This window comes from Sphaerisporangium flaviroseum, assembly GCF_039537005.1.
GTDB classification, from domain to species: domain Bacteria; phylum Actinomycetota; class Actinomycetes; order Streptosporangiales; family Streptosporangiaceae; genus Sphaerisporangium; species Sphaerisporangium flaviroseum.
The window spans coordinates 35,169-92,839 of sequence record NZ_BAAAZR010000010.1; the positions used below are offsets into that span (position 1 = coordinate 35,169).

General features: G+C 70.5%; 37 protein-coding genes and 2 pseudogenes (1 of these 39 only partly in view). 22 read left to right on the plus strand and 17 right to left on the minus strand.

What is annotated here, in order from left to right; all coding sequences use genetic code 11:
- Positions 1-43: 43 nt before the first annotated feature.
- Positions 44-925, minus strand: a complete 882-nt coding sequence (locus ABD810_RS21040) for a serine/threonine-protein kinase (RefSeq protein WP_344942813.1) — start codon at positions 923-925, stop codon at positions 44-46.
- 429 nt (positions 926-1,354) lie between these two features.
- Here ABD810_RS21040 and ABD810_RS21045 point away from each other — a divergent pair, with 429 nt between their 5' ends.
- Positions 1,355-1,564, plus strand: coding sequence for a ubiquitin-like protein Pup (locus ABD810_RS21045; protein WP_189167324.1), 210 nt, complete (start codon positions 1,355-1,357; stop codon positions 1,562-1,564).
- 84 nt (positions 1,565-1,648) lie between these two features.
- Here ABD810_RS21045 and ABD810_RS21050 read toward each other — a convergent pair whose 3' ends face one another.
- The 6 genes from ABD810_RS21050 to ABD810_RS21075 form a co-directional block, all read right to left on the minus strand.
- Positions 1,649-4,381: a glycoside hydrolase family 38 N-terminal domain-containing protein gene (locus ABD810_RS21050; protein WP_344942818.1), complete on the minus strand. Its 2,733-nt coding sequence runs from the start codon at positions 4,379-4,381 to the stop codon at positions 1,649-1,651.
- A gap of 178 nt (positions 4,382-4,559) precedes the next feature.
- Positions 4,560-5,801, minus strand: a complete 1,242-nt coding sequence (locus ABD810_RS21055) for a CehA/McbA family metallohydrolase (RefSeq protein ID WP_344942821.1) — start codon at positions 5,799-5,801, stop codon at positions 4,560-4,562.
- On the minus strand, positions 5,798-6,862 hold the full coding sequence (locus ABD810_RS21060; RefSeq protein ID WP_344942826.1) for an ABC transporter ATP-binding protein: 1,065 nt from the start codon (positions 6,860-6,862) through the stop codon (positions 5,798-5,800). Before ABD810_RS21060 ends, ABD810_RS21055 begins: the two co-directional genes overlap by 4 nt.
- A complete protein-coding gene (locus ABD810_RS21065; RefSeq protein WP_344942828.1) occupies positions 6,859-7,734 on the minus strand; it encodes a carbohydrate ABC transporter permease in 876 nt (291 codons plus the stop codon). The genes ABD810_RS21060 and ABD810_RS21065 overlap by 4 nt, the downstream gene beginning before the upstream one ends.
- Positions 7,731-8,615: a carbohydrate ABC transporter permease gene (locus tag ABD810_RS21070; RefSeq protein ID WP_344942833.1), complete on the minus strand. Its 885-nt coding sequence runs from the start codon at positions 8,613-8,615 to the stop codon at positions 7,731-7,733. Before ABD810_RS21070 ends, ABD810_RS21065 begins: the two co-directional genes overlap by 4 nt.
- Before the next feature lie 48 nt (positions 8,616-8,663).
- The gene (locus ABD810_RS21075; RefSeq protein WP_344942839.1) at positions 8,664-10,037 is read right to left on the minus strand and encodes an extracellular solute-binding protein; all 1,374 of its coding nucleotides are present in this window, start codon (positions 10,035-10,037) and stop codon (positions 8,664-8,666) included.
- A 238-nt stretch (positions 10,038-10,275) separates the two neighbouring features.
- Between ABD810_RS21075 and prcB the strand changes: the two genes are divergently transcribed.
- The 10 genes from prcB (at position 10,276) to ABD810_RS21125 (ending at position 31,266) form a co-directional block, all read left to right on the plus strand.
- Positions 10,276-11,091 (plus strand): proteasome subunit beta, encoded by an 816-nt coding sequence (prcB, locus tag ABD810_RS21080; RefSeq protein WP_344943418.1) that lies wholly within the window; start codon positions 10,276-10,278, stop codon positions 11,089-11,091.
- A 39-nt stretch (positions 11,092-11,130) separates the two neighbouring features.
- The gene (gene prcA, locus ABD810_RS21085; protein WP_344943421.1) at positions 11,131-11,928 is read left to right on the plus strand and encodes a proteasome subunit alpha; all 798 of its coding nucleotides are present in this window, start codon (positions 11,131-11,133) and stop codon (positions 11,926-11,928) included.
- Positions 11,929-12,113: 185 nt separating this feature from the next.
- Positions 12,114-13,472, plus strand: a complete 1,359-nt coding sequence (gene pafA / locus ABD810_RS21090) for a Pup--protein ligase (RefSeq protein ID WP_344942842.1) — start codon at positions 12,114-12,116, stop codon at positions 13,470-13,472.
- A 294-nt stretch (positions 13,473-13,766) separates the two neighbouring features.
- On the plus strand, positions 13,767-14,711 hold the full coding sequence (locus ABD810_RS21095; protein WP_344942847.1) for an FKBP-type peptidyl-prolyl cis-trans isomerase: 945 nt from the start codon (positions 13,767-13,769) through the stop codon (positions 14,709-14,711).
- Between the two features lie 61 nt (positions 14,712-14,772).
- Complete coding sequence (locus tag ABD810_RS21100; RefSeq protein WP_344942850.1) at positions 14,773-15,678, plus strand: FKBP-type peptidyl-prolyl cis-trans isomerase; 906 nt, start codon at positions 14,773-14,775, stop codon at positions 15,676-15,678.
- A gap of 191 nt (positions 15,679-15,869) precedes the next feature.
- Positions 15,870-16,505, plus strand: a complete 636-nt coding sequence (locus ABD810_RS21105; RefSeq protein WP_344942854.1) for a helix-turn-helix transcriptional regulator — start codon at positions 15,870-15,872, stop codon at positions 16,503-16,505.
- A 32-nt stretch (positions 16,506-16,537) separates the two neighbouring features.
- Positions 16,538-17,032, plus strand: a complete 495-nt coding sequence (locus tag ABD810_RS21110; protein WP_344942858.1) for a DUF3291 domain-containing protein — start codon at positions 16,538-16,540, stop codon at positions 17,030-17,032.
- 178 nt (positions 17,033-17,210) lie between these two features.
- The gene (locus ABD810_RS21115) at positions 17,211-20,168 is read left to right on the plus strand and encodes an alpha-L-fucosidase (RefSeq protein ID WP_344942861.1); all 2,958 of its coding nucleotides are present in this window, start codon (positions 17,211-17,213) and stop codon (positions 20,166-20,168) included.
- A 545-nt stretch (positions 20,169-20,713) separates the two neighbouring features.
- Positions 20,714-24,790, plus strand: a complete 4,077-nt coding sequence (locus tag ABD810_RS21120; RefSeq protein WP_344942864.1) for a LamG-like jellyroll fold domain-containing protein — start codon at positions 20,714-20,716, stop codon at positions 24,788-24,790.
- Between the two features lie 14 nt (positions 24,791-24,804).
- Positions 24,805-31,266: an RHS repeat-associated core domain-containing protein gene (locus ABD810_RS21125; protein WP_344942867.1), complete on the plus strand. Its 6,462-nt coding sequence runs from the start codon at positions 24,805-24,807 to the stop codon at positions 31,264-31,266.
- Between the two features lie 2 nt (positions 31,267-31,268).
- Here the strand turns inward: ABD810_RS21125 and ABD810_RS21130 are convergent.
- Positions 31,269-32,190: pseudogene (locus ABD810_RS21130) on the minus strand (AfsR/SARP family transcriptional regulator).
- A 92-nt stretch (positions 32,191-32,282) separates the two neighbouring features.
- Here ABD810_RS21130 and ABD810_RS21135 point away from each other — a divergent pair.
- Both ABD810_RS21135 and ABD810_RS21140 read left to right on the plus strand, forming a co-directional pair.
- The gene (locus tag ABD810_RS21135) at positions 32,283-32,522 is read left to right on the plus strand and encodes a hypothetical protein (RefSeq protein ID WP_344942873.1); all 240 of its coding nucleotides are present in this window, start codon (positions 32,283-32,285) and stop codon (positions 32,520-32,522) included.
- Positions 32,522-32,782 (plus strand): hypothetical protein, encoded by a 261-nt coding sequence (locus ABD810_RS21140; protein WP_344942876.1) that lies wholly within the window; start codon positions 32,522-32,524, stop codon positions 32,780-32,782. Before ABD810_RS21135 ends, ABD810_RS21140 begins: the two co-directional genes overlap by 1 nt.
- A 48-nt stretch (positions 32,783-32,830) precedes the next feature.
- Here ABD810_RS21140 and ABD810_RS21145 read toward each other — a convergent pair whose 3' ends face one another.
- The 5 genes from ABD810_RS21145 to ABD810_RS21165 form a co-directional block, all read right to left on the minus strand.
- Positions 32,831-34,666 (minus strand): AfsR/SARP family transcriptional regulator, encoded by a 1,836-nt coding sequence (locus tag ABD810_RS21145; RefSeq protein WP_344942879.1) that lies wholly within the window; start codon positions 34,664-34,666, stop codon positions 32,831-32,833.
- A 549-nt stretch (positions 34,667-35,215) separates the two neighbouring features.
- Positions 35,216-37,774: a polymorphic toxin-type HINT domain-containing protein gene (locus ABD810_RS21150; protein WP_425566932.1), complete on the minus strand. Its 2,559-nt coding sequence runs from the start codon at positions 37,772-37,774 to the stop codon at positions 35,216-35,218.
- Between the two features lie 413 nt (positions 37,775-38,187).
- The gene (locus ABD810_RS21155; protein WP_344942882.1) at positions 38,188-42,126 is read right to left on the minus strand and encodes a hypothetical protein; all 3,939 of its coding nucleotides are present in this window, start codon (positions 42,124-42,126) and stop codon (positions 38,188-38,190) included.
- 71 nt (positions 42,127-42,197) lie between these two features.
- Complete coding sequence (locus ABD810_RS21160; RefSeq protein WP_344942885.1) at positions 42,198-45,728, minus strand: LamG-like jellyroll fold domain-containing protein; 3,531 nt, start codon at positions 45,726-45,728, stop codon at positions 42,198-42,200.
- Positions 45,729-45,979: 251 nt separating this feature from the next.
- A complete protein-coding gene (locus tag ABD810_RS21165; protein ID WP_344942888.1) occupies positions 45,980-48,721 on the minus strand; it encodes an AfsR/SARP family transcriptional regulator in 2,742 nt (913 codons plus the stop codon).
- A gap of 403 nt (positions 48,722-49,124) precedes the next feature.
- On the opposite strand from ABD810_RS21165, the pseudogene ABD810_RS41050 reads away from it, so the two are divergent.
- Positions 49,125-49,466 (plus strand): annotated as a pseudogene (locus ABD810_RS41050) (WD40 repeat domain-containing protein); the annotation flags it as partial.
- A gap of 88 nt (positions 49,467-49,554) precedes the next feature.
- A complete protein-coding gene (locus ABD810_RS41055; RefSeq protein ID WP_425566929.1) occupies positions 49,555-49,824 on the plus strand; it encodes a DUF3291 domain-containing protein in 270 nt (89 codons plus the stop codon).
- Positions 49,825-49,874: 50 nt separating this feature from the next.
- On the opposite strand, the gene ABD810_RS21170 is transcribed toward ABD810_RS41055, so the two are convergent.
- The 4 genes from ABD810_RS21170 to ABD810_RS21185 all read right to left on the minus strand — a co-directional run bounded on the left by ABD810_RS21170 (position 49,875) and on the right by ABD810_RS21185 (position 52,384).
- A complete protein-coding gene (locus ABD810_RS21170) occupies positions 49,875-50,180 on the minus strand; it encodes a helix-turn-helix domain-containing protein (protein WP_344942891.1) in 306 nt (101 codons plus the stop codon).
- Positions 50,177-50,521, minus strand: a complete 345-nt coding sequence (locus ABD810_RS21175; RefSeq protein ID WP_344942895.1) for a type II toxin-antitoxin system RelE/ParE family toxin — start codon at positions 50,519-50,521, stop codon at positions 50,177-50,179. Before ABD810_RS21175 ends, ABD810_RS21170 begins: the two co-directional genes overlap by 4 nt.
- 156 nt (positions 50,522-50,677) lie before the next feature.
- Positions 50,678-51,151 (minus strand): nitroreductase family protein, encoded by a 474-nt coding sequence (locus ABD810_RS21180; RefSeq protein WP_344942899.1) that lies wholly within the window; start codon positions 51,149-51,151, stop codon positions 50,678-50,680.
- Between the two features lie 159 nt (positions 51,152-51,310).
- Positions 51,311-52,384, minus strand: coding sequence for a DUF3866 family protein (locus ABD810_RS21185; protein ID WP_344942902.1), 1,074 nt, complete (start codon positions 52,382-52,384; stop codon positions 51,311-51,313).
- A 37-nt stretch (positions 52,385-52,421) separates the two neighbouring features.
- On the opposite strand from ABD810_RS21185, the gene ABD810_RS21190 reads away from it, so the two are divergent.
- From ABD810_RS21190 to ABD810_RS21220, 7 genes are all read left to right on the plus strand, one after another.
- Positions 52,422-53,366, plus strand: a complete 945-nt coding sequence (locus ABD810_RS21190) for a helix-turn-helix transcriptional regulator (protein ID WP_344942905.1) — start codon at positions 52,422-52,424, stop codon at positions 53,364-53,366.
- Positions 53,363-54,319, plus strand: a complete 957-nt coding sequence (locus ABD810_RS21195; RefSeq protein ID WP_344942908.1) for a helix-turn-helix transcriptional regulator — start codon at positions 53,363-53,365, stop codon at positions 54,317-54,319. Before ABD810_RS21190 ends, ABD810_RS21195 begins: the two co-directional genes overlap by 4 nt.
- 130 nt (positions 54,320-54,449) lie before the next feature.
- Positions 54,450-54,638, plus strand: coding sequence for a hypothetical protein (locus tag ABD810_RS21200; RefSeq protein ID WP_344942911.1), 189 nt, complete (start codon positions 54,450-54,452; stop codon positions 54,636-54,638).
- A 66-nt stretch (positions 54,639-54,704) separates the two neighbouring features.
- Entirely contained in the window at positions 54,705-55,073 is a 369-nt protein-coding gene (tatA, locus tag ABD810_RS21205; RefSeq protein WP_344942914.1) for a Sec-independent protein translocase subunit TatA, read from the plus strand.
- Between the two features lie 45 nt (positions 55,074-55,118).
- Positions 55,119-55,985: a twin-arginine translocase subunit TatC gene (tatC, locus tag ABD810_RS21210; RefSeq protein ID WP_344942917.1), complete on the plus strand. Its 867-nt coding sequence runs from the start codon at positions 55,119-55,121 to the stop codon at positions 55,983-55,985.
- A gap of 203 nt (positions 55,986-56,188) precedes the next feature.
- Positions 56,189-57,076, plus strand: coding sequence for a diacylglycerol kinase (locus tag ABD810_RS21215; protein ID WP_344942920.1), 888 nt, complete (start codon positions 56,189-56,191; stop codon positions 57,074-57,076).
- Positions 57,077-57,238: 162 nt separating this feature from the next.
- Positions 57,239-57,671: the 5' portion of a hypothetical protein gene (locus ABD810_RS21220; RefSeq protein ID WP_344942923.1), read on the plus strand. The gene runs 59 nt beyond the window's last position; only the first 433 of its 492 coding nucleotides appear in the window; it begins with the start codon at positions 57,239-57,241; its stop codon lies off the right edge, out of view.

Below are 57,671 nucleotides of genomic sequence, written 5' to 3' on the forward strand. Positions count from 1 at the left end.
CCCGCCCCCGTACGGCGCCCGCCGGTCATCGCGCGGTCGCGATCTACATTGTAAAGGCACCGGGCGGGAACAGCCCGCTGCCGGTCAGGCGCATGGGGGGCACCGCGATGCCCTCCTTGCGCAGGATGTCCGAGAGCTGTAGCGCGGCCTGGTCACTGGTGAGCCGGTCCGCCGGATCAGGTTCGAGCAGTCCCTCCAGGAGCACGCGGAGCGCGCCGGCCCGCTTCGGCGGGCGCGCCTCGTCGGGGGGCCGGGTCGCGAGGACGTCCCCGTTCCCGGTGGCCGGCGGCCTGCCCTCCACCGAGAAGTAGAGCGTGGCGCCGAACGACCACAGGTCGGCCGCCGGGGTCGCCGGATGGCCGCGCAGCCGTTCCGGCGCGATGTAGCCGGGTGAGCCCACGATCGGCATGGTGTTCGTGTGGGAGGACTCGCCCTGCAGGACCGCGATACCGAAGTCGCTGAGCACGACCCGCTCGCCCGTCAGCAGCACGTTGCCGGGCTTGATGTCCCGGTGGAGCACTCCGGCGGCGTGGGCGTGCCGCAGGCCGCTCAGGAGGTGGAATCCGATCCACGCCGTCCAGTGGACGGGCAGGCGGCCGAGGTGCCACGCCGTCGCCTGGAGGGTCAGCGCCTCCACCAGCTCCATGACGATCCAGAGCCGGCCGTCCTCCTCCAGGAGGTCGTGCACGGTCACGATGGCGGGATGGCTGAGCCTTGCGGCCGAGCGGGCCTCCCGTAGCGCGTGCCGCCTGGCCGTGCGCACGTCCAGTTCGTCGTCGCGGCGCGTCGGCCTGAGTTCCTTGATCGCGACATCGCGAGCCAGGCGCCGGTCGTGCGCACGCCAGACGATCCCCATGCCCCCTTGGCCCAGCGGCGAGATCAGCCGGTACCGATCTCCGAGCAGCTGTGCGTGGTCCGCTTTCATGTCACCCGTTCACAGTTGGCATCGTGCCCTGCCCCCACGGCCGCTCCATTTTCCTTCTGGAGCGGGATGCCTATGGGCGGATCACCACAGAATGCCACACGGTACGGGGTAACGATCTGATTTACCCCAGGCCGACCCGAGGATCAGGGCGCCCGCCGCCGGGCCCGCCACGGGCCGCGCCGCACCGGATCGCCGAGGCACTCTGTCGTCTGTTGGACAGTGTCGCTATCCAGTATGTGGATAGCGACCCTGCCTAGTTGGATAAATGGTGCCAATTCGCCTGATTTGCCATAGGCCGTTGCGGGGAGGTTGTCTGACAGGACGGCCCTCCTCCAGACGGTCTCGCGTAGATCACCGGACGATCCGCGCGAAATGTCGTCCGGTTCGGGGAAGATATGAATCAGAGCGTCCCCCAAGCGGAGGTACCACATGGCGACGAAGGACACCGGCGGCCAGAAGCAGACCGGTCGGCAGGAGACCGAGGTCGAGGAGACCGAGGCACAGGCGTCTCCGGACGTCCAGGAGCGTCAGGAAAAGCTCACTGACGACGTCGACGCGATCCTCGACGAGATCGACGAGGTCCTCGAGGAGAACGCAGAGGAGTTCGTCCGCAGCTACGTGCAAAAGGGTGGTCAGTAAGGGGCAGAGAGGGTCAGCCCGCTCCGCCCCCGCACCGGGGGCAGAGAGGGTCGCCCGCTCCGCCCCCGGGCCGTGACGCGCCGGTCAGGCGAGGTGAAGCGTCGCGATCTCGAAGGGGCGGAGCGGTAGTCGCACGACCCCGCCCGCCGCATCCAGCGGGCGGATCGCCCGGCCGGCCGTGTCCGCCAGCCGCGCGGAGGTGAACCCCCCGCGGACGACGGCTTCGGTGGCCGCGGGGTGCTGGGCCACCAGACGCACCTCCAGCCACCCATCCCGCCTGCGCAGGGCGCCGAGCACGACACCCTCGCCGCTCACCTCCAGCGGGGACACCGGCTCCGGAGCCTGCCCGGCGCCGTCGGCGCCGCCCGGCCGGCGCGCGCGCCCGTCCTCCGGGGAAGGGCTCGCCGAGCCGGGGACCGCCAGCAGGTCGTGGCGGTACTCCTCGGCCAGGCGCACCAGGCCCGCCTCGGCCCAGCCGCCCTCGTAGAGATGGACCGCGAACCGCGCCGTGACCGTCCCCGGGCACTGAGCGTCCGGCGTGGCGATCTGCGGCCCGGCCGGCTCGTCCCGGAACGCGTTGTGGTTGCGCGACAGGTAACCCACCGCCCGGAGCATCGTCACCGCCAGTTCCCCGCTCGTCTCCTTCCCGGGCGGGCACACCAGTTCGTACTCGCTGACGTGGTCGAGCAGCACCGCGAGGCCTCCCGCGGCGGCGAAGCCCGACGCCGGGAAGGTGGGCAGCGGTTCCTCGCCGCAGCCGCCCTCGCCGCTCAGCCCGCGGCGTACGACCGCGTACTGGCCGTCCGCGAACGACTCCCTCGCCTCCCGCGGGAGGGGCGTGTGCCAGCGCACCCGGTGGTCCCGGCAGGGGTTGGGGAAGGTGAGGGCCAGGCGGGCGTACGGCTCCCCGGCCCTGAGCTCCACGCGCGTGGTGACGGTGACCTCCGTGAGCTCCGCCGATCGCGCCTCCCCGGCCGCGTGGCCCGGCCACCGGTAACCCCGGGACACCTCCATCACCGAGACCAGCGGCCCGGAGCAGACGGGCGTCACCTTCACCCAGGCCGGGGTGTCGATCAGCACGTCCGCACGCGGGGGCGAGTAGTTGTAGGTGTCGCCGACGTCTCCGCCGTCGACGATCCGGCCGACGCCGTCCGCCCGCAGGCCCGAGGCGGTGCGCAGCGTGAGCGTTCCATCGGCCCGCGCGGACACCCGCAGCAGCCCGTTGTCCACGACCCCCTCGGCGCCGTCCACGGCCGTCTCAGGCCCGGTGGGGGGCGCGGAGGTCAGGACCGTACGGCCCAGCGCGGGCACCCGCACGTGTGCCGCGACGGTCACCACCGGCTCGGCGACCGTGCGGACCCGCCACGGGCCCGGACGGGCGGCCGCCGCGCCGAGGATGGCGGCCTTCAGGTCGGCGTACTGGTAACCGGTGGTGGCGTGGCGGCTGACGACGATCGTGAAGACGTCCTCCTCTGCCGACCAGGAGACGATCTCGTGGCCGAACAGCTCGCGCTCGTGGACGCGCCCGAGCAACTGGGCGAGATCGTCCATGGAGGACTCGTCCAGCAGGGTCGCGGCGCGCTGCAGCCGCTGCGCCGGTACCGGCGAGCCGTCGTGGGCGGCCAGCCCGGACCGCGCCTCCGGAAGGTCGGCCAGCACGAGCGCGGTCCGCGTGAACGGCGAGGGGTTGACGACCACGAGCTGGTCCCGCCGGGCGGCCCCGGCCAGCGAGGCGCTCACCAGGTCGACCACGGCCTGCCCGATCTGCTCGGCCTCGGCGATCCGCGCCGCGACCTGCTGGGCGGTCTCGTCGGCCCCGCACCCGGTGATGGAGTCGTGGCCGCTGCAGGCGACCAGCCCCCGCCAGGCCAGTTCGATCAGTCTCTCGCCGGCGGTGCGCTCGCTCGCGTCCTCGGCCGGCCACAGCGCCGACAGCGGCTCGGCGTACCGGATGACGGTGCGTTCGGCCCGTCCCATGAGCTGTTTCAGCGGGATCCTGGCCGAGATGACGCCGGGCAGGATGTTGGCCCGGGCGTGGGAGCGCAGCTCGCCCTCCACCACGAGCGGCTCGCCCGTCCCCTCCGCCGCCCCGGCGGACCCGAGGTACTCGCCGAGCGTGGCCAGGCGCAGGCCGGCGGCGGTGATGTCCCCGGAGGGCGCGGAGTGGTCCGCCCCGTACATCGCCAGCAGCGGGCCCTCGGGACGCCAGGGCCGCATGGTCGCGGTGAAGGCGGCCAGCCGGTCGGCCAGCCCTTCCGGCGGCCCGGTGAACAGCGCCACCGCGTTGCCGTAGCCGCCGGGCAGGTACTGGGTGCGGATCACCGTGCCGTCGGCGCCCTTCCAGTCGAACACGTCACGCTCGACCGCCAGGGGCACGCCGCGCCACAGACAGGCGACCGGCAGCCCGGCGAGCGCGAGGATCTGCGGCATCTGGGCGCAGTGCCCGAACTGGTCGGGGAGGTAGCCCACCTCCATCGCCCCGCCCAGCTCCCGCGCGCCCCGCAGGCCGTACTCCAGGTTGCGGATCAGGGTCTCGCCCGAGCAGAGGAACTCGTCGGCCAGGATCGTCCAGGGCCCGGCGGCGAAGCGGCCTTCCGCGACGAACCTGGCGATGTCGGCGCGGCGCTCGGGCCGGATCTCCAGGTAGTCCTCGACGGCGGCGAGCTGGCCGTCCATGGTGAACCGGTAGGCGGGGTCGGCGGCCATGGTGTCGAGCACCTCGTCGAGCATCCGGACCAGTCCCATCCGGAAGCGCTGGAAGGGCAGGTACCACTCACGGTCCCAGTGGGTGTGCGGGACGACGACGATCTCACTCAACGCGGTTGCCTCCGGGGCGGTGGTGCGGTGACGGCGGTCGTGCGGTGACGGCGTGGTGGGTGGTGACGGCGGTGATGCGGTGACGAGGTGTGGGCGGCGACGGCGGTGGGGCGGGGGCGGCGCCGCGGTGTCCGCCGAGGCCGCGGGGGCAAGACGGCGGGCGCGGGACGGCGCGGCGTCAGGTGCACAGGGCCATGACCTCGTTGCGCGTGGTCTCCAGCCGGTGCGGGCCGGGACGGGCGGGCAGGGACACGCGGTCGCCGCGGATCACCGACCGGTGCTCCGGGCCCCACAGGATGAGCCCCTCGGCGCCGAGCGCGAGGAACTCGTCACCGTGCCGGAGCAGCAGGGGCCCGCCGGGACCGGCGGAGACGGCGGTGTGCCCGCTCCGGATGCCCTCCACGATCGCCGAGGCCCCGGCGGGGCCGGTGTCCCCGGGACGCTCGGACAGCACCCAGGTGCACGGGGCGCCGGGCGGGTGGTCGTCCTCGGGCCGGTGGAAGTCGCCGCCGCCGACGTAGACCAGATCCTCGCGCCAGACCTGCGCCCACGACAGGGGCGCCCCCCAGGTCCGGTCCCACCAGCCCCAGTGCCAGACCTCCGCCGTGCGGGGCCGTTCGGTGAGGGGGTGCCGCCACGCGCAGTCGGCGGCCAGCGGGTGGTTGACCGACAGCAGCCCGCCCCGGTCCCGTACGGCTCGCGCCCAGGCGTCGGCGGGCTCGCGGAAGTCGATCCAGCCGATGTCGCCGAAGGCGTTGGCGTGGCCGAGATCGGTGGTGACCTCCTGGCCGGGGACGATCGTGATCCCGGTCCTCGCGGCGGCCCCGGGCAGCTCGGCGTGGTGGCTGACGGTGTTGTGGTCGGTGACCGCGAGGAAGTCCAGGCCCTCGGCCCTGGCCAGGGTGGCCAGCTCGGCGACGGTCAGGGAGCCGTCGGAGTGCACGGTGTGGGCGTGCAGCTCGCCGGCCTGCCACCGCATGCCGTCCAGCCCGGGTACGCCTCGCCGCGTCGAGGCGGGCACCGCGGCCGGGAGCGGGGGAGCGGCGGGTACGGCGGGCGCGGGCGGGGGAGTGAGGTGCGGCGTCACGGTGACCTCGTACGGCAGGCCCTCCAGCGGGACCCGGTAGAGGCCGAGCAGCACGAGCCAGACACCCTGTTCCGGATCCCCTGGCAGGTAGCCCGGCGTGGCCCACGAGGGCGCGATGGTGTACCGCGAGCGGGCACCCCCCGACCAGCCGCGAAAGCCGCCGGGGCCCTCACACCCGAGGTCCAGCACGCCGGCGGAGCGGTCGTACGAGAGCTCCACGGTGAACGCCCGCGTGCCGGCAGGAAGCTCGGCGGGTACCGCCCAGACCTGCTTGGCCAGCCGGTCGTCGAGGGTCCAGCGCCCGCTCAGCCTGATCGGCGCCGCTGAGCTCACGCGACCACCAGCTCGCCGTCGCGGTAGACCAGCGCGCGGGGATGGCGGGGGACGGCCCACGCGGAGGTGCCGGGCGCGGGCTCGGCGTCCTCGGGCACCACGGCCTGGACGAGGTGGTCGCCGGAGTCCGATGTGGTTTCGAGCGTCACGAGAAAGGAGGTGCCCAGGTTCTCCACGACCGAGACCTGCCCGGCGAAGGCGTCGTCGCGGGCGGACGCCGACAGGTCCATGTACTCAGGGCGGAGCCCGTACACGATCTCGTCGCCGTCGGCCAGGCCTGGGGCGAGGGGGAGCGCGGCGCCCGCCACCCGCAGGGTGCCGTCCTTGACCACGCCCGGAAGCAGGTTCATCGGCGTTGAGCCGATGAAGGAGGCGACGAAGGTGTTGGCGGGCCGCTGGAACACCTCCGACGGGGTGCCGACCTGCATGATCCGCCCGGCGGACATGACCGCGATCCGGTCGGCCATGGCGAGGGCCTCACCCTGGTCGTGGGTGACGAAGACGGTGGTGACCGCCAGCTCGCGCTGCAGGCGCTTGAGGAACGTGCGGGCCTCCAGGCGCATCCGGGCGTCGAGGTTGGACAGCGGCTCGTCGAACAGGAACGCCTTGGGATGGCAGGCGATGGCCCGGGCCAGGGCCACCCGCTGCTGCTGGCCGCCGGAGAGCTGGGCGGGCCGGCGCGCGAGCAGCTCCGACAGGCTGAGCCGCGAGGCCGTCTCGGCGGCCTTGGCCTCGCGCTCGGCGCGGGGCACCTTCTTGATGCGCAGCGGGTAGGCGATGTTGGCGGTGACGTCCATGTGGGGGTAGAGGGCGTAGTCCTGGAAGACCATGGCCACGTCGCGCCTGCCCGGGGCCAGTCCCGTCACGTCCGCCGACCCGATCACGATCCTGCCCGACGTGGGCGTCTCCAGGCCGGCGATCGTCCGCAACAGGGTCGTCTTGCCGCACCCCGACGGGCCGAGCAGCGCGAAGAACTCGCCGTCGGCTATCTCCAGGTCGAGGGCGTCGACCGCCCGGACGCCGCCGGGGAACTCCTTGGTCAGGCCGTGCAGCGAGATCACCGTTTGATCCCTCCATGGAAGCGAAAGCCGTACCTGCGGCTGACGAAGACGTACATGAGGACGACCGGGAGGGAGTAGAGCAGCGAGAAGGTGGAGATCAGGTCGAGGCGCGGCGAGCCGCCCTCGGTGTAGAGCGTGTAGAGGATGACCGCGCCCGGGGCCTTGGCGGGATCGCGCAGCAGGATGAACGGGGTCAGGAAGCTGCCCCACACCGAGGCGACCGACCAGACCGCGATCGTGGCCAGGCCCGGCCGGATCACCGGCACCACGATGTGCCGCAGGATCTGCAGCGGGCTCGCGCCGAAGACCCGGGCCGACTCCTCGTAGGACGTGGGCGTGCCGTCCATGAAGTCCTTCAAGATGAAGATCGCGGCCGGGAGCAGCCCGCCCGAGAGGGTGAGCACGACGCCGAGGTGGGTGTCGATCAGGTTGAGCCGGGTGGCGAGCTCGAAGATCGGCACCATGGCGGCGGTGCCGGTGACCACAGAGGACAGCAGCAGCAGGACGTACAGCAGGGCGTCGCGCCCGGGAATGCGGACCCGGGACAGCGCGTAGGCCGCCAGCGCCGCGAGGATCACCACCAGCGCCGCGCTGGCCGCCGCCTGGAGCACCGAGTTGCCGAGCGAGCTGAGGACGTACGGGTTGTCGAGCAGCGCCCTGAAGTTCCGCAGCGTGAACTCGGGGACCGAGGTGGTGATCGTCGGGTGGAGGTCGAACGGGGCGGTGGCCAGCCACAGCAGCGGCAGCGCGAAGAAACCCCCGGCGACCGCCAGGAACGTGGCCCGCCCGATCACCGCCACCGCGTGGCGCACGCGATCGGTCTCAACCTTCACCGCCGGCGGTCCCTCCGCCGTGCGGTCCTGTACGGTCACGCCGCCACCCCCCTCCGGGCGCGGAGCAGGCGCAGGTAGACCAGCGCGAGCACGAGATTGATGATCAGGACCAGGAACGACACGGCGGCCCCGAAGCCGAGCTGCCCGCTGCCGAGGGCCACGTTGTAGATGTACACCGGCACGATCTCCGACCGGCCCTCCGGCCCGCCGGCCGTGATCTGGAAGCTGGTGAAGTCGTTGAACGTCCACAGGCTGATCAGCAGCAGGTTGGTCAGCATGTGCCCCCGGATCCTCGGGAACACCACGTCACGCAGCTGCTGGAAGGTGGAGGCCCCGGCGAGCCTGGCGGTCTCGAGGTGGGAGGGCGGCACGCTCTCCAGCGCCGCGCCGTACAGCATCATCGAGAACGCGGTGCCCCGCCAGGTGTTGAAGATGATGATCGACAGCATCGGGTGGTCCAGCAGCCAGGCGAACCCGGGGGTGTGCAGCAGCGCGTTCAGCGTGCCCTGGTCCCGGTCGAGCAGGGCGATCCACAGGAAGGCCACCACCGAGGAGGGCAGGATCCAGGCGAGCAGCACCAGGCCCTCGACCGCACGCTTGACCGGCCCTGTGCGGTTGCGCAGCGCCCAGGCGATCGAGAAGCCGAGCCCCACCTGGCCGATGATCGCCGAGCCCAGCACGAACTGCACGGTCAGCCACAGCGAGGTGCGGAACCGCTCGTCGCCGAGCGCGGCGGTGTAGTTGTCCATGCCGACGATCTGCGGGTTGGCCGCCGCCAGGCCGGTGAGCCGGAAGTCGGTGAGGCCGAGATAGATCGTCCACAGCGCCGGGAAGATCAGGAAGACGCCGATCAGGACCAGGGCGGGCAGGACGAACCCGACCGCCCTGGTCCTGCCGAGCCCCGCGGCGTCAGTGTTCATGCCGCCCGCCTGTGCCGGTGGCGCCCACGCGACCCGGTGATCCGCCGGTCACTGTGCGACGTTGGAGGCGCCGCCGACCAGGCCCTCGAGTTTCTTCTGGTAGGCGGCGGCCGCCTCGTCGACGCTCTTGCCGGAGACGACCGCGGCGGTCGCCTCCTGCAGGGCCACCGAGACCTGCGGGTAGACGGCGAGACCCGGCCGGAAGGAGGTGATGGGCAGCACCTTCTCCGAGACGAAGTTCAGCATCGGGTCGGGCGCGAGGACCTCCTCGTTCACGTCGGAGCGGGAGGTGATCCTCGCCTCGCCCGCGAGCCCGGCCTTGGTCGCCTCGGCCGAGTGCATGAACGACAACAGCTCCCAGGCCAGCTTGGCGTTCTTGGAGTTGGGATTGAGCACGCGCACCGCTCCGCCGGACATGCTGACGAAGTCCTGGCCGCGGACCCCGGCGCCGGGCTGCTTGGCGGGGATCAGGGCGTAGCCGACGTCCTTGTCCCGGTTCTGCATGGGCGCGACTCCGGCCTTCGGCTCGATGACCGCGCGCCAGAAGTAGTCGCCTTCGGCCAGGATGCCGATCTTGCCGTCGGCGAACTCCTGGAAGGACTTGTCGCGGCCCTTGGCCTCCTGCTGCAGCCGGGGGTCGCCGAGACCGGTCGTGTAGATCTGCCGGTAGAACCCGAGCACGTCCTTGACCGCCTGCGAGGCGCCGGTCCACTTGCCGTTGGAGAAGATCTCCGAGCCGGTGCCGACCAGCAGCGGCAGCGCCCCCTGCATCGAGGTGGCCTCGCCCATCGCGGTGCCGGCGTTGATCTGGACGGGCGTCGGCACTCCGGCCTTCTTGAGCGCCGTGCCGGCGTCGATGATCTCCTGCCAGCTCTTCGGCTGCCAGTCGGCGGGCAGGCCGGCCTTGGCGAACAGGGTCTTGTTGAAGAACAGGACGCGGCCGTCGGTGCCCTGCGGCAGCCCGTACTTCTTGCCGTCGAAGATCCCAAGGCCCTGGACGGCCTGCGGGATCTGGCTCCAGCCCTCCCACTGCTCCACCTCGGGGCCCGCGGTCTCCGCCAGGGGCTTGACGTATCCGGCCTGGGCGAACTCGCCCACCCAGATGCCGTCCAGGTCGATCACATCCGCGCCGGTCCTCGACTTCAGGTCCAGGGCGATCTTGGTCTTGTACTGCTCGTCGTCGACGCCGTTCGGCTGGAAGAGCACGTGGACGCTCTTCCCCTTGGCCTTCTGGGCCTCTTCGAACTTGGGGATCAGCCAGCTCTTGGTCCAGTTCGCCGTCGCGGCGTTCTTGCCGCCGGAGATGGCGTTGGCGGTGATCGTCAGGGTGGCGCTGCCGTCCCCGGAGGGTTCTCCGGAGCCGCATGCGGTGAGGGTCAGCACGGCTGCGGCCAGTACGGCGAGGGTTCGTGTGGGTCTCACGGGAGGACCTCCCCTAGTGGGACGGAGGCATACCTGTTTACATGTCACGACAACTCGACAATTACATGGCCGATCTGATCCGTAAAGATTATTTTTGGGGAAGATGAGGCTGGATGGGCGAAAGCGGTTCGCGCTGAGCTGATCGTGGGAAGTGCATCCACGACAGCACCACGAGTAGGGTCGGCGTAGAAGCTGAAAGCACTGGGGAGGGAGTCGCGTGGCAGCACAGCGGGGCTGGATGAACAATCTGTTCCTGGACACGGGGTCGACGTCGTTCACCGAGTTCGTCGGGTCCTACGCTCCGGGGCTCCTCCCGGCGAGATTCGAGTCCTTGGCGGCGCCCGTGGGCGACCAGATCCCGCACGCGACCACCATCGTCGCGGCGACCTTCGCGGGCGGCGTGGTCGTCGCGGGCGACCGGCGGGCCACCGCGGGGAACTACATCTCCCAGAAGGACATGGAGAAGGTCTTCCGCACCGACGACTACTCCTGCATGGGCATCGCGGGAACGGCGAGCACCGGCATCGAGATGGCCCGCCTCTACCAGGTGGAGCTGGAGCACTACGAGAAGCGCGAGGGCCGCGAGCTCTCGGTCGAGGGCAAGGCCAACCGGCTCGCCACCATGATCCGGGGCAACCTGCCGATGGCGATGCAGGGCCTGGCCGTGGTGCCGCTGTTCGCCGCCTACGACGAGAACCGCGGCACCGGCCGCATCTTCTCCTACGACGTCGGCGGCGGTCCCTACGAGCAGACCAACTACGCCTCGATCGGCTCGGGCTCGCTGTTCGCGCGCGGCGCGCTGAAGAAGCTCTACCGCGAGGGCGCCTCCGCTGAGGACATCATCCTCACCTGCGTCCACTCGCTCTACGACGCCGCCGACGACGACTCGGCGACCGGTGGTCCCGACGTCGCCCGCAAGATCTGGCCGCTGGTCGCGGTGATCACGGACGAGGGCTTCCGCCGGCTGCCCGACGAGGAGGTCGAGGGGTACGTGCGTCAGGTGCTCGACCTTCGCATGACCGATCCCGACGGTCCCACCGCCCCGCTGCGCTAGTCACCACCCACGGCCACGAGAGGATCACCACCGGTGTCCATGCCCTTTGGATATGTGTCCCCCGAACAGGAGATGCGGGACAAGGCCGATTTCGCGCGGAAGGGCATCGCGCGCGGCCGCAGCGTCGTGGTGCTTCAGTACGAGAACGGCATTCTGTTCGTCGCCCCGAACGCCTCCCGGGCGCTGCACAAGATCAGCGAGATCTACGACCGCATCGGGTTCGCGGCGGTCGGCAAGTACAACGAGTTCGAGGCGCTGCGCCTGGGCGGCATCCGCTACGCCGACATCAACGGCTACACCTACGACCGCAGCGACGTGACCGCCCGCGGGCTGGCCAACCTGTACGCCCAGTCGCTCGGCATGGTGTTCACCGAGTCGCGTAAGCCGTACGAGGTGGAGATCGTCGTCGCCGAGGTGGGCGACGCGCCCGAGGACGACCAGATCTACCGCCTGACCTTCGACGGCTCGGTCGCCGACGAGCACGGTTTCGTGGTCATGGGCGGCGTGGCCGAGGCGGTCGCCGGCCGCCTGAAGGACCGCTTCCGCGAGGGCATGTCGCTGCCTGACGCTCTGGACGCCGCCCTGGCGGCGCTGACCGAGCCCGGCGGCGAGCGCCCTCCCATGTTGCAGCTCGAGGTGGCCGTGCTCGACCGCACCAGGGAGCACCGCAAGTTCCAGCGGCTCACCGGCCCGCGCCTGGAGCGGCTGCTCGCCACCGGGTCCTCCTCCGTCACGCCGCCGTCCGAGGCCGGCGCCGGCGGTCCTCTGGAGGCGGGCGACGGCGACTCGCCGGCGACCGCCCCCGAAGGCGACATCGACACCGGGTCCGGCGGGTAGGACCGTTCCGCGGCGTCCGGCATCGCGTCCCGGTCCCCCGGTGATCCGGGGGACCGGGACGTCGTTACGGAAACCGTCAAGGGGGCGCAAAGTTATCGCCGTCATGCGCGGTGGCACGGGGTCCCGGCCACGAAACCCGGGGAAGATCCCTCCCCTCGGCGGCCTTGGGGACATAGTGTGATGTGATGGATCGTCGCATCTTCGGCTTGGAGAACGAATACGGCGTCACCTGCACGTTCAGGGGTCAGCGCAGGCTGTCTCCCGACGAGGTGGCGCGGTACCTTTTCCGCAGAGTCGTGTCCTGGGGCCGATCAAGTAACGTGTTCCTCCGCAACGGTGCCCGCCTGTATCTCGACGTAGGCAGCCACCCTGAGTACGCCACCCCCGAGTGTGACAACGTCGTGGAGCTCGTCACCCACGACAAGGCGGGGGAGCGCATCCTCGAAGGCCTGCTCGTGGACGCCGAGAAGCGGCTACGCGAGGAGGGCATCGCTGGAGACATCTACCTTTTCAAGAACAACACCGACTCGGCGGGCAACTCCTACGGTTGTCACGAGAACTACCTTGTCGGCAGGCACGGCGAGTTCGGTCGGCTGGCCGACGTCCTGATCCCGTTCCTGGTGACCCGGCAGATCATCTGCGGGGCGGGCAAGGTGCTCCAGACGCCGCGCGGTGCGGTGTACTGCGTCTCCCAGCGTGCCGAGCACATCTGGGAGGGCGTGTCGAGCGCCACCACCCGGTCGCGCCCGATCATCAACACCCGTGACGAGCCCCACGCCGACGCCGAGCGCTTCCGGCGGCTCCACGTCATCGTGGGCGACTCCAACATGAGCGAGTCCACCATGCTGCTCAAGGTCGGGGCCACCGACCTGGTGCTGCGCATGGTGGAGGCCGGCACGGTCATGCGCGACCTCAGCCTGGAGAACCCCATAAGGGCGATCCGGGAGGTGTCCCACGACATGACCGGCCGCAGGCGCGTGCGCCTGGCCAACGGCCGTGAGGCCTCCTCGCTGGAGATCCAGCAGGAGTACCTCTCCAAGGCCCGTGACTTCGTCGACCGCCGCGGCGGTGACGCGATCACGCGCAGGGTCCTGGAGCTGTGGGAGCGCACCCTGCGGGCCGTGGAGACCGGCAACCTCGACCTGGTCTCGCGCGAGATCGACTGGGTGACGAAATACCAGCTCATCGAGCGCTACCGCAACAAGTACGACCTGCCGCTGTCCTCGCCGAGGGTGGCGCAGCTCGACCTCGCCTACCACGACGTGCACCGCAAGAGGGGCCTGTTCTACCTGCTGCAGAAGCGCGGCGCGGTCGAGCGGGTGGCGTCCGATCTGAAGATCTTCGAGGCGAAGTCGGTGCCGCCGCAGACCACGCGCGCCCGGCTGCGCGGGGAGTTCATCCGCAAGGCGCAGGAGAAGCGCCGCGACTTCACCGTCGACTGGGTGCATCTGAAGCTGAACGACCAGGCCCAGCGCACGGTCCTGTGCAAGGACCCCTTCCGCAGCGTCGACGAGAGGGTCGACAAGCTCATCGCCGGTATGTGATCGAAGCGCCGTGATCGGCGGCGCCCATCCATCAGGCGGGCCTCCCCCAGGAGACCCGCCTGATGGAACTTTCGGCGAAGCCATACGTGCCCGGCGTTTCCGACCGGCCACCAACGGGGTTGTTTCGTGTGGTTCATGTGTTTTCGCCCAGGTATCCAAGTGGTTCCCCCGAACCTCTGGAGAGGCGTCTTCGAAGGTAAGGTCACACTTCGGCAAGATCGAGATGTGCCGACTCCCGTAGTCATGGCGTTCGGGTAGTGTTACGCGAACGTGACGTCTTTCCAAGGGATACCCATGCGCCGACTGGCCCTTCTCGCCGCCTTGCCGTTGCTGTTCGCCGCTGCCTGCGGTAACAGCGGCGACGTCACCGCCAAGACCGGCGGTTCGACCGCCGGCGTCAAGGTCGCGGGAGAGTTCGGGAAGAAACCGCAGGTCACCTTCCCCACGGGCAAGCCCCCCGCGACGTCGTCGGCGCAGACCATCTCGCAGGGCCAGGGATCGGCCGTCAAGGACGGCGACTCGGTCGTCGCCAACCTCACGGCCTACAGCTGGGACGGCAAGAGCAACGCGGCGTCGGGCTCCACCTACGACGACGGCGCGCCCCAGCTCATCAAGGTCGACTCCAAGCTGCCCTCCGTGGTGCACAAGGCGTTCCAGGACAGCAAGCCCGGCGGCCGGTTCCTCGCCGTCGTCGCCAAGGACAGCCTGACCGCCGACCAGGTCGAGCAGGCCAAGTCGCAGGGTGCCGACACCTCCATCGCCAGCGTCTACGTCGTCGACGTCATGGGCGTGCCCACGGTGAAGGCGGCGCAGGGCACCGCCACCGACCCCGGGCTCAAGGGCGTGAAGCTGGAGAACCCCGGCGGCGACCAGGCGCCCAAGCTGACCACCAAGACCGACGAGCGCGCCCCGAAGGAACTCGTCACCAAGACCGTGATCAAGGGCACCGGCCCGGTCGTCAAGTCGGGTCAGACGATCCTCGTGCACTACACCGGCAAGATCTGGGGCACCGACAGCGAGTTCGACAGCAGCTGGGGCCGCGGCGAGCCGGTGATGTTCCCCATCGGCATCGGCAAGGTCATCAAGGGCTGGGACCAGAGCCTGGTGGGCGTCACGCAGGGCAGCCGGCTGCTGGTGACGATCCCGCCGGACCTCGGTTACGGCAAGGCCGGCTCCGGAGACAAGATCAAGGGCACCGACACCCTCGTCTTCGTCGTCGACGTCCTCGGCGCCTACTGACCCCGAGATAGGCTGCGCCGACTTACTGACGTCGCTCCCAATAGGGCGGTACGGTTGGCCGATGCGCCGCCGGTTCCCGCTTGCCGTCCTGTCGCTGGTGCTGGCCGCCGCGGCGTGCGGCGGCTCGGAGCCGGACGGCGCGCTGAAGGTCTCGGGCGGGTTCGGCGGCAGGCCCGCCATCGCCTTCCCGGCCGGAGGGCCGCCGGCCGAGCTGAAGGTCCAGGAGCTGGTCTCCGGGAAGGGCCGCGTCGTCGGCCGCGACGATCTGGTGGTCGCGCAGTACACCGCGCACGTCTGGGACGGCAAGGACAACCGGCTGCTCGACTCCAGCTTCGGCCGGGGGGCGCCCGGCGCCTTCTCCCTCGACGGGCTCATCCCGGGCCTCGGCCGTGCCCTCTCCGGGCATCGGGCCGGCAGCCGCGTCCTCGCGGTCATCCCGCCCAAGGACGGATTCGGCCCGAACCCACCGGACGGCATGACGTCCCGCGACGGGTTGGTCTACGTGGTGGACGTACTCGGGGCCTTCCCCCCGGGCGCGGCCGCCAGGGGCCGCGGCGGTTCGGGTGAGCTCGCCGGCGTGCGGATCGCCGTCGGGACGGGCGGCAGGCCCGCCGTCACCCTGCCCGCCACCCCGCCACCCCGCGCGCTCGCCACCAAGGTCCTGGTCAGGGGCGACGGTCCGAAGGTCCGGCCCGGTCGGCTTCTGGTGACACAGTACGAGGGCCGCCTCTGGCGCTCGGGCAAGGTGGTCGACTCAAGCTGGGCGGCCGGGCGGCCCAAGGCGTTCCGGATCGGCGACGGCAGCGTGATCGCGGGCTGGAACCGGGGCCTGGTGGGCGTCCCGGTCGGCAGCAGGGTCGCGATGGTCGTCCCTCCCGGGGACGGGTACGGCCCGCGCGGGGTTCCCGGCAAGATCAAGGGCACCGACACGCTCGTCTTCGTCGTCGACGTCCTCGGCGCGTTCTGAGGCTCCCCGGGCGGTTCCCGGGGCTCACCCGACGGGGAGTTCTGTGAGGCTCCCCGGGCGGTTCCCCCGGCTGACCCGATGGGGCTGATCCCTCCGCCGCGACACCCGCCGCCGATGAAGAAATCTACATCGTAAAGGCGTCGGCCGGCGATACGCGTCGCACCCGCCGGCACCGCTCTAGACTCGCGGCTGTGAGCAGCGACGATCTGGACGTTCTCGGTGTCCTGCGCGATCCCGTACGACGAGCGCTCTACGACTACGTGGCCGCGCAGGGCCGGGACGTGGGCCGGGACGAGGCCGCGGAGGCGGCCGGGGTCCGCCGCACGCTGGCCGCCTTCCACCTGGACAAGCTGGTCGAGAGCGGCCTGCTGGACTCGACGTTCCGCCGGCTGAGCGGCCGCACGGGGCCGGGGAGCGGGCGCCCCGCCAAGCTCTACCGGCGCTCGGCCGGGGAGCACCAGGTCAGCATCCCCCCGCGCGACTACCGCACCCTCGCCCTGGTGCTCGCCGAGGCCGTCGACCTGCTGGGCGGGGAGGCGGAGGCCGAGGCGGCGGCGCGCAGGGTGGGGGAGCGAGTCTCCGCCCCCGGCGTGAGTGAGGAGTTGCGGAACCGGGGTTACGAGCCCTACCACGAAGGCGACCAGGTCCGGCTTCGCAACTGCCCGTTCCATGTGCTGGCCGAGGTGCGTCCTTTGCTCGTCTGTTCGCTGAACCTCGCCCTCTGCGAGGGCATGCTGACCGCACTCGGCGACGGCCGGCACGCCGCGCGGCTCGACCCCCGTGCGGGGGAGTGCTGCGTGGTGTTTTCTAAAACTAATGAAGATTGACATAGAAGCCGAGGGCGTGGTCTCCTGGGCGCATGCATCTGGCCCAGCTCAACGTCGCCCACATGCGCGCCCCCAAGGAATCGCCCGAGCTCGCCGATTTCGTGGCGGCCCTCGAACCGATCAACGCCATCTCCGACGCGGCCCCCGGCTTCGTCTGGCGGCTCAAGGGTGGCCCCGACCCCACCGACACCGTCCAGCACGAGTACGAAGAGATGCTGCTGATCAACTTCTCGGTGTGGGAGTCGCGTGACGCGCTGTGGAACTTCGTCTACCGCACCCGCCACCTCGACGTGCTGCGCCGCCGCCGCGAGTGGTTCCACCGCGTGGCCGAGCCGTACAGCGTCATGTGGTGGATCCCCGAAGGCCACACGCCCAGCCTCGCCGACGGCATGGCGAGACTCGATCTGCTCCGCGCGAACGGCCCCACCCCCGAGGCCTTCACCTTCACCGACTTCCACGAGCCGCCGGACGCGCCCCAGCACGCCGAAGGGCCGGCGGGCCGTCTCGCTGCGGTTGACCAGGTGTGATCCGCTCATTGCGCCGAGGGCATGCGACGGAGTCGTGTACGGCGACGAGCTGACTTAAAGGTCCTATGACTCTTCGGAAACGGAGGTTTCGTGATCTTGACCTGGGCTGAAAGCGGTGTAATCATCGGATGTCTTACCGTAAACCGCTCAGTCAGCCCTCCAGGAAAGAGCGACGGCCATGGGACCTCGACCGCAGCCCGGCACCCCGCCCCCACCACCGCGACCACGACCGGCCGGGACCCGCTGGCGCTCCATCTGCGCCGCCGTCGTCCTCGCCCTGCCGGCAAGCCTCATCTCCGCCGCCCCCGCCGGCGCGGAGGTGTCGCATCCCCGGCAGCAGTGGCTCCGCGAGTCCACGGCCGGACTGTTCCTGCACTGGGGGATGTTGACCGCGCCACGACACCTGAACTGCCAGGAATGGGAGCGTGACGTCACCGCCGGCGGGTGGAGCGCCGACTACTGGGTCGACGAGGCGCGCAAGCTCGGTGCCTCGTACATCGTGCTCGCCACCTTCCACAGCAGGCTCGGGTACGCCCGCCCGTGGCCGTCGAAGATCCCGGGGAGCTGCGCCACCGAGCGTGACCTCCTCGGCGAACTGGTGAAGGCGGGCAAGGCCAAGGACGTCCGGATCATCCTCTACATGACCGACGACCCCCAGTGGCACAACGAACTGGGTACCGAGACCCTGGACTCGCCCGCCTACTCGGCCTACAAGGGCGAGCGGGTGGACCTCACCACCCGTGCCGGCTTCGGGATGTACAGCTATGACCTGTTCTTCGAGGTGATGGAGAACTACCCCGACCTCGCGGGGTTCTGGATCGACAACGACAACGAGTACTGGGAGCGCAACAGGCTCTACGAGCAGATCCGGGAGAAGCGGCCGTCCTGGTTGCTGAGCAACAACAACGAGGACACCCCGATCATGGACACGGTCAGCAACGAGCAGAAGACAGGGATGACCCCGTCGTACGACTATCCGCAGGCGGCGTGGACGCCCATGCCGCGCCTCGTCGAGGCCGACTACAAGCTTCCGACGACCGGAAGCTGGTGGTACGACGGCGGCGACCACCCCGTGGACTTCCGGCTGAGCACCGGGCGTTATGTCACCAACGCGGGCTCGTCGATGAAGTCCCTGATGGCCGAGACCCCCATGGTGAACGGCAGGTTCCCGCCGGACCAGGAGCGGTTCAACGCCTTCATGTCCCAGTGGGTCCCGCCGATCCGGTCCTCGCTGCAGGGCACCGAGGGCGGCGGGTACATGTACGGCGGCATGCAGCCGGGCTTCTGGAACGACGGGGCCCACGGGGTCGTCACCGTCGAACGCGGCGCGAAGACACAGTACGTCCACGTGGTCACCAGGCCCAGGACGGACATGGTGCGACTGCGCGACAACGGTTACAAGGTGACCTCGGTGAGCGACCTGCGGACGGGTGAGCGCATGCGCTTCACGCAGTCCGGCGGCCACCTCACCATCCTCGGCATCCGGACCTGGGACGCCTACGACACGGTGTTCAAGGTCCAGACGGCCGGGCAGCCGTACTTCTACGACCAGTCCGCGCTGAAGGCGTCCGCGTCGTCCGCCCGTGAGGGGCATCCGGCCGGCGACCTGGTCGACGGTGGCTTCCAGACGTACTGGGATGGCGACCGGCGACTCCCCGTGTCGGTGACGCTGGACCTCGGCAAGCGGCGCAAGGCGACCTATCTGGCCGTCGACCAGCGCGAATGGTCCCCCACGTACGCGCGGGAGAGCTTCGGCCGGCCCGAGGACTCGGCGAGGATCAAGGATTACCGGGTATACGTGAGCGCTCACGGCCGTAGTTGGGGACAGCCCGTGCGGACAGGGGCGCTGAGAAGTGCCCGCGGTGTGCAGTTCATCGACATCGGGGAGCAGCACGCCCGGTACATCAAGCTCGAGGTGCTGACCACCTGGAGCGGACCGCAGGCCCCCACCTTCCACCGCGAGCTCAAGATCGACGAGATCAGGGTGGCGTACGGCCACCCGAACTCGCTCCTGCCGCCGCTGCCGCTGGAGGCGGAGTCACTCGGAAACGACCGGGACGGCATGGCACGCCTTCACCTGTGCCGGTCCTGCTCGGGGGCGTTCGAGGTCACCGGGCTCGGCGGCGGGACTCGCAACGCGCTGACCTATCGTGACGTCACGGTCGCGGAGGCTGGGAACCACCGCCTGCAGATCGACCACACCTCGGCAGCCGCCACGTCCCTGTCCGTGAGCGCTAACGGCGCACCCGCCGTGGACGTGCCCATCGCGGGGGACAACGCGGAGGTGCCGGCCTCGACGGCGATCTCCGTACCGCTGCGGGCCGGCGCCAACACGGTGACGTTGTTCAGCAAGGCCGGCAAGGGGCCGGGGATCGATCGCATCGCGGTCGGCCCGCTGCCTCCGGAGTCGTATGTCCCGAGGACCACGATGACCGTGGAACCGGCCGGGATGCAGTGGGCCGGATCCGGACAGCAGTCCATCAAGGTGTCGGCGACGCTGCGGCTGGACGACGACGACATGATCGACAAGGTCAGGATGGCCCCGGTGCCTCTCCAGGGCTGGTCGGTCCAGGGCGACGCCGTGACGGCCACCACGATGCGGCTCGGGCAGACCCTTGAGGCCTCCTGGACGCTCACCTCACCGCCCGGCCAGGATGTCGGCTCGGTCGACATCCCGATCAAGGCGTCGTTCGAGACGCTCGGCCGGCCGAGCGAGGTCACCAGGCAGCTCCGGGTGCGGCCGCGTCCGGCGGATCGGGTCTTCATGCGCGAAGCCGAGGACTCCCGCAACCGCCTCGGCAGCTCCGGCATCACGAACTGCTCGCCGTGCTCAGGAGGCCAGAAGGTCCGCAACATCGGCGGCGGCCCGGACGCCTACGTGGAGTTCGAGGACGTCACCGTGGACACGGCGGGCACGTACACGCTGTTCATCGACTACACCGTCAACGGCGACCGCTCGTTCTTCGTGTCCGTCAACGGTGGGACGCCCGTCGAGGCGGCGGTGAGCGGCATCGGCAACAGCACCCCCCAGACGACCTCGATCCCGGTGACCCTCAGGCAGGGCACGAACACGATCAAGCTGTACAACCACCAGACCTCGGCCCCCGACCTGGACCGGCTCTCACTGGCCAAGTGATCGACCCCGTGGCGCGGCCGGTAAGGGAAACCGGCCGCGCCAACGGCTACGACCGCGGCCGCCGGGCTCGCATCGCCGATGTATAGCGGCCGACACGCGTGGAGTAGGTGTCATGAGCAGAAAATGCAGACACCAACCCGTCCGATACTCGGGGTATCTTCCACGAGCCGCAGAGGAACACCGTCGCGGCTGACGCCTGACCAGTAGGGGAGCGGGCCCGCCGCGGCCCGCCGACGGCGTAGCGGCGGAGGCTCCCGCCGGCCACCCGCACTGACGAGGGCCATCCCCCGGAACGCACCCGGACCCGGCCGTCTACACGGTGTCTACAGGATTCCAACGGGTCGTCTACGCGCTCGCGTCACCCTGGTGGCGGCCGTCAGAAGGGATCTGCCGGTCGATGTCGGCGGGAGCGCGGTGTGAAGACTCGTTGGAGCTTGACGGCGGTTTCGGTGCTGGCGGCCGTGGGGTCGTCGTGCCTAACCGTTCCCTCCTGGGGGGCCGCCCCCGCGCGGGGTGCCGAGCGCACCGCGGCCCCGGAGCCTCAGGTGACCGAGGCGGAGGCGGCGCAGGCGGCCCGTGAGTCGGGGCGGCCGGTCGAGGTGCTCGGGCTGCGCGGTGAGACGCGTGAGGTGCACGCCCAGCCCGGCGGCGGGTTCGTGTCGGTCGAGCACCTGCGACCGGTGCGGACGCTGAGGGACGGCACGTGGGTCCCCATCGACACCACCCTGCGCGAAGATCCCGACGGCACGATCCGGCCGGCGGCCACCACCGTCGGCCTGCGGCTCTCCGGTGGCGGCGACGGCCCCATGCTGACGATGACACGCGCGGGCCGCCAGATGTCGCTGTCGTGGCCGACCGGCCTCCCGGTTCCCGGCTTGGAAGGGGACACGGCGGTGTACCGCGGTGTGCTCGGGCCGGACGTCGATCTGCGGGTGCGGGCCACCGCCGAGGGCGCCTCGCACGTGCTGGTGGTGAAGACGCCCCAGGCGGCACGCGATCCCCGGCTGGCCGAACTGACCTTCGGGCTGTCGGCGCCGGACCTGCGGCTCTCGAGGGACGAGCGGGGCAACCAGTCGGCCCTCGACCCGGTGACGGGCGCGGAGGTGTTCAGGGCGCCGCCGCCGAAGATGTGGGACTCCAGCGAGCCGGAGGGCACGCAGGCCAGGCCAGCCCTGGGCGGCGACGGGGCGCTGCGCCGGCCGTCCGCGGTGGCGCCGGGCGACACCTCGCGCGTCGCGGTGATGAAGATGAGGACCAGCGCGGCGAGCATGACGCTCGAGCCGGACCGGGGGCTGCTCACCTCCGCCGGCGTCAGGTTCCCGGTCTACATCGACCCCATGTGGTACTCGCCCGGAGAGTCCGCCAGCCTCATGGTCTCCAGCGGAGGCTGGGAGGACTACAACTTCACCGAGGAGGGCATGGGGCGCTGCCCAAGCAGCCTGCCGCCGGCCGGGGCCTACTGCGGGGCCTCCCATGTGAAGCGCCTGTTCTACCGGATGCCCACCAGCCGATACATCGGCAAGCAGATCATGTCGGCGGAGTTCGAGGTCAAGGAGACGTGGGCGCCGTCGTGCAGCGGCCGGTCGGTGCGCGTCTATCGGACCACCGGGTTCGGCGCGAGCTCCACCTGGAACTCGACCTCCGACAACTGGGCCGACTATGTCCATTACCGTGACATCGCCAAGGGCCACTCCAGCAGCTGTCCCGCGGGCGACGTGGTCTTCAACGTCGCGTCGGCCGTCAAGGACGCGGCCAAGAAGGGCTGGTCGTACACCTCGTTCGGCCTGAGAGCGGCCGACGAGGATGACCATTACGCCTGGAAGCGCTTCGACGGTGACGCGACCCTGCGCGTTTACTACAACTCCGCCCCGCCGCAGCCGAAGATGTCGCAGCTGCACGCAAGCCCAGGTGGCCTCTGCTCCGACTACGGGCACAGGGTGCCGGTGAACCGGCTGCCGACGCTGTACGCCGACAACCTCACCGACGCCGACAACAGCGGTGCCGAGGGGGAGAAGCTCAACGCCGAGTTCGCGGTGCAGTGGAGGGACGCCGCCGGATCCGAGCGGCGGTGGAGCACCACCACTCCGAAGAAGCAGTCGGCCAAGGGCTCCCGCCGCTCATCGTTCTCCGTGCAGGTACCGGCGGGCCTCATACCGGTCAACGCCGACTTCAACTTCCAGGTGCGCGCTTACGACGGCGCGGCGTGGAGCCCGTGGAGCTGGGCCGGTGACGCCACCGCCTGCTACCTGAGGTACGACCCGACCGCGCCTCGCACCCCGGTGGCCCGGTCACCGGAGTATCCCGCCCTCGATCCCGATGACCCGGACGTGACCGCGCGTGACGGCGTAGGACGGTACGGCTCGTTCTCGCTCACCTTCGACCCCGAGGTGACGAAGTTCGCGTACGCGCTCAACACCACCCCGGCGCCGGCCTCGGCCGTCGCCCGCACCGTCAACCCGCACACGGTGCAGGTGGTGCCGACCCGCCCCGGCGTCAACACCCTCTACATCACCGTGTGGGACGCGGCGGGCAACTTCTCCGTCGGCGACTACCGGTTCTGGGTGAGCGAGGGAGCGCCGGAGGCGGCGCGCTGGAAATTGGACGAGCCCGCCGGCTCCGGCGCGGTGACCGCGGAGGCCCCGGGCGTCGCGGCCCGGGTCGGCGCGGGGGTCACCCTGGGCGCGCAGGGCAGGACCGGCAGCGGCTTGAGTCTCGACGGCGCCGTGGCCGGCCACGCCGCCACCGACCTGCCGGTGGTGCGGACCGACCAGGGCTTCACGGTCTCGGCGTGGGTGCGGTTGCGCGAGAACGACCGCGCCTCCACCATCCTGGCCCAGGATGCTCGGGTGCAGAGCGGCTTCCAGTTGGGCGTCGCCCCCGCGCCCGGTTCCTGGGTTCTGAAGACGCCGGAGAACGACGCGACCGGCCGGAGCGGGCCCTGGACCACCGCGGCCGCGCCCACGCCTCCCGAATTGAACACCTGGACGCATCTGACCGGCGTGTACGACGCCGTCGCGAAGCGGCTCCGGCTGTACGTCGACGGCGCCAAGGCCGCGGAGGCCCCGGTCACCGCCGTCCTCGACGCCAGGGGCGCCCTTCAGATCGGGCGCGGCCTCCACGACGGCATGTACGGCGGTTTCTGGCCGGGTGACGTCGACGAGATCAAGGTGTTCCCCGAGGCGCTCTCGGACCACGACGCGGCTAGCCTGGCGACCGGCGCCACGCCGGAGGGCCGGATGCCCGCGGCGCACTGGCGACTGGAGGAGCCGGCGGGCAACGAACGCGTGTACGGCGAGGGCGGCGAGCCTCTCACCGCGGCCGTGCAGGGCGGGGCGACCCTCGCGGTCCCCGGCCAGGTCGGCACGGCCATGCAGTTCAACGGTTCCACGGGGTACGCCGGGACGGCGAAACCCGTGGTGAACACCGCCCGGAACTTCGCGGTCGCGGCCTGGGTGAAGCTGCCCGCCACGGCACCCGCCAAGGACGTCTCCATGGTGAGCCAGGACGGCGGCGTCGTGAGCGGCTTCTCCCTGAAGTACCGGGCCGACAGGGGGCAGTGGGCTTTCATGAAGGCGGCGGCCGACGCCGCCGACCCGGCGAGTGTCACGGCCTACTCCGCCTCCACCGCCGTGCTCAATCAGTGGACCCACCTGGTGGGGGTTCACGACGCGGTCGCCAAGAAGCTGAGGATCTACGTTAACGGAGTCGAGAGCGGGTCCGTCGGCCTTCCGTATGTGTGGCACGCGGGAGGCGGCCTGCAGATCGGCCGCGCCAAGTGGAACGGCGCCCCCGGCGTCTACTGGCCGGGCGCGATCGACGACGTACGGGTCTACGACCGGGTCCTGTCCGCGGAGGAGGCCCAGGACCTGTTCACCGTCAAGTCGGACGTCTTCGGCCGTTGGCGGCTCAACACCGCTGCGGGGACGCCGGTCTCCAGCGCCGACTCCGCGCCCATCGACGTCAGGCATCCGGTCACGCTGGCCGGGGCCGCGAAGATCACGACAGAGGCCGGGATGAGCGTGGTGACCCCGCCCGAAGGCCAGGTGGCCGGGGCGCTCGATCTTCCGGGCGGCGACGGCGACTACGCCTCCGCCGGCGCGGCGGTGGTCGACAGTGCCGAGAGCTTCACGGTCTCGGCGTGGGCGCAGACGGCGGGTGTCCCGGCCAGGTCGATGACCGTGCTGAGCCTCGCTGGCGGCGTCAACAGCGCCGTGGCGGTGCGCTACGACGCGGCCAAGGGCCGATACGTCCTGGAGGTGCCCAGCAAGGACGGGGCCGGCGCCACCACCGCCACCGTCGAGCACACCAGCTTCCACCAGGGCGGCTACGGCGACTGGGACCACCTCGCGGTGGTCTACGACGGCTTCGGCAGCCGCGTCACCCTGTACGTCAACGGTGTGGTGGAGGCGGCCGCCGACGCCGAGACGGTGTCCTACCGCGAGAGCACCCGCGTGTTCGCCCCCGTCACGTCCCTGCAGCTCGGCCGGGCCAGGACCGGCGGCGCCTACCCGAGCGCACAGAACTGGCGCGGCCAGCTGGACGACGTCTGGGTGCTGCGCGGCGCGGCCACCGAAGAAGAGGTCGCCTACCTGGCCAACCCCACCGAGATCGACGAGCTCTAGCCGTGGAGGATCCTGTGCGTAGCGGCAAAGGCCCGAAGACGGCGCGACTCGCCCCACGGCTCGTCGCGATCGTCACGGCGCTCGTGGTCTGCGCGGGGCTGCTGGCGGCGGCGCCGGGCGACCCCGGGCCGGAAGAGACGCCGGGCGCCGCCCGGCTCACGCCCCGGCCGGCCGACCCCGACAAGGCGGTGGCCGGGCACGCGGTGAAGGTCGGGCCGCGAAGACTCGACGCTTCGGTGACCGACCCCGCCCCGTCCGCGAGCGTGCGGTGGCCGGAGCCGGGCACGGCCGAGATCACCCTGCCCGCCCCGGACCCTGGCCGGCCGGTCGCCCCGGCGGTGAACACGAAGTCGGGCGACCTTCCTGTGTGGGTCGGTGCCATCTCACCCGCCGGGGCGCCCCCCGGCAAGGCGCGGGTGCGGATGCTGGACCGGGACGCCGGACGGCGCGCCGGAGTCGACGGCGTGCTGTTCTCGGTCGAGCCGACCGGCCCGGCCGCGCGCGAGATGGCCGTGCGCCTGGACTACTCGGGCTTCGCCCGGGCGTACGGCGCTTCGTACGGCTCACGCCTGCGGCTGGTCCGGCTGCCCGCCTGCGCGCTCACCACCCCCGACGCGCCCGCCTGCCGCACGGCGACGCCGGTCGCGTCGGCCAACGACACCGCGCGCCGGACGCTGAGCGCGCAGGTCGCCGCGGGCGGCGGGCAGGGCGCGGCGGTGCTGGCGGCCGCGTCAGAGCCTTCCGGCGAGAAGGGCGACTACAAGGCGACCCCGCTGTCGCCCTCGGCGACCTGGAACGTCGGCACCCAAGCGGGGGACTTCACCTGGTCCTACCCGATTCGGGTGCCGCCGGTGCCGGGCGGGCTGACCCCGAACCTCGCCCTGTCCTACTCCTCCTCGTCCATAGACGGCCGCACCTCCAACACCAACACCCAGCCGTCCTGGGTTGGGGACGGGTTCGAGCTGTGGCCCGGCTACATCGAACGCCGCTACAAGTCCTGCAAGGACGACGGCGTGCCCAAGCATCCGACCTACGACGTCCACCCCGGTGACCAGTGCTGGGGCTACGACAACGCCACGATGGCGCTCAACGGCAAGGGCGGCGAGCTGATCCCCGCCGGAGGCCGCTCCTGGCGGATGAAGAACGACGACGGCACCCGCATCGAGAAGCTGACCAGCGCCGACATCGACAACGGTGACAACGACGGGGAGTACTGGAAGGTCACCACGACCGACGGCACCCAGTACTTCTTCGGGCTGAACACCCTCGCCGCCGGCAAACCGCAGACCAGGTCCGCCTGGACGGTTCCCGTCTTCGGCGACGACGACGGCGAGCCGTGCCACAAAGCCGAATTCAAGGACTCCTGGTGCCAGCAGGCGTGGCGGTGGAACCTGGACAAGGTCGTCGACCGCGACGGCAACGCCGTCACGTACTTCTACGCCCAGGAGAAGAGCCACTACGGCCGCAACCTCGAGGAAGAGGACGAGACCCCGTACGTGCGCGGGGGCTACCTGGATCGCGCGGAGTACGGCCTGCGCGACGGCGACCTGTTCCCGGCGAAGGCCCCGGCCCGGGTCGACTTCGAGGTCTCCGAGCGGTGCATTCGCGAGAACGCCGCCGACTGCGCCGAGGACAACATCAAGGACAACGCCGAGTACTGGGAGGACGTGCCCTGGGACCTGCACTGCGACTCTGGTCAGGCGTGCAGGGACGGCCACGGCACCGTGTCCCCGACGTTCTGGTCCCGCAAGCGGCTGACCAAGGTCACCACGCAGATCGTGAAGGCGGACGGCAGCGGCCACCGTCCCGTGGACTCCTGGGACGTAAAGCACGCGTGGGGGATGGCGGACGTCGACCGGCAGTTGCTGCTGACGTCCATCGTCCACACCGGCCTGGCCGGGGCGACATCCGTCACGCTGCCGCCGGTTTCGTTCGTCTACACGCAGTTGCCGAACCGGGTGGACAAGCTCGGCGACGACCTCGGGCCGTTCGTGAAGAACCGGCTCGGCACCGTCTACAACGAGTTCGGCGGCGTCCTGGACGTCAACTACTCCCCGGCCGACTGCACCACGTCCGACCTTCCGGCCGCGCCGACCAACCACCGCAGGTGCTTCCCGACGTACTGGACCAAGAGCAGCGGCGTCAGCGACGACCCCACGCTCGACTGGTTCCACAAGTACGTGGTGACCGAGACCGTCCAGACGGATCTGAACGGCGGCTCCCCGGACACGGTGACCAGGTACGACTACCGCATCGGCCGCCCCGCCTGGCACTACGACGACGACGACGGCCTCACGCCGGAGAAGTACAAGACCTGGTCGCAGTGGCGGGGCTACGACAAGGTCCGGGTGATCAACGGGGCGACCAGCGGCGCCCCCGGGCAGGTCGACCACTGGTACTTCCAGGGCATGGACGGCGACCGCCTGAACACCGGCGGCGGCGAGAAGGACGTGGACGTCTCCGACGGCGAGGGCGGCTCCTATCCCGACCACGAGTCCCTGCAGGGATTGGAGGTCCGGACGGTCACCTACGACAAGGCCGGCGGGACGGCCGTGTCCAAGACCGTGGCCTCGCCGTGGCACTTCCAGACGGCCTCCCGGACCCGGTCCTGGGGGACGGTGACCGCCAACCTGACCGGGACCAAGACGACCCGAGCGCTGACCGCGCTCGACGGCGGCCGGTGGCGGGAGACCAAGACCACCAACAAGACCTTCGACACCACGACCGGCGTCCCAACCCAGGTCGACGACGTGGGCGACACCTCCACCGATGCCGACGACCGCTGTACCACCACGACCATGGCGGCGGAGAACACCGCCGACTGGCTGGTCGCGCTTCCGGCTCAGGTGCAGACGGTCGCGGCCGCCTGCGACGCGCCGGTGGACTTCACCAAGCAGCTCATTTCGGGGACCCGTACCTCCTACGACGGCAAGGCGTTCGGCGCGGCGCCGTCCAGGGGACTGGTCACGGCGACCGAGAAGGTGGCGGCCACCGGCACCACCGGCGGCGCGGTCCGGTACGTTCCCTCGACCAAAGCCGTCTACGACTCCTACGGCAGGCCCAAGACCGTGACGGCGGTCGACAACACCGCCGCCACAGCCGTTGAGCGGAGCACGACGACCGCCTACACCCAGACCAACGGCCTCACCACCAAGGTGACGAGCACGGGTCCCCCCGTGAAGGCGGGGGATCCCGACTCGGCGATGACCGCCATCTCCGAGCTCGATCCCGCGTGGGGCGGTGAGCTGAAGGCGACGGACGCGGGCGGGAAGGCCACCGTCGTCGCTTACGACGCTCTCGGCAGGGTCGCCAAGGTGTGGGCGCCGGACCGGACGACCAGCCAGGTTCCGACCCGGGAGTTCGGCTACCAGATCGCGGCCGGGAAGATCGCCGCGGTCGTCACCAAGGAGCTGAACAAGGACGGAGGCCAGGACACCTCCTACGAGCTGATCGACGGATGGCTGCGGTCCCGCCAGAGACAGGAGCCGGGCCCCGACGGGGGCCGGTTGATCAGCGACTCGTTCTACAACGCCCAGGGGAGTGTGGACCGGACCTATGCTGAGTACTACGCCGACGGCGCGCCGCAGGGAGCGCTGTTCGGGCTGGACCGGACCGGGCAGGTGGAGACCCAGACCGTCTACGCCTACGACGGGCTCGGCCGGGTCGTCGCGGAGCGGCTGCTGGCCGGCAACAGCGACACAGGCGAGAAGTGGCGCACTACCTACGCCTACGACGGCGACCGGACGATCGTCACCCCGCCCGACGGCGGCATCCCCACCACCACGATCGTCGACGCGCATGACAGGCCGGTCGAGGTCCGTCAGCACAAGGCCGGCGGGTACGACGCGACCTTCTACACCTACACGCCGTCCGGGCTGCTGAAGTCCATCAAGGGGCCGGGCGGGCACACCTGGACGTACGACTACGACCTGCGGGGCCGCAAGGTCCAGCAGTCCGACCCGGATTCGGGCCTCAGCAAGTACGCCTACAACGACCTCGACCAGCTCGTCCAGACCGAGGACGCCCGCGGTAACAAGATCAGCGTCACCTACGACCCGATCGGCCGGAAGACCGCGCAGTACGACACGACCAAGGGCGCACCCGGCACCAAGCTCGCCGAGTGGACCTACGACACGGTGCGCAAGGGGCAGCCGGCCCGGTCGACCCGTTATTCGGGCGGCGCCGCCTATACCCAGGCGGTCGGCTTCTACGACCCCCTTAACAGGCCGACCCGGGTCAGCGTCACCCTGACCGGCCTGCCGGCGGCCGAGGCTCTGCTCGCCCCCGCGAGCGGATACGAGTTCAACACCGTCTACAACCTGGACGGGAGCGTGCAGTCGGTCAGCAGCCCGGCCGCGGGCGGGCTGGCGGCCGAGGTGATCGCCCCGACCTACGACGCCCTGGGCCGTCCCGTCGAATTGAGCGGCAACCTGTCGTCGTACGTCATCGGCACCGACTACAGCAAGACCGGCAAGCTCCTGGGCAGGCGGCTCTCCACGGGGAGCGGTAAGCAGGTCGACCAGGTCTACGGCTACGAGTTCGGCAGCCAGCGGCTACGGACCAGCAGCAGCGTGCACACCGGCATGGCCGGCGTCGACCGGAGCGCCACCTACGGCTACGACAACGCGGGCAACATCACGCAGATCGCGGACGTCTCGCGGGAGGGCACGGATAACCAGTGCTTCCGGTACGACCACCTGAGGAGGCTGACCGACGCCTGGACGCAGGCCGGCGACACCTGCGTCGTGGACCCGGCCTCGGCGACGCTCGGCGGCCCCGCGCCGTACCGGTTCGCGTACGCCTATGACGCGACCGGCAACCGGACCAGCGAGACCGAGTACGACCTCGGCAACCGGGCGGCGTCCACACGCGCCTACGCCTACGCCGGCGGCACCGGCGTCGACGCGGCGTTCAAGGGACACCAGCTCGCCGGCGTCACCCAGACCGGGACCGGCGCACGCACCGAGAGCTACGCCTACGACGCCGCCGGCAACACCGCCAAGCGCAACACCGGCTCTGGCGACCAGACGCTCACCTGGGACGCCGAAGGCCGTCTGACCAAGGTCGCCGATCCGGTGGAGGGCGAGACCGGTTACGCCTATGACGTCACCGGCACCCGGCTGATCCGCCGCGACCCGGACGGCACGACCGTCTACCTGCCGGGACTCGAGGTCCGCCTCAGCAAGGGGGCGACGACCGCCCAGGCCACCCGGTTCTACACCTACGGTGGCGAGACGGTCGCCATGCGTACGACGGCGGGCGTGACCCTCCTGTCCTCCGACCACCACGGCACCAGCGAGGTCGCCGTCGACGCGACGACCGGTGGCCTCACCAAGCGCCGTTTCGCGCCCTTCGGCCGGCTGCGGGGCACGGCGATCGGCACCTGGCCCGGAGACAAGGGATTCGTCGGCGGCACCATCGACGCGAGCGCCGGCCTCACCCACCTGGGCGCCCGCGAGTACGATCCGAACACGGGCCGCTTCATGTCCGTCGACGCGGTTTTCGACGAGAGCGACCCGCAGAGCTGGAACGGTTACGCCTACGCCAACAACAGCCCGGTCACGTCCAGCGACCCCACCGGGCTCACCAGATGCGACGTCGGCGCCTGTCCCACCCGCGAGCAAAGCGAATGCGCCCCCGCACTGGGCGGCTGCCCGAAGAACAATTCCTCGAGCGGCAGCGGCAGCGGCAGCGGTTCGGTGAGCGGCCCTCCCGTCAACGACTGCAACGCCTTGTGCCACGCGTGGAACTTCAGCGGCGGAGTGGCGAAGGGTTTCGTCGGGACCGTGGAGGCCGTCCCCCAGTTCATCAACGACCTCACGAGCAGCATGTTGAAGCTGGCCTGCCCACCCGGCATCCCGACCGGATGTCACAACGCCGTCGACAGGGCCGCCGAGAACAGCCCCATCCCCAACGAAATCCCAACCTGGGGCGACCCGAACAGCAAGATGCACAAGACGGGCAAGTTGATCGGCGAATGGGCTCCGGTCGTCGCGGGCCCCGGTGGCGCGGCCCGCGCTGTCGCGGCGAAGGCTCTTCAGAAGGCGGCGCAGAGGGCGGCGCAGAGGGCGGCGAAGAAAGCCGCGGGGAGGCCCGTCGACCATGTACCCCCTGCCAAGATTCCTTGGGATACGTGGCAGAACTATCCCAAGGTCACAAGAAACGGCCGGGAGTACGCGAACGTAGGTGGGCGCCTCTACACGCGGCATGCCGTCGATCGGATGCAGCTCAGCGGCATGCGCTATTCACCTCGTCCCCGTCCGAAGGAGGGAGGGAAGTCCAGCCGTATGCCGCAGATCCGCCAGGCCGGCGGAGCTTACGACTACGGGCGAAGCGTCGCACCCCAGTACGTGGAAGACGCGATCAGGAGCACGATCGGTTTGCGCCAGGAGAACGGGAACATCTCTCATTGGGCCGGATCCTTGCAGGTGATCCTCAACGAGGAGGCCGTGGTCATCACCGTGATCACACATTGACCTCACATGCCGCAGGAGGTCATGTGGCGGTGGGCCTGCTCCCTGGCGAACAGTCGCAGGAGATCGGGCATCTGGTAGCAATCCGGTTCGACTGACTTCAGGAAGCAGATGTCCAACAGTTTCCCAAGTAGCTTCTGGGCCTGGTCGAGGTCTGTGCCGGCGAGCGCGGCGGCCAGGGGAATCGTGGCTTGGGGGCGACGGGACACGCCGAGGAGGCAGAACAAGCGGGTGAGGTCCCGGCCGCTCGGGTCGTTCTCGAGACCGCGGTGGCTGAAGGTGAAGGCGGAGCGAACGGACAGGTCCTCTATTCGAGTTCTCCGAGGCGGTTCTGTTCGTTGTCGAGTCGGCCGGTGAACGCCACCACGTCCCGGGGCGTTTCCAGGGGGAGCGATGCCGGTACCGGGGTTTCCGGCCTCGCACGTGGACGGCGGGGCGGCGGTGTGGCCGGGCACGGCCGCGTCCGGGGCAGGAACCGGTCTGCCGTCGGGGATGACCTGGTGCAGCTCCTGCAGACCGCGGCCTGGTTCCAGGCCGAGCTCCTCTATGAGCGCCTGCCGCGCGCGGCGGTAGGCGTCGAGGGTGTCGGCGCGCCGGTCCGAGGCGTAAAGCGCCCGCATGGGCTACTCCCACAGGCCCCCGGAGGGGATGCTTCCGCGTCATGTCCTGGATTTCGTGGATGACCTCGTAGCTCTGGCCGCGCAGCAGAGCAGCCTCGATGCGAGTTTCGGCGGCGGTCAGTCGGCGCTCGCCCAGCCTGCTCACTTCCGCGGTGACCACTGAGGTGAGCAGGGCATCGGTATAGGGCTCGCCACGCCACAGGCCGAGCGCCTGGGAAAGGAGCCGGTGAGCTTCCTCCACGGAACCCCTGGCCCGCCGCCGGCCCCCGCGCCGTAAGGGTCGCGAACCGGGTGATGTCTGGGGCACAGCGCATTTCGTAACCGGACAGCCGGGTGAAGACGCTCTCTCCGCCGCTGGCGTCCATCAGCGCTCGCCGCCGTTGCAGGACGTAACCCCGGATGAGGGTCGCCGCCGAGGCCAGCGGTGTGGACGGCCGCAACGGGGTTCTGATAGATCGAAAGGTCAGTGTCACGCACCGCAACAAGACCTACCGGCAGGCGATGAACCAATCTCTCGCGCTCGAGCAGAATGGCTACACAGGGCTGTGGGAAGTCCCCACCGTAGCGGAGGCCAGTCGCACACGGAAGATCTTCGGTGATCTGCTGATCATGAACATGCGAGTGAAGGTGGCACCCTGATGGAAATGAACGAGGTGCTGGCAAGGGCTTTCGCCTGCATGCTGGTCTCGATCGACCTGAGCGACGACGAGGACATCGATCCAGACGTCGCGACGAGCATCTTGGAGCCCGCGTGCGCGCTGTTCGGCCAGTTGTCGGAGGCGGACAAGCGCACCGTGGCGGGGCTGCTGGTCAAGGAGGCGGAGTCGGAGGACGACCCGGTACGCCGGGAGGCGCTTTTGAACCTCCCGGAGACGATGGGCCTGCTGGACGAGGAGTGAGGCGACGGAGCCCGCGCGGGCGTTCGGCGCCGGCGCCGAACCGCAGGCTCAGCTCGCGGGCATGGACAGCGGGTCGCGGGCGGCGCGCTCCCCGGCGAACAGGCGCGTCAGGGCGGGCATCCGGTACAGGCCCGGTTCGGGTGAGTGCAGGAGGTGGGTGTCGAGGAGTTTGTCCAGGAGTCTCTCGGTGCGGGCGGGGCTGGTGTCGGCGAGTTCGGCGGCGTGGAGGACGGTGATGTGGGGGAGACGGGGGAAGGCCAGGAGGGAGAGCAATCGGGTCAGCTCCGGGCCGTCCGGATCGCGCTCCAGGTCGCGGAGGCTCACGGTGAGGGCCGAGCGCACGGACAGCTCCTCCATTCGCAGCTCGTCCAGGCGGTGCGGTTCGCTCTCCAGCCTGTCGGCGAGCCAGCGCAGGGGCCATTGGGGGCGGGCCGCGAGGCGGGCGGCGGCGATGCGCAGGGCGAGGGGGAGCCCTTCGCAGTATCGGACGAGTCGCCGTGCCGCGGCGGGATCGGCGGCGAGGCGTTCCCGGCCTATGAGGCCGACGAGCAGAGCGAGCGATTCCTCATCCGGCAGGGTGGTCAGGTGGTGGACCGGGCACCCCAAGGTCGTCAGGGAACGCCGGCCGGTCACCAGGACCGCGCATGGTTCCCCGGGGAGCAGGGGCTCGACCTGGGTGGCGTCCGCCGCGTTGTCGAGGAGCACCAGCATCCTGCGGCCCGCTGTCAGCGAACGCAATCGGGCGCCCGCCTCGGCCGGTTCCGCCGGCACGGCGCCGGGGGCGGTTCCGAGCGCGCGCAGCATGCGCCCGAGGGCCTCACGCGGTTCGAGGGGCCGATGACTTTCGTGGCTGCCCCGCAGGTCGATGTGCAACTGGCCGTCGGGGAAGTCGCCGAGCAGCCGGTGGGCCAGGTGGATCGCCAGGGCGGACTTGCCCACGCCGGCCGCTCCCGTGATCACGACGGCTCCCGGGCTGCCGGCCTCGGTCACAAGCCGCCGGAGGGACGCCAGATCATCCCGGCGGCCGGTGAACGCCGCGACGTCCCGGCGCGTTTCCAAGGGCGGCGACGCCGGGACGGTGACGTCCGGGCCCCGAAGGTGGACAGGGGTGGCGCGGTCCGGCAGGGGCGTGCCACGGACGGGAACCGGCCTGCCGTCGAGGATGGCCTGGTGCAGTTCCCGCAGGTCGGGCCCGGGTTCCAGGCCGAGCTCCTCGACGAGCGTCCGCCGTGCGCGGCGGTAGGCCTCCAGGGCGTCCACCCGCCGATCGGCGGCGTGGAACGCGCGCATGAGCTGCCCCCATAGAACTTCGCGCAGGGGATGCTCACGCGTCAGACTCTGAAGTTCGTGGATGACCTCGTGGCCCTGACCGCGCAGCAGGGCCGCCTCCACGCGGGCTTCCGCGGCGGCCAGCCGGCGTTCGCCCAGCCTGCTCGCTTCCGCGGCCACCGCCGAGGTGAGCAGGGCATCGGTGTAGGGCTCGCCGCGCCACAGGTCCAGAGCCTTGGAGAGGCACCGGTGGGCTTCCTCCACGGCGCCCCTGGCCAGGGTCGCCCGGCCCTGGGCCGTCAGCGCCTCGAATCGGCCGATGTCGGTCGTGTCCGCGGCGCAGCGCAGCTCGTACCCTGAGGGCCGGGTGACGATGGTCGCCCCGCCGAGGTCGCCGAGCGCACGCCGCAGTCGCAGGATGTAGCCCCGGATGAGGGTCGGCGCCGAGCTTGGGGGAGCGGACGGCCACAGTTCTGCCGCCATGTGGTCGATGGGCACCGGTCGTCCCCCGTGGATCGCCATCAGGGCCAGCATCGTCCGCGGACGGCAGCCGGGGACCGGCGCCCAGCTCGAACCGTTCCAGAACCGTATCGGCCCGAGGATCTGTAACCGCATATGCCCGGTATCGCCTCGGGGCGTCACGGTCATGGCCGTAGCTGGCCGGACGGCGCTCGGTGCCACTGGCGCTCCTCATGTCCCACTCAGGTTCCCGCGAAAGGATCAAGGTGGGCACATCATCGCCGACCACCCGCACAGGATCCGCACAGAGCCACGCCACGCGGCCCGGCCGGCTTCTCAACGGGAGAGGCGGTGGAGACCTCGGCCCCCGACCTGGACCGGCTCTCGCTGGCCAAGTGATCGACTCCGTGGCGCGGCCGGTAAGGGAACCGGCCGCGCCAACGGCTACGACCGCGGCCGCCGGGCTCGCCCGATTTCCGGAAGCTCGGCCGGCGACCGCAGTGTCGCTACGCAGCCGGGGCGAGGGCCCGGCTGTGTGACCCGTTACCGTCAGCGGCTGGGCTCGGGCGGCAGTACGCCGAAGCGGTGATCCGTGCGGCAGACCCGGACAGGGCGTCAAGGCCGGCGAATTCGACTCCTTCACCGGCTGACCCGCCCTCATGCGCTGGCCGGATCAGCCGATCTGGGTACGCTGGCCCGGTCGCATCAGTCACGCGGTGGCCGAGAACGCAAGAAGCCTCGAACGAAGCCCGCTGCGAATGCCGCGGGCTGGCCCCCCGCCGAGAGATAATTCCCCACGTTCCCTGGCACCGCCGATGTATAGCGGCCGACATACGTGGAGTAGGAGTCCTGAGCAGAAAATCCAGACACCAACCCGTCCGATACTCGGGGGTATCGTTGCCCCAGCCGCTGCAACAAGCTAGGCCTTGCTACTTCGTCTGAACTTGCTTCTTCGTCTGAGCCCGAGTCGGAACCAGAGCAGTTACAGTCGCTCGGATGATCCGCGACGTCGCAGTTGTGGACCAGAACATCCTGGTCGCCGACGAGAACATAGAAGGTGTGAAGGTCGTCGACCGTGAGGTCGTGGACGGTGGGGTGCCCCTGGTAAGGGGTGGTGGTGATGACGTGGAGGGCCCTGCCCTCGGGGGTCCGCAGCCCGTCGGCAGGGGCGAGTTGGTCCGCGCGGACCCACGTGAGGTCCTTGGCGTCCCAGAACAGGTGATGTTCGGTGGTGAGGACGATGCCGGTCGCGTTGCCACGCTTGCCGTCGGTGTCCACGATGATCTGGACCAGGTTGAGGTAGTTGACGCCTGAGTAGGCGGCGAGAACCACCTTGGCCGTTGTCTTGCCGGTCGCCGGGTTGGTGGCGAGGACCTTGTCGCCTGCCTTGATCTTTTCGATGGGCTTGTGTGTGCCGTTGGCCAGCTTGACCTTGGTTCCGGCGACGAAGCTGTTCTCACAGCTGGAACGTTTGCTGGACCTCGCACGCGGGCTTTCGGCGGACCTGTCCGCCGCCCCCTTCTTGCGTGCGGCCTCGCCCTTACCGCCGCCCCAGCGTGCGGCGCTTGCGGCATCGTCCGCGGCTCCACCGCCCTTGCCGAGGGCGGATTTGGCCTTGCCCGCCGTTCTGGTGACGGCTCCTGCGACGGACCTGCCCGCGGCCGTGGTGGCGAGCTTGCCCAAGCCGGCCGAGGCGCCCTTGGCCACCACGCCGCCCGCCGCACCGAGCAGCGCCCCGACGGCCGCCGACTTGAAGGCTCCGCCGGCGCTCCACTCGTCGCGTGGTGTCGACACCAGGTAGCCCGCGAGGTTGCCGGCGGCTCCGCCCGCCGCCGCGCAGCCGATGCTGCCGGCGCCAAGGGTGGCCGCCTCGCAGCCGACGATGACGACGACCGTGACCGTGACGTTGACGATGGTGGCCTTGTGCTGGTTCCAGAGGTTCTTGGCCTTGCAGCCGAAGCTCCAGCGTCCGCAGTGGGGCGGGTTGGTCGGGGGCGGGGGAGGGGGTGGCGACCACTGGGGCCGGTCGTCGTCTTTCGCTCCGCCGGCGCCGCACCGCGAGCCGCATTGCGGGCTGTCGAACCACAGGCCGCTTGGGTCGGAGACGGTGACCGGGTTGTTCCCTGCGTAGGCGTAGCCGTTCCAGCTTTGCGGGTTCGAGACGTCGAAGACGGGGTCGACGGAGATGAAGCGGCCGGTCTCGGCGTCGTACTCGCGGGCGCCGAGGTGGGTGAGGGCGGTGCTGGTGTCGATGGTGCCGCCGACGAAGCCGCGCTCGCCTGGCCAGTACGAAGGTGATGGGCCTCGCATCTGGCCGAAGGGGGTGAAGCGGCGGCGGGTGGTCGCCTGGGCGGCGGTGTCGTCGACCGAGGTGTCCGCGCTGCCGTGGTGGTCGGCGCCGAGCCAGGTCACCCCCTTGCTGGTGCGGGTGGCGATGGTCTGGCCGGCGTGGGTGTAGTAGCGGGTCGCGGTCTTGGCGCCGGTCTTGGTGTCGAGCCGGACTTCCATGCCGGCGACGTACAGCGTCGTGGAGGTGGGGTCGCGGCGGATGAGCCGATCGCCGTTCGCGTCGTAGACGAACGTGCTGACGCCCGAGGGGTCGGTCGACTTGGCGAGGTGGCCCTGGACGTCCCACTCCAGGGTGCGGCCTGATCCGCGTTCCGTGGTGTTGCCGGCCTTGTCGTAGGTGTAGACGTCGCTCTGGCCGTCCCGCTCCCCGCCCTGGTAGGAGACCGAGGTCAAGGTGTGCGGATACGGTTTGCCCGGGCCGGCGTAGGTGTAGGACTTGGTCACGTCGCCGGCCGCGCCGTGCTGGACCTCCTTGGTGCGGTTGCCCACGACGTCGTAGGAGAAGGACTGCCAGTACGGGGCGGGCCCTCCGATGATCGCCTGGGACGGGCCGGAGGCGCAGCCGTCGGTCGCGGTCCAGGCCTCTGTCAGGCGCTGCAGGTAGTCCTGCTCGAAGCACTGCACGTCGGCGGGTTGGCCTGACGGTGTGTCGGCGATCTTGGTGATATTGCCTGATGGGTCGAAGGTGAAGTTGGTGTCCGCGACGGAGATCGGCGCGGTCTCCCGCTCATACATCGAGCGGGTCAGCCGGTTGGTCCCTTCCTCGTAGAAGTTGGTCTGCTTGACCCGCTTGGCACCGGTGGACAGCGTCATGTCCAGGACCTGGCCCAGCTTGGAGTACGTCGTCGAGGTGACGTAGTTGGTCAGGCCCTGCAGCGTGGTCGGATTGCCGTCGTCGTCGTAGTCGTACAGCATCGTCTCGCCGAGCAGCCCTCCGGCGGCGGGGAGCACGGTGCGGTGGACGGTGCCGTCGAAGTTGTAGTCGGTGCTGGTCTTGTAGGTGCCCTGCAGCCCGCCTTCGGAGGCGGGGATGACGGTCTGGGTGCCGGTCGCCCGGTAGGCCTGGTCGTAGCCGGTGATCGCGCTGGTGTAGGCGTCCAGCCCACCTGTGGTGGCGTTCTTGACGTACCGCGTGGAGGAGGCAGGCTGGCCCGACACGACCGTGCCGTCGGCCAGCTTGTCGAACGTCCACTCGGCGAGCTTCGTGCCGCCGGCCGAGGTTCCCTCGTACTCGGCGGTCTTGCGGCCCAGCACGTCGTAGGCGTAGAACAGGCTCTTGCCGCGCGCGTCGGTGACCGTCGTGAGGCGGTCGGTCCTGTCGTCGTACTTCAGGGTCGCGGGGCCCTTGTCGGGGTCGTCGATCTGGGTCGGCCGGCCCCGGAGGTCGTAGTGGTACGCCCAGACGTTGCCGGCGGTGTCGGTGATCGTGGCCGGCCGCCCGGTACGGGTGTAGGTGTACTTGGTGGCGTCGTAGTCGCCGGTCGGGCCGTCGCCCTTGTACTGGCGACCTCGGTGGTCTCGCCCTGGGCGTTGGTGATCGTCGTGGTGGGCGTGGAGCCGACCGGCGGGTCGACGCTGACGCGGTCGCCGCCGTAGGTGGTGGTGGTGCGCCACTGCTCGGCGCCGCGCTTGCGGAAGATCTGCGCGGTGGGCCACTCCATGCCGTTGTAGACGGTGACGTTCTGCCCGGGCACGTCGTCGTCGCTGGCCGGGCTCCACAGCGTGGTGCCCGGGGAGCCCTCGGTGTAGTAGTCGTCGTTGGTCTTGGTCACCAGGCCGCGGGGGTCGTAGAAGGTGTCGTTGACCAGCCGGCCGCCGCCGGGAGCGGGTTGCTGGGTCTGCCGTGCCCGCAGCAGGCCGTCGTACAGGGCGTACCCGGTGGCGTAGGTGGTGCCGTCGTCGCGCAGGGTCGAGGTGGAGACCGCGGTCGGCCCGTCGGTGCGGATCTGGTAGCCGAACCGCATGTTGGGAACGGCAGGGTATGTCGCCTTGGCATGGCCGGGCAGCCACACCGCGGTCAGCCGCCCGAGCGGGTCGTAGGCCAGCTCGGCACGCCTGCCGTTGGGGTCGGTGGTGGCGGTGGCCAGACCCCAGGCCGGCTCGATCTGGGTCTTGGTCAGGTGGCCGAGCGCGTTGGTCTCCTCCTTGAGCGTGACCGGGCCGGTGGCAGGGGTGTAGGCGGTGGTGGTCGTGGTGCCCTGGGCGTCGGTCACCACCAGCGGCCGGCCGTAGGGGTCGAAGGTGGTGGAGCCGGCGGTGACGTACTGCGGGCCGCCGTTCCAGGAGCCGAGCTTCTCGGTCTTGGTGACGTCGCCCTTGGACGGCGCCGCGCCGAAGGCCTTGCCGTCGTAGTACTTGCGCACGTCCGACACCACGTCCGTGGGACGGTCGGGCGTGGCGGTGCAGGCCTTGGTGACGGTCTCGACCCGTGTGGCGTAGGAGACCATCCAGCGGGCGGTGTCGCGGGCGTAGGTGGTGCGGGTGCACTGGTCGTCGTCGGGGGTCGCCTCGTCGCCGAGATCGCTGACCTGCGTGGGCAGCCCGTCGCTGTTGTAGTCGGTGTCGGTGAGGGTGCGCCGCCACCCGCCGGAGGCCAGCGCGGTACGGTTCGCGACCTTGGCCGGCTGCGCCATGCTCGCGGTGGTGGTGCCCCAGGAGCGCACCCGCTTGCCGGTCTGCTTGACCCAGTACCCCGTGATGGTCCCGCTCATCGCCGGCCCGCCGGGGCCGTCGTAGCGGATCTCCTCGCGGACCATGCCGTGCAGCGCCTCGGCGTCGGTGACCTCGGTTCCCTCCGAGTCGGTGACCTTGACATCCCGCGTCCCGCCGCCGGACAACTCGTCGCCGTCCATGCCGCGGAAGTAGGTGAACTCGGCCTGGGAGCGCTGCCCGGCCGGGTCGCCGTGCAGCACCCGCACCTTGCCGTAGCCGCGCCACTGCGACCAGGTCTTGTACTTCTCCTTGGTCAGCCCGTCGTCGTCATCGTGGTGCCAGGCGCCGCCGCCGAGGTACTGGTAGGTGTCCACCACATCGGGTGCCCCGCCGGTACGGTCGATCTGCTGGACCTGGGTGACGACGTACTTGTGGAACCAGTCGCGGACCGGTGTGGTGGCGCCCTCGGGCGACCAGTACTGCGGGTAGCACCGCCGGGTGTTGGCGTCGGGTTCAGGGGTGTTGCCGGCCGTGCAGTCGGCGCCGGAGTAGGTGATCGACAGGGCGCCGCCGGTCTCGTTGTCGATGGCCGAGATCCGCCACTTGGTGAGCGGGGGCCGTCCTTCCAGCGCGTCCACCCGGTTCGGCTTCTGGACTCCGCCGAAGCTCACCGACGGTAGCGCGGCCGATCCGCCCACCTTGCCGGTGTGCTGGATCGAGGCCAGCCACAGCCCCGCCGCCGTGCCGTCGCCGGGCGCGCGCATCTCCTGGTTGAGCGTCCAGGTGTCGACGTCCTTGTAGGTGCTGCCGGACACCAGCACCTGGGTGGTGACGCCGGCCAGTCGCTTGCGCGTCCAGAACGTCGGCGAGTAGTTGTCGATGCACTTCTCTCCGGAGTCGCACTTCTGGTCGTAGGGGACGTCGGGCCAGTATCTGGCGTTGTCCTTGGTGAACTTGCTCTCCGCGCAGTCGAAGGCGGAGGTGGGGACGCAGCGTTCCTTGGTGTCGAAGATCACCCGTGCGGGGGCGGAGGAGGAGTAGACGGCGTTGGAGCGCTGCCCGTAGTCGATCCGCTTGAGGTGGCCGCCGCGGGTGTAGGAGGTCGGGGTGCCGTTGGGCTGGCCGTCGGTCAGGGTGGTGACGTCGCGGCGGTAGTGGTTGGTCTCGGGGGTGTACCAGAAGGTGCTGACGGTGCCGTGCGGGTCCACGACGTAGTCCAGGTTCCACCGCCAGGCCTGCCGGCACCAGGAGTCGGAGAACCCGCTGTCGTTGTGGCATGGTTCGCCGTCGTCGTCGCCGAATACCGGCACCGTCCAGGTGGACTGGGTTTCGGGGTTGCCGGTGGCCCAGCCGGGCAGGTGGTTGCGGCCGAAGTAGTACTGGGTGCCGTCGGGGGTGGTGACCCGCCAGTGCTCGCCGTCGTTGTCCCCGTTGTCCGCGCCGCCGAGCTTTTCGATCTTGGCGCCGTCGTCGTTCTGCGGCTGCCAGGTGCCGGTCGCGTCGTCCAGGACCAGCTCGGTGGCCTGGCCGTTCAGCGACATGGTGGCGTTGTGATTGCCCCAGCACTGGTCGGCGCGCTTGGGGGTGACCCCGTCGTCGGCGCACTGCTTGTATTTGCGCTCGATGAACCCCGGCCAGTAGTCGAAGCCCTCGCCGATCCAGGACGCCTGGTTGTTGCTGGCGACCGTGCGGCCGTCGATGCTCCCCGAGGAGTAGGCGAACCCGATGTTCGGCGTCGGCCCGCCGGGGGTCGGCGGCAGGCGCAACGGGTAGGACCAGGAGAAGGCCCCGCTCTGGTTGCTCACGCTCCACGTCGCCGAGGGTGAGAGCGAGGTCGCCTCGTAGCTGCCCGCCGATCCGGACGGCGCCGCCTCGGCCGCCAGCGTCATCGGCGCCGCGGTGGCGAAGTCGACGTCGGCGGACAGCCGCCCGGCCTTGACGTCGTTGCGGGTGGACAGGGGCGTCCGGGTCTGGCATTCGGGCCGCTCGGGGGTGGTGGCCGCGCAGTCGGGCAACCGCACCAGTCGCAGCCGCGAGCCCCAGTCACCGCCGTAGGCGTACCGGAAGCCCGAGTAGTCCACCTCGACCGCCATGCGAGCCTTGCCGGCGGGGCGGGCCTGGGGGGTGAGCCGGAGGCCGAGCCCGCCGATCTCCGATGCCTGCGCCGTCCGGCCGTCCAGGACGCGCACCTCGACGGCCGGTGCGGCCGCGGAGTCCGGGCGCTTCACGTCCTCTCCGGCCTGGCGCGCCGCCGGTGCGCCGGTGGCGCCGAGCCAGATCGGAAGGTCACCGGCCCGTACCTTCCCGGTGGTCCTCGCGCTCGCGGACGGAGCGGGGCTCGCGGCTGGCGCGCCGCCGGCCGGCAACGTCACCAGGGCCGCGCCCGGCTGCGGCCAGGCCACCGCAGGAGCGTCCGCAAGGTCGAACGCCGCCCCTGGGTCCGGGGCCGGTGGGCGGGCCTTGAGAGCACGCCCGGGCACGGGATGTTGCTCCTGGGCCCTGTGCCAGCCCGGATCGCCGATCGCCTGGGCCTTCACGGGGTTGAGCAGCGTGGCGGGGACCACGATGGCCAGCACTCCGGCCACCGTGATCCAGCCTCGGGACGTACCGAGCACGACTACCTCCGGGGGGTGTCGGTTGCGCGTCAGCGAACCTCGTCAAGAGGAATGGAAGAGCCCGGCCGGATTCAGCCGTCCAGCGGGAGACCCATGGCGATGTCGACCACCTGGCGGTCGGTCAAGGCGCCCGCGTACGTGCGGACGTCGTCGATGTCACCGGCGAAGTGGTCGACGTAGGCGCCCCTGTTCCTGGCCCTGCCGATCTGCAGCGCGCCGGCCGCGTTCCAGGTGGCGGTGGTGGACCGGAAGTCGGAGAACTGGCCGTTGACGTACAGCCGGATCTCCCTGGCGACCTCGTCGTAGACGCCGACGAGAAGGGTCCAGGCGTTCAGGGACGAGCAGTCGATCGGCTCCGCGGATGCGGCGTGCGTCATGGTGGAGGTGTCGTTGTCGCCGCTCGTCGTACTGAACGTCCAGCGGTACACCTCGGCGCCGTTCTCCGTGAAAGCTCGGTAGCCGAGGGAGAAGCCGCTGTTCCAGGCGCCGTCCTGCCCGACCGCGGTGAGCGTGCGAGCGGGCATGGCACAGGTGTCGTCGCCGGTCAGACGCACCCAGGCCGCGACCGTGTAGCTGTGGTCGGTGCGAAGCGGACCCGCCATGGTGGGGATGTACCGCACGCCCGGGGTGGAGGCGTAGGCGGTCGTGCCGTCGAGACGGAGTGCCGCCGTGCCGCCGACACCGTCGGCGGACCAGGTGGCGCCGCCGCCGAGCGTGGCGTTCCTGCCGTAACCGGAGGAGTCGGCGGAGAGGGTGCCGGTACCCTCATCCAGCTTCCACCGTCCCACGTCGGCCGGGGGTTGCTTGGCCATGGCCGCGATCTCGTCGCCCAGCTTGGGATCGTTCACCGTGCGGGGATCGTCGGACAGGATCCGGTCCCAGACCCGCACGTCGTCGAGGTCACCCGTGAAGTAGCCACCCCAGGCGCCGTCCCTGCGGGCCCGGCCGATCTCCAGCGGCCCGCTGGCATCCCACGGCGTGGCGGTGGACGCCGGCTGGGACTGTTGTAGCCGCCCGTTGACATACAGCCGCAATCGCCGGGTGATCCCATCGTAGGTACCGGTCAGGTGGGTCCACACACCGCGCTCCCCGGCCGCGTCGGAAACCGCCTGGGCGCCGGTCGTGCCGTCGGCGTCGGCATCGGCTTTGCGGAAGACCCATCTGCCGGTGTCGTTGGAGTAGTAGATCTCGAACCCGCCGGCGCGGCCACCCGCCTGGCTGACCACCGTGTGGCCGTACTGGCCGATTTGGATGCCGTTGCTGAGCCTCGCCCAGGCCGACACCGAAAAGCCCCGGTCGGTGTGCACCACCGGGCCGGCCGTGCTGCCGTACCCGGTCGTGCCGTTCAGATGCACGGCCCCGTTCACCCGGCCGCGCACCCATCCGGCTCCGCCGGCCAGCGTCACCGGGTGCGGGGTGGCCGCCGAGTCGGCCGCCGTGGTTCCGGCGGTCTCATCCAGGCGCCAGTGCCCCACAGGGTCGGCGCCGGCGTTGACGTAGAAGCTGTACACGGCGGGTGTCTTGCCGACGTTGCCCGCCCGGTCGACCGGGAAGACGAACAGCGAGTTGAGCCAGTCATGGCGGGGCGCGACCCGCACGGTCACGGAGGTCTGCCCGGCGGGGATCGACACCTGGGTCGCCGCCGTGGCCAGGGCCGGGTCCTCCAACCCGAACCTGAAGGCGGTGACGTCGGTCTCGCCGTCGCCGGGCGCCAGCGTGAAGACGCCGGCCGAACCGACCCCGCCCTGCCAGTCGTCGGGCGTGTCGGCGGGATAGTCGGCCGAGGTGACCTTGGGCAGCGTGGTCGGGTCGACGGTGTCCACGGTGAACTCGCACCACTTGCTCCACGCGCTGGAGTCGGTGCCGTCGTAGGCCTTGACCCTGTAGGCATAACTGTGGCCGGTGAGCAGCGTGGACTGCGTGACGGAGTGGTCGGTCGCCACAGTGGTGCTCTTGTAGGCGGTCTTGCCGCCGCCGGGCAGCGTGGCGGTCGCGTCGTCCCACACGCCGGTCGCCGCGTTGTAGTGATGCAGGACGAACTCGGCCCGCACGCCGTCGTTGGCCTTGTCCGGGTCGTAGATCTTGGCCTTCAGTTTGAGGGGCGTCTCGGCGTTCCCGGCGTTGACCGCGGGACGGCTGGCTCCGGTGACACACGGCGTCCCTGGGTAGGTGCCCACGCCCGAGGGCGGCGACGGCGGGGTGTTGTAGTCGATGACCAGCCTGGGCGCGTTGGCGAACCCCTTCCACCCCCACGTGCCGCTGCCGGTGTCGTCATAGTCCTTCAGCCCGAACGTGGTGCTGGACCAGCCGGACTTCGCCGCCTTCACGATCGCACCGGTCACGTTGAACTCGATGCCCTTGTCGGGGCAGGAGGAGCTGTACCCGGCGTCGGAGGACACGCTGTCCTGCCAGTCCACCCAGGATGGCTGGCGGTTCCAGGTCGTGGACGAGGAGATCCCGCCGGTGAGCCAGAGCTGTACGGCCTGCGGGGAGGAGGTGCAGCCCCATGATTTGGCCTGGGTGATGCGGAACGTCGCTTTGAGGATGTGCGTGCCGTTGACGTTGTTGGAGTCCATCCGGAAGAACGACCGCTTGATCCCGCTGCCGTAGTTGCCGGCCTCGGGCATGTGGCTGGAGTTCCAGTACTCCTGGCTCGGGTACGCGCGGTCCACGTACGTCCAGGCCTGCTTGTAGCCGGTCCACTCCGGGTCGATGTAGACGGGGTAGACGGTGCCGGCGCCGGTGAGCAGCCGGGGGTCGGGCGTCAGCACAAGCTCTCCGGAGGTGGCCTCGACGCGCATCACCGCCTGCCGGCCGTCAGGCCGGGGCGCGGCGGCGAGAGGTCGCGCGAGCACGGTTCCGGACGAGTCCCACATGCGGGGCGCCGGCGCGTGGAACACCGACGTCCCGTCCTCGGTCACGGCGCGAAGGCCGCCGGTCTCGGTCCTGCGCACCGACACCCCGGTGCCGCGCATGCCAAAGCGGATCTTCGACAGCGCCGGGTTCGCCGCGGCCTGCCGGGATTTGACGACCAGGACCTCGGAGTAGCCGAGCACCGAAGCCGTGACCTTCAGGTCCACGCCGGGCAGCACCGACTCGTAGGTCGCGGTGTCACCGTCCAGCACCGGCTTCGGCAACGTGCCCGGCCAGCTCATCGCGACCGAACGCCCGCCCTGGCCGATGCGGCCCAATGGAGTCGTCCCGCCGCCGGAGAACGCCAGGTCGAGCGGGGTGGCGACCGGTTGTACGGTGCCGTCCTCGGCGAAGCGCAACGTCGTGTCGACGTCCACCCAGCCGGTGCCCCTCCGCACCCGCTCGGGCAGCGCCGAGGTCTCGGAGGTGAACGTGCCGTCGGCGTTGGCGAACACCTGCCGCGTCTCGCTCCGCAGCGACAGCACTTCTACCCGCTCGCCCGATGCGCGGGCCGCCGCGACCGCCTGGCCCTCTTCCGGCCGCACCGGCGGACTTTGCGCCGTCGCGGCGGTGATCCTCGGGGACGCCGTGCTCGCCACGGCCTCACCAGCGTGGAACAAGCCGGTGAGCAGCATCAGGGCGGCACCCAGCGCCACTCCACGTAAGGACGAGCCCATCATGGTCTCCATGGGGATGCTTCGAAGAAGGGACTATTCGGAAATCGCCGGATCAGCGGACCGGGGGCCGGCCCACCATGGCTGCACGGAGGTGAACCGCCGGCAGGGCGGCCGACTTGAGCAGATCATCGCCTGGGGCCTGCACAGGATCTGCACAGACCGGTACAGCCTGGTGGAATCGCGCATAGGCCGGACCCTGGTACCCGGTGGATAGCTGTACGGGCCGAGATCAGGTTCCGAGGGGGATGCCGGATCGCGCCTCGTCAGTGGCCGAGCCGGTGGAGTTTCGCGCGAACGGCGTCGGCTTCGGGGTGGCTCAGGTCGTCGAGGATCGCCAGGGCGGCCGTCCACGCGTCGCGGGCCGCCTCCGGGGTGCCGGAGTCGAGGTGGATCTCCCCGATGCGGACGAGCGCGTGCGCCTGGTAGTACCGGTGGCCGAGCTCGGTCTGGACGTCGAGACAGCGCTGGTAGGCCTCCTTCGCCGCCGCGAGCCGCCCGAGGTGCCGGTACGCGAGGCCGATGCTGTCCAGGGTCGCGCCCTCGCCGCGGCGATCCCCGATGTCCCGCTGGATGCGCAGCGCCTCCTGGCAGCACTTCAGGCCCTCCTCAGCGCGGCCGTACGGGATGAGGTAGTAGCCGACGGCGTTGAGACAGGCGGCCTCGCCGTAGAGGTCCCCGGCCGCCTGATACAGCGCGAGTGCCCGAGAGCTCTCTTCCAGGGCCCGCTGGTGCCGGCCTTCGAGGTGATGTATCCAGCTTTCCCTGAGGTGATGCTGCGCCGGTCCCTTGACGTCCGTCGCGTCCGCGTGGAGCTCACGCAGCCGCTCCATATGGGAGGCGGCGTCCTCGGGGCGGTTCAGCGTTCCGTAAGCGCGGACCAGGGCCTGGCAGGTGTACAGAAGACCGGTGCGGTCGCCTGCCCGCTCCGCGGCCGCCAACGCCGTCTCCTGACTCGCCACCCACTCGTGCCAGTGCCCTCCCCGGTCCAGGAACTCGGTGAGCGTCCAGGCGAGCTGCCAGCAATGGGTGGTGAACCCGGCCGACGACGCCCGTCCGACGGCGGCCAGGAGGACCTGCCGTTCGCCGGTGAACCAGCCGGCCGCCTCCGAGGGTCCGGCCAGCGGCACCGTCGCCGCTCCGGGCCGTATGGGGGTCAAGGTGATGGGCCGGAACGCGTGCGGCTCCAGCAGCATCGTCGCGGTGTAGGCGGTGTGCAGGTAGTGGTCCAGCAGCCGGTGACGTGCCGCGCGGCGCTCTTCTTCGGTGTCGTGAAGCTCGGCCAGCTCGGCGGCGTAGCCGCGCAGCAGGTCGTGGAAGGTGTACCGGCCCGGCCGGTGTTCGGTCAGCAGGTGGGCGCCGGTCAGCTCCTCCAGCAAGGGCCGCACCGGCCGCCCGGGATCGCCGGTCAGGCTCGCCGCGGCGGGCGCGGCGAGGTCGGGGCCAGGATGCAGGCCGAGCAGCCGGAACAGCCTGGCCGCGTCGGGGCTCAACGCGCGATACGACCAGGAGAGCACCGCACGTACGTCGGTTGCCGGGTCTTCACCGGCGAACGCGTCCAAACCACCTCGGGCGTCCCGCAGCTCGGCGGCCAGCACGGCCAGCGGAAGCTCCGGGTGAGTGATGGCACGGGCGGCCGCGATGGCCAGCGCGAGGGGCAACCGCGCGCACAGATCGATGATCTGGTCCGCCGCCACGGACTCCGCCGCCACCCGGGCCGCGCCCAGACGGCGGGTGAGCAGTTCCCGTGCCTCCATGCGGGACAGCAGGTCCAGCGTCAGCGGCTGCGCGCCTTCGGCGGCGACCAGACCCGATAATCGGTTGCGGCTGGTCACCACGGCGGCGCAGCCGGGCGCGCCGGGCAACAGCGGGCGCACCTGCCGGGCGTCGCGGGCGTTGTCCAGGATCACCAGTACGCGCCGCTCGGCCAGCAGGCTGCGGTAGAGGCCGATCTGAGCGTCCAGACCTGCGGGAACGCGGTCGGGCGGCACACCCAGCCCGTCGAGGAACCCGCGCAGCGCTTCGGCGGTGCTCATCACCTCCCCTTCGGGGACGAATCCGCGCAGGTTCACGTAGAGCTGTCCATCGCCGAACCTATGGGCGATCCGGCGCGCCCAATGCACGGCGAGCGTCGTCTTCCCCACCCCCGCCGTACCCTCGATCGCCGAAACGATCACGATGGCGGGAGATCCGTCGCCGCCCCCGAGCGCGGCGGCGTCGAGCCGGGCGATCTCCTTGGCACGCCCCGTGAAGGCGGGTACGTCCGGGGGCAGTTGCCGCGGCCGCGTGGGACGGCGCCCCGCAGGTACGCTCTTCGGGGCCACGCTCGGGCCGTCCAGGGCCGGATCGGCGGCGAGCATCTGCCGCTGCAGCCGCTGTAAGGAGCCGCGCGGGGCGACCCCCAGCTCCTCCTTCAGCACCTCGTACGCCTCCTGGTACGCCGCGAGCGCATCGCCCTGCCGGCCGCTCCGGTACAGCGCGAGCATCAGCAGTTCCCACAGCCGTTCCCGCAGGGGATGCAGGCGGACCTGCCGCGCCGTCTCGTCGGCGACCTCGTCGTGGCGGCCTGCCTGGAGCGCCAGATCGGCCCACCGCTCGGTCACGGTGATCCGCCGCTCCGCCAGCCGTGTCACCTCGTCCTGCAGCAGCGGTCCCACCGCCAGGCCGGCGAGTGGCTCACCCCTCCAGAGCCGCATCGCCTCCCGCAGCCGGTCCGCCGCTCTGCCGGGCGCGTCCGGGACGGCACCGTCCGCCTCGTCCACGAGCGCCTCGAACACCCGCAGATCGAGCTCGCCGGCGTGTACGACCAGGCTGTAGCCCTCGGGGCGGGTGGCCAGCCGCGACGCTTCCTCTCCCGCCATTGCGAACGCGGAGCGCAACTGCGTGATGTACGTGCGCACATTCGAGGCGACCGCCCGCGGCGGATCGACCCACGCACCACGAGCGAACTGCCCCAATGTGACCGTCTGGCCGGGATGCAGCAGGAGTGTCGCCAGAACAGCACGCAACCTCGTGCCCCCCAGGCCAAGCGCGCCCCCCTGGCCCACAACCTCCAACGGCCCGAGCACTCGAAACTCCACCGAAGATCCCCAGTTGGTGTGAACGTGACTTGACCCTGCGTTACGGCCTGCCGATAAGGACGCGCGGACCCCTCCCGCTCACGTCCGTCTGACAGCGGAGTCATGGCGACCGTGAAGCGGTTTCGCGTTCAAGGTCTAGTTCCCCCGGGGCATTGTTGTGCACCCCCTTGGCCCCGGGAAACAAAATCGTTCCCCGGCTGCTCCGTGACGCGAGGCGCCGAGACGGGACGGTGGTCGTGCTCGTCGCGGAACCGGTGCGCGCGAAGCTGCTCGCCCTTTTGGCCTATCGGACGGCTCCCACCGTCGAGGCCCGCGGCGGCCTGCTGAGCACATCCGGGGCCCCCGATCGACCGGACCCTGCTCAGCGGGCATCAGCCCCGACGGCCGCCTGCTCGCCTCCGGCGGCGACGAGGGCTTCCTCAACGTCTGGGACGTCCAGCGCCGAGCGGGGATCGCGAGGTTCCAGGACGGTTCCGACGACGTGGCCGACGTGGCCTTCAGCCCGGAGGGCGCCGCCCTGGCCTCAGGCCGGGAGCACCCGTCCTGGAGGCCCGGGACAGGGAGCAACGGGATGGTCGCGGTGCGGCGCCCTCCGCTTCCCCGCTTCACCGGCCATACCGACACGGTCGGTGGCCTGGCGTTCAGTCCCGACGGGCGCGTGCTGGCCTCCGCCGGTGACGACCGACCGTACGCCTGTGGGACGGGCGTACGGGAGCGCCGCTGGCCACCCTCACCGGCCACTGGGAGTCGCGCGAGACGCTGTGGAACTTCGTCTATCGCACCGCCAACTGGATTACCTGCGCCGCCGCCGCGAGTGGTTCCTCAGCATTGCGGAGCCGTACAGCGTCATGTGGTGGATCCCCGAGGGCCATACACCCACCCTGGCGGATGGCATGGCGAGGCTCGACCTGCTCCGTGCGAAAGGCCCCACCCCGAGGCCTTCAATTTCACCGACTTCGACGAGCACCAGTCGGCCGGCATTCCCTCAGACGCGGACTCGAGTCGGTTGGTCTGAGTACTTGAGGGCGTAGAGCTTAAGTGGAGACCTGTGGTCAGCGGGCCTGGTCACAGGTGCCACAGGCTAGGCGATCTCCAAGTGCTGGTCGCCGACATTGATGGCCACGTCCAGCTCGCCACCGAGAGCCTCGGCGTAGGCCGCCAGCGTGGACACCTGTACCACCGACAATGTGCCGTTCTCGATGGCCGAGACCCGCTTCTGACTCACGCCCATCCGCTCGGCCACCACCTGCTGGGTGAGACCAAGACGCTTGCGGATCTCTCCCAAGCGAAGCCCTGCGATGCGGCGCGATGCGCGCCGCTCGATCTCCGCCATCTCGCCCGGCGAGTCGAAGATCTGGGCGAGGGCGCTGTTGTCGGGCTTGGTCACTTCTCCTCCTGTTCGGCCAGCCACCTGGTGTACCGCAGTGTGGCTGTTTCGATCAGCTCGGCGTAGAACCGTTTGCTGTCGGCACGGCGTTTGTCGCCGTTGGCGAGGAGTAAGAGGATGATCCCGCCGTGGTAGACGAACGCGATCCGGATTGTGCCCGACGCGCGCATTTCCTTGAGCTTGATCTGCTTGGCTTGGTCGCCGGAAAGGCTGTCGACTAACGGCCGACCTAGCCCGGGGCCGACTTCCAAGATGGTCTGAATCACGTCGGCGATCTGCCGAGACAGCTCAGGATCGTCCTTGCGCAGGCTGCGCAGCCACTCCCGGACCGGCTCGACCATCTCCAGCCTCACTCAAACCCTCACATCCACTTACTATGCCTGTATAGTACTCAGTACGTACAAGTTCTACAACCTGATCGGTAACCAGGACTCGCTGCCAGCGCCAATGTATCGATGCGCGCTGCCGATGTTGCGGCATACGCCGTACCGGTTGGTTCACCAGGAGAGTCGCGTGGGCACGACGCCACGGATCATCCGCCGGGTCGAGCCGCGCCGCAGGATCACCGACTCGACCGGCTCGGGCCGGGCCGTCGCCGGCGGGTCCACCGTGTCCGGCGCACGGGGCAGCCCGAGGGGAGCCGCGCTCCGCCAGGCCGCCACCTCCTCCACTGTGGTCAGATCACCGGCACGCTGGACGTGGGTGATCAGCGGGAATTCGATCGGCGCGGGGGAGAGCGGAGTCGCCGAGACATCCGGCTCCTCCGGCTCGCAGCGGCCTGCTCCGGCCAGCCCACGGGCGCCGACGGTGAGCGCCGCTACCGCGAACTCGGTCACGCCATCGATTCCAAGCCGCCGGCACAGCGCGGAGTCGGCGAAACCTAGCCATCCCCGCTCGCCGTACTTCCACGCGGTCCGCCACGGGATGCCGGTGACGACGAGAACGAGCGGGACGGCCGTGCCCTCCGGCACGATGCGCGCCCCCTTGGCCCACAACCTCCAACGGCCCGAGCACTCGAAACTCCACCGAAGATCCCCAGTCGATGCGGTTCCAGTTTCAGTAGACCCTATTGTCGGCCGGTGCATAAGGCCGGAGACCTCACCCGCGCCTCTCCCTCTATTACACGGCCCTCAGGAGAGGAGGGAGGCGGTGTGGCGGCCGGCGGCGGCCGAGGCGAGGAAGCCCGCCAGGTCTTCGGCCAGGCCGCGCCCCATGGTGGAGAGCTTCACCGGGCTGTTCTTCAGCGTCTCCTCCAGCCCGTCCACCGGCACCTTCACCAGCTCGTGGCGCGCGGCCAGTCCGGCGGCCTGCTCCCTGACGCGCTCGCCGAAGCCGCCCGGCAGCTCGGGCACCACCACCTGGGCGGGCGCGAGCGCCACGCGGCCGTAGGCGGTGAGGGAGTGGTGGGAGACCCCGATGTGGCGCTCGCGCAGGTCTCCCTCGCTGACCCGGAGCGCCCCCACCGGGCGCCCGCCCAGCACGGCCGCCGCGTTGATCGCCTCGCCCGCCGACACCCCCGAGAAACCCCAGCGGGTGCCGGTGCCGAGGTTGCCCGGCCCCTGGGTGACGATCGCCACGTCGGCCTCCAGCACGTGCCTGGCCGCGAGCAGGCCCGTATGGACGGTCACCGCCTCCACGTCGCCCCCGAAGGACTGCCCGGTCGTGACCACCCCGCACAGCCAGCCGATCTCGCGCAGCCGCGCGGCGGACATGGAGAACCAGCCGGGGAGCGCGCCGCCGTCGAGCATGACGTAGGCGACCCGCGGCGTCGCGGAAGGGCGCGAGCCGTACAGGCCGCACAGGATGGCGGGCAGGGCGGAGTGCAGGTCGGCGACGACCACCGGCATGCCGCCGACCGAGTCGGCGTCGCGCAGGACCTCATGGAAGGGCGAGTCCTGCTCGTCGGCGCCCAGCACGGTCGCCTGCAGTGGCGTGTATCGTGCCTTGACCAGGTGGCCGGGACCTTGAGGATCTTCGGGCAAACGGTCCGGCAGGGCCACTACCATGGCGTAACCTCCCGTACCGAGGCCCATGGCGAGTGCGGTCGTGTTCAGCAGCACCGTGTCGCCGGGTTCGGGACGGCCCACCAGCGGTGGGTAGGCCAGGGCCCGGCACTTCCCCTCGGGAAGGGTCACGTCCAGCTCCATCGCGCCCGGCCACTCGCGCCGGACCGAAAGCACCTCGCCCTTGCGCCATCTGATCACGCGGCAAGGGTAGCGTCACCGTGGGAAGGGAGGCCCGATGTCCCGGCGCAAGACCGAGCGGTTGCTGAACCTCGTCATCTGCCTGCTCGCCACCCGGCGCCCGCTCAGCGCGGAGCAGATCCGTCACGCCGTGCCCGGCTACGACGCCGGCAACGACGAGGCCTTCCAGCGCATGTTCGAGCGCGACAAGACCGAGCTGCGCGAGATCGGCATCCCCGTCGAGGTGCACAGGGATCCCTGGGACGACGAGCCCGGCTACCGCATCATGCGCCAGGCCTACGAGCTGCCCGAGATCACGCTCGAGGCCGACGAGGCGGCCGTGCTCGGCCTGGCCGCCCAGGTGTGGCAGCGGGCCACGCTCGCCGAGGCCGCAGGCGGCGCGCTGCTCAAGCTCCGCGCCGCCGGGGTGGAGACGGAAGAGTACGCCGCCGGGCCGCTGGAGCTTCGGGTGGACACCCGCGACCCCGCCTTCCCCGGCCTGTGGGAGGCGGTCCGCGACCGCAGGATCGTCCGGTTCGACTACCGCGCCGCCGGCAGCGAGGTGTTGCTGACCCGCACGGTCGAGCCCTGGGGCGTGGTCAGCCGCCGCGGACGCTGGTACCTCGTCGGGCACGACCGGGAGCGCGACGCGCCCCGCGTGTTCCGCCTCAGCCGGATCAGCGGGACCGTCACGCCCGTCGGGCGTCCGGGGGCGGTGACCGTGCCCGAGGGGGTCGACATCCGGTCGATGGTCGGCTACCGCGACAGCCTCGTCGCCGAGCGGGTCGCGACCGTCCGGGTCCGCGAGGGCACCTGCCAGTGGCTCCGCCAGGTCGGGTCCGTGCGGCCCGGCGCGGACGGCTGGGACGTGGTCACGATCGACTTCGCCGATCCCCAGTGGCTCGCCGGGTCGATCGTCGGGTTCGCGGCCGACGCCGAGGTGCTCGACCCGCCCGACGTCCGCGACGCGGTGATCCGCCGACTGAAGGGAACGCTGGCGTGAGCACCGCCGACCGCCTGCCCAGGCTTCTGGCGCTGGTGCCCTACCTGATGTCCCACCCCGGCGCGCAGGTGCCCGAGGTCGCCAAGCTGTTCGGCCTCACCGAGAAGCAGCTCGTCGACGACCTGCAACTGGTGTGGATGTGCGGCCTGCCCGGCCACACCCCCGGCGACCTCATCGACGTCTCGTGGGACGGCGGCGAGATCCTCATCGACAACGCCGAGACCATCGCCCGCCCGCTGCGCCTCGGCATCGACGAGGCCAGCGCGCTGCTGGTGGCGCTGCGCATGCTCGCCGAGCTGCCCGAGTTCGAGGAGGGCGACGCGCTGTCGCGGGTGATCGCCAAGCTCGAGGCCGCCGCGGGCGAGGGCGCGTCCGCGGTCAGCAGCCAGGTGGCCTTCGAGCTGGACGCCGCCCCCGACGCCATGGCCACGGTCAGGGCCGCGCTGCGCGGCGGGCGCCGCCTGTCCCTGCGCTACTACGTGCCGGGCCGTGACGAGATCACCCCGCGCGAGGTGGACCCGACGCGGCTGGTGATGGCCGACGGCCGCTCCTACCTGGAGGGCTGGTGTTACCGCGCGGACGGCATGCGGCTGTTCCGGCTCGACCGCATGATCAGTGTCGAGGCGCTCGACGTGGCCGCCGAGCCGCCCGCCGACGCCGAGCCGATCGACGTCACCGATGGGGTGTTCCGGCCCTCGCCCACCGACGAGCTGGTGGAGCTGGAGTTGACGGCCGCCGGTCGCTGGGTGGCCGAGTACTACCCGTGCGAGGAGGTCACCGAGCTCGGAGAGGGCCGCCTGCGCGTGACCCTGCGCGCCCGCGACCAGGGCTGGCTCGTACGGCTCGCGCTGCGCCTGGGCGACGGCGGGCGGGTGATCTCGCCCGAGACCCTGGCCGAGCGGGTGCGCCAGGAGGCCTCGGCGGCGCTGGCCCGCTACGAATCGGTCTGCTGATCACCGGGACCGTCGTGCCGGTCCGGCCCGGACGGTCGCCGACTCCCATCGCCGGGGACGAACCCCATCCTTTGTGGTACCTCCGTACATCCCGGGTGTGCCCGGGCGGGCTTCGGTACAGTTACAGGTCATGATCTGGATCTACGTCGCGGTGGGTCTGGCCCTCGCCGGGCTGGTGCCGGTCGCGGTGCTCACGGCCCGTGTCCTGGTGGCCATCAGAGGGCTGACACGTGAAATCGAGCGGGCCACGACCCTTCTGGAGCCTGTTCAGGGGCGGCTCGGCGCCGTGATCGCCGCATCCGGGCGCGCGGAGGGGTGAATGAAGTGGCGGCGGCAGCGTACGATCGAACTTAAGATTGCACGTCGCTCGGCGTAAGGATGCCTCATGCCAACCCTTGGTCCCATGGAATGGATCCTCATCCTCCTGGTCCTTGTCCTGCTTTTCGGTGCCAAGAAGCTCCCCGACACCGCCAAGGCGCTGGGCCAGTCGCTGCGTCTCTTCAAGAAGGAGACCACCAAGCTTCACGAGGAGGACGAGGCGAGGGCCGCCCAGTCCGCCACGACGACCGCGACCCCTCAGCCCGCGGCCGCCCCGCAGCAGTCCCTGCCTCCGGTGACGCCTTCGGTCGAGGACCGGCTGCGCCTCCTGGAAGAGGAGAACGCCAAGTTGCGCGCCACGCAGGCCCACCCCACCGACGCGCCCGTCACCGGTGCTCCGCTCTCCCAGGCTCAGAAAGACCAGGGCTCTCTCTGACACGAGGCCTGCCGACCCCGACCGCCCGCTAGACCAGGACGCCCGATGGCATTGCTGAAACGGTCGAGCCCGTCCGACAAGGATCAGGTCGCCGCCGCCGCCGATCCCGAGGGACGCATGTCGCTCATGGACCATCTCCGTGAGCTGCGCAACCGCCTGGTGAAGGCGATCCTCGGCCTCGCCGCGGGCACCATAGTCGGGTTCGTCTTCTTCGACCGGCTCTGGGACTTCCTGATCGGGCCCTACTGCCGGCTGCCCGCCGCGTACAAGCTCAAGGCCGGCGAGTGCACGCTCGTCCAGCAGAGCGTGTTCGAGGGCTTCATGGTCAACCTGCAGGTCGCCCTCATCTTCGGCGCCGTGGTCGCCGCTCCCATCTGGCTCTACCAGCTCTGGGCGTTCGTCACCCCGGGGCTCTACCGCAACGAGCGGCGCTACTCGCTGTCGTTCCTGGCGCTGTCCGTGCCGCTGTTCGCCGCCGGCGCCGGCCTCGCGTACATCACGATGGACAAGGGCCTGTCCCTGCTGTTCGGGTTCGCCCCCGACAACGTGATCCAGCTGATCAGCATGGACCAGTACGTCGGCTTCCTGATGGCGATGCTGGTCATCTTCGGGCTGTCGTTCGAGCTGCCGCTGCTGATGGTGTTCCTCAACATGATCGGTGTCCTGCCGTTCAGCCTGGTGAAGAAGCATCAGCGCATGGTCATCTTCCTGATGTTCGTGTTCGCCGCCGTGGCGACGCCGAGCCAGGATCCGATCACGATGCTGGCCCTGGCGCTCCCGATGGTGGGCATGTTCCTGCTCGCCGAGGTCATCATGTACTTCCACGACCGCAGGAAGGCCGAGGTGGAGGAGCGGCACCAGCAGGAGCTGGAGGAGGAGCTCGACGGCCCCGCGGCCCGCACTCCCGAGTAGGTCTCCCCACGCGGCCGGTGCCCGAGCACGAGGCCCCCGCTCTTTCTGATGGTGGGCATCCGCTGCTGAGTTGGCGGGTGGACCCCGTGCCCGTTCGCGGAGCGGGGCTTGGGCTGGGTGGGCGCCCACGGCGATGGTCTCGAATAGGTAGTCCCAGCGCTCCAACCCTGGATTAGTAGCGTTTGTCCGGATAGGTTCCGGCTGTGGCTGGTGAGCTGGTAGTCCTCGTGAACCCCGCGGCCCGTGGCGGCCGCACCCTACGCCTGCTCGACCCCGTCGTGCGCCGCCTGCGGGCCGGGGACCGTCCGGTCTCGGTGATCGTGGGCACCTCGGCCCAGGACGCCCTCGAACGCGCCTGCATGGCCGTCGCCGAAGGGCCGGAGGCCCTGGTGGCCTTCGGCGGTGACGGGCTGGTGCATCTGGCGGTCCAGGCGGTGGCCCGGACCGACGTTCCCCTCGGGATCATCCCCGCCGGGACGGGCAACGACATCGCCGACGCCCTCGGCATCCCAAAGAGGGACCCGCTGGCCGCGGCGGACATCGTGGTCGCGGGCAAGACCCGGGTGCTCGACGCCGCCAGGATCGGCGAGGACGAATGGTTCGCGGGGGTGGTGGCCTGCGGCTTCGACTCCAAGGTCAACGAGCGGGCCAACCGGATGACCGGCCCGCCAGGGACGGCGAAGTACCTGCTCAGCATGGTCCAGGAGCTGCGCTCCTTCGCCCCCATCCCGTTCACGATCACCATAGACGGCGAGGTGGTCGAGCAGGAGGCGATGATGGTGGCCGTCGGCAACACGCGTTCCTACGGCGGGGGCATGCGCGTCTGCCCCGACGCCGTGCCGGACGACGGGCTGCTCGACGTCCTGGTGGTCGGCGCCGTACCCAAGGGGGAGTTCCTGCGCACCTTCCCCCGCGTCTACCGGGGCACCCACCTCGGCCACCCCGCCATCACCGTCCACCGGGCCCGCACGGTGACGCTGGACGCCCCCGGCGTGGTCGCCTACGCCGACGGCGAGCGCATCGGCCCCCTCCCGCTCACCTGCACCATCCACCCCGGCGCCCTCCACGTCCTGACCCCGGCAGGCCCCTGATCCCCATTCCCCACCCCCGCCTAGCCGATCATGTACTGTCCCACCCGTGCGATGCCGACAATGTTCTTGCGGGGAATACGCGCAGGCGCCATGGACCCTTGTCCCTGTACCTCGACACGGGGGACGTGGTCGCCGTCCTCCCCGCCGGTCAGGGCCGGGCACATGACGGGCCGGGAGGGTAGGCACTACGACTTCGGCACACCCCGTCTCATCTCCGAGGACGAGCTACGAGGGTTCCTGCTGGACTGCTTCGACATCAGCGAGCACGAGTGCTTCGTCGGTCACGTCGACCGGGCCTACGAAGCGCTGAAGGACGTTCCGGATGTGGCGGTGTTCGAGGCGTACTGCAAGTACTCAGAGGTCAGCGGCCACTTCGCGATGTACGTCGAACTGGGCGTCAGTATGCGGCTGGCCGCCCGGGTGGGTCGCATGGAGTTCGCCCGAAAATTCGCGGCGCACTACGACGTATATGTGCTGTGCAGCGACGATGGGGAACCGCTGGAGCTGTGGACGATCGTCCTGGCGGACGGGACCCGTCTTCTCGCCTCCCTCGAAGAGTGGGACGACCCGATACTGATCTACTCGGCCACGGTCC

Bases quoted from the DNA above. Each gene is read 5' to 3' on its own strand.
- ABD810_RS21100 (WP_344942850.1), top strand. From the start codon at position 14,773: ATGCGCCGCCGGTTCCCGCTTGCCGTCCTGTCGCTGGTGCTGGCCGCC.
- ABD810_RS21190 (WP_344942905.1), top strand. From the start codon at position 52,422: ATGTCCCGGCGCAAGACCGAGCGGTTGCTGAACCTCGTCATCTGCCTG.
- ABD810_RS21140 (WP_344942876.1), top strand. From the start codon at position 32,522: ATGGAAATGAACGAGGTGCTGGCAAGGGCTTTCGCCTGCATGCTGGTC.
- ABD810_RS21175 (WP_344942895.1), bottom strand. From the start codon at position 50,521: ATGGTCGAGCCGGTCCGGGAGTGGCTGCGCAGCCTGCGCAAGGACGAT.
- tatA (WP_344942914.1), top strand. From the start codon at position 54,705: ATGCCAACCCTTGGTCCCATGGAATGGATCCTCATCCTCCTGGTCCTT.
- ABD810_RS21070 (WP_344942833.1), bottom strand. From the start codon at position 8,615: ATGAACACTGACGCCGCGGGGCTCGGCAGGACCAGGGCGGTCGGGTTC.
- pafA (WP_344942842.1), top strand. From the start codon at position 12,114: ATGGATCGTCGCATCTTCGGCTTGGAGAACGAATACGGCGTCACCTGC.
- tatC (WP_344942917.1), top strand. From the start codon at position 55,119: ATGGCATTGCTGAAACGGTCGAGCCCGTCCGACAAGGATCAGGTCGCC.
- prcB (WP_344943418.1), top strand. From the start codon at position 10,276: ATGAACAATCTGTTCCTGGACACGGGGTCGACGTCGTTCACCGAGTTC.
- ABD810_RS21135 (WP_344942873.1), top strand. From the start codon at position 32,283: ATGAGGGTCGCCGCCGAGGCCAGCGGTGTGGACGGCCGCAACGGGGTT.
- ABD810_RS21200 (WP_344942911.1), top strand. From the start codon at position 54,450: ATGATCTGGATCTACGTCGCGGTGGGTCTGGCCCTCGCCGGGCTGGTG.
- ABD810_RS21045 (WP_189167324.1), top strand. From the start codon at position 1,355: ATGGCGACGAAGGACACCGGCGGCCAGAAGCAGACCGGTCGGCAGGAG.
- ABD810_RS21040 (WP_344942813.1), bottom strand. From the start codon at position 925: ATGAAAGCGGACCACGCACAGCTGCTCGGAGATCGGTACCGGCTGATC.
- ABD810_RS21115 (WP_344942861.1), top strand. From the start codon at position 17,211: ATGGGACCTCGACCGCAGCCCGGCACCCCGCCCCCACCACCGCGACCA.
- ABD810_RS21110 (WP_344942858.1), top strand. From the start codon at position 16,538: ATGCATCTGGCCCAGCTCAACGTCGCCCACATGCGCGCCCCCAAGGAA.
- ABD810_RS21160 (WP_344942885.1), bottom strand. From the start codon at position 45,728: ATGGAGACCATGATGGGCTCGTCCTTACGTGGAGTGGCGCTGGGTGCC.
- ABD810_RS21150 (WP_425566932.1), bottom strand. From the start codon at position 37,774: ATGCTGTACGACTACGACGACGACGGCAATCCGACCACGCTGCAGGGC.
- prcA (WP_344943421.1), top strand. From the start codon at position 11,131: ATGCCCTTTGGATATGTGTCCCCCGAACAGGAGATGCGGGACAAGGCC.
- ABD810_RS21145 (WP_344942879.1), bottom strand. From the start codon at position 34,666: ATGCGGTTACAGATCCTCGGGCCGATACGGTTCTGGAACGGTTCGAGC.
- ABD810_RS21095 (WP_344942847.1), top strand. From the start codon at position 13,767: ATGCGCCGACTGGCCCTTCTCGCCGCCTTGCCGTTGCTGTTCGCCGCT.